39 protein-coding genes and 1 tRNA gene (1 of these 40 only partly in view) are annotated in these 47,612 nt (G+C 60.5%); 24 read left to right on the forward strand and 16 right to left on the reverse strand.

Annotated elements, in window-relative coordinates; genetic code table 11:
• Nucleotides 1-216, reverse strand: the start of a protein-coding gene (locus HQL98_09505; protein MBF0272284.1) for a ParA family protein. 552 nt of this gene lie to the left of the window's left edge; 216 of the gene's 768 nt are visible here — the first part of the coding sequence; its start codon is at nt 214-216; the stop codon falls past the left edge of the window.
• Nucleotides 217-396: 180 nt separating this feature from the next.
• Between HQL98_09505 and HQL98_09510 the strand changes: the two genes are divergently transcribed.
• The 7 genes from HQL98_09510 (at nt 397) to HQL98_09540 (ending at nt 9,923) form a co-directional block, all read left to right on the forward strand.
• On the forward strand, nt 397-702 hold the full coding sequence (locus HQL98_09510; GenBank protein ID MBF0272285.1) for an RnfH family protein: 306 nt from the start codon (nt 397-399) through the stop codon (nt 700-702).
• Between the two features lie 5 nt (nt 703-707).
• Nucleotides 708-1,478: a tRNA pseudouridine(38-40) synthase TruA gene (gene truA, locus HQL98_09515; GenBank protein ID MBF0272286.1), complete on the forward strand. Its 771-nt coding sequence runs from the start codon at nt 708-710 to the stop codon at nt 1,476-1,478.
• A 175-nt stretch (nt 1,479-1,653) separates the two neighbouring features.
• The gene (locus HQL98_09520; protein ID MBF0272287.1) at nt 1,654-2,334 is read left to right on the forward strand and encodes a hypothetical protein; all 681 of its coding nucleotides are present in this window, start codon (nt 1,654-1,656) and stop codon (nt 2,332-2,334) included.
• Between the two features lie 280 nt (nt 2,335-2,614).
• Nucleotides 2,615-3,652 carry a rod shape-determining protein gene (locus HQL98_09525; GenBank protein MBF0272288.1) on the forward strand — a complete coding sequence of 346 codons (1,038 nt, stop codon included), beginning with the start codon at nt 2,615-2,617 and terminating at the stop codon, nt 3,650-3,652.
• Nucleotides 3,653-3,734: 82 nt separating this feature from the next.
• Nucleotides 3,735-7,526 (forward strand): hypothetical protein, encoded by a 3,792-nt coding sequence (locus HQL98_09530; protein MBF0272289.1) that lies wholly within the window; start codon nt 3,735-3,737, stop codon nt 7,524-7,526.
• A 24-nt stretch (nt 7,527-7,550) separates the two neighbouring features.
• On the forward strand, nt 7,551-9,122 hold the full coding sequence (locus HQL98_09535; GenBank protein MBF0272290.1) for a hypothetical protein: 1,572 nt from the start codon (nt 7,551-7,553) through the stop codon (nt 9,120-9,122).
• A 3-nt stretch (nt 9,123-9,125) separates the two neighbouring features.
• Entirely contained in the window at nt 9,126-9,923 is a 798-nt protein-coding gene (locus tag HQL98_09540; GenBank protein ID MBF0272291.1) for an OmpA family protein, read from the forward strand.
• Nucleotides 9,924-10,017: 94 nt separating this feature from the next.
• Here the strand turns inward: HQL98_09540 and mutY are convergent, their stop codons facing one another.
• From mutY to HQL98_09570, 6 genes are read right to left on the reverse strand one after another with little or no spacing between them, the layout of a single operon-like run.
• Nucleotides 10,018-11,115, reverse strand: coding sequence for an A/G-specific adenine glycosylase (gene mutY, locus HQL98_09545; GenBank protein MBF0272292.1), 1,098 nt, complete (start codon nt 11,113-11,115; stop codon nt 10,018-10,020).
• Nucleotides 11,112-12,191, reverse strand: coding sequence for a TonB family protein (locus HQL98_09550; protein ID MBF0272293.1), 1,080 nt, complete (start codon nt 12,189-12,191; stop codon nt 11,112-11,114). The genes mutY and HQL98_09550 overlap by 4 nt, the downstream gene beginning before the upstream one ends.
• Entirely contained in the window at nt 12,188-12,733 is a 546-nt protein-coding gene (locus HQL98_09555; GenBank protein ID MBF0272294.1) for a Gx transporter family protein, read from the reverse strand. The genes HQL98_09550 and HQL98_09555 overlap by 4 nt, the downstream gene beginning before the upstream one ends.
• The gene (locus HQL98_09560) at nt 12,730-13,128 is read right to left on the reverse strand and encodes a NusG domain II-containing protein (GenBank protein MBF0272295.1); all 399 of its coding nucleotides are present in this window, start codon (nt 13,126-13,128) and stop codon (nt 12,730-12,732) included. The genes HQL98_09555 and HQL98_09560 overlap by 4 nt, the downstream gene beginning before the upstream one ends.
• Nucleotides 13,125-14,171 (reverse strand): FAD:protein FMN transferase, encoded by a 1,047-nt coding sequence (locus HQL98_09565; protein MBF0272296.1) that lies wholly within the window; start codon nt 14,169-14,171, stop codon nt 13,125-13,127. Before HQL98_09565 ends, HQL98_09560 begins: the two co-directional genes overlap by 4 nt.
• A complete protein-coding gene (locus tag HQL98_09570; protein ID MBF0272297.1) occupies nt 14,168-14,905 on the reverse strand; it encodes a 16S rRNA (uracil(1498)-N(3))-methyltransferase in 738 nt (245 codons plus the stop codon). The genes HQL98_09565 and HQL98_09570 overlap by 4 nt, the downstream gene beginning before the upstream one ends.
• 141 nt (nt 14,906-15,046) lie before the next feature.
• Here HQL98_09570 and HQL98_09575 point away from each other — a divergent pair, with 141 nt between their 5' ends.
• The 3 genes from HQL98_09575 to HQL98_09585 all read left to right on the forward strand — a co-directional run bounded on the left by HQL98_09575 (nt 15,047) and on the right by HQL98_09585 (nt 16,635).
• Entirely contained in the window at nt 15,047-15,622 is a 576-nt protein-coding gene (locus tag HQL98_09575; protein MBF0272298.1) for a chorismate lyase, read from the forward strand.
• Complete coding sequence (ubiA, locus tag HQL98_09580; GenBank protein MBF0272299.1) at nt 15,619-16,491, forward strand: 4-hydroxybenzoate octaprenyltransferase; 873 nt, start codon at nt 15,619-15,621, stop codon at nt 16,489-16,491. The genes HQL98_09575 and ubiA overlap by 4 nt, the downstream gene beginning before the upstream one ends.
• 67 nt (nt 16,492-16,558) lie before the next feature.
• Nucleotides 16,559-16,635, forward strand: a tRNA-Pro gene (locus tag HQL98_09585).
• A gap of 177 nt (nt 16,636-16,812) precedes the next feature.
• Here the strand turns inward: HQL98_09585 and HQL98_09590 are convergent.
• From HQL98_09590 to HQL98_09610, 5 genes are all read right to left on the reverse strand, one after another.
• Complete coding sequence (locus HQL98_09590) at nt 16,813-18,057, reverse strand: hypothetical protein (GenBank protein ID MBF0272300.1); 1,245 nt, start codon at nt 18,055-18,057, stop codon at nt 16,813-16,815.
• A gap of 809 nt (nt 18,058-18,866) precedes the next feature.
• A complete protein-coding gene (locus tag HQL98_09595; protein ID MBF0272301.1) occupies nt 18,867-19,535 on the reverse strand; it encodes a response regulator in 669 nt (222 codons plus the stop codon).
• Nucleotides 19,532-21,076 (reverse strand): HAMP domain-containing protein, encoded by a 1,545-nt coding sequence (locus HQL98_09600; protein MBF0272302.1) that lies wholly within the window; start codon nt 21,074-21,076, stop codon nt 19,532-19,534. The genes HQL98_09595 and HQL98_09600 overlap by 4 nt, the downstream gene beginning before the upstream one ends.
• A 190-nt stretch (nt 21,077-21,266) precedes the next feature.
• Nucleotides 21,267-22,664 (reverse strand): HlyC/CorC family transporter, encoded by a 1,398-nt coding sequence (locus tag HQL98_09605; protein ID MBF0272303.1) that lies wholly within the window; start codon nt 22,662-22,664, stop codon nt 21,267-21,269.
• A gap of 43 nt (nt 22,665-22,707) precedes the next feature.
• On the reverse strand, nt 22,708-23,037 hold the full coding sequence (locus HQL98_09610) for a hypothetical protein (GenBank protein ID MBF0272304.1): 330 nt from the start codon (nt 23,035-23,037) through the stop codon (nt 22,708-22,710).
• A gap of 295 nt (nt 23,038-23,332) precedes the next feature.
• Here HQL98_09610 and HQL98_09615 point away from each other — a divergent pair, with 295 nt between their 5' ends.
• The 6 genes from HQL98_09615 (at nt 23,333) to HQL98_09640 (ending at nt 28,866) form a co-directional block, all read left to right on the forward strand.
• A complete protein-coding gene (locus HQL98_09615; GenBank protein MBF0272305.1) occupies nt 23,333-24,733 on the forward strand; it encodes an HlyC/CorC family transporter in 1,401 nt (466 codons plus the stop codon).
• Nucleotides 24,734-24,759: 26 nt separating this feature from the next.
• Nucleotides 24,760-26,043, forward strand: coding sequence for an HlyC/CorC family transporter (locus HQL98_09620; GenBank protein ID MBF0272306.1), 1,284 nt, complete (start codon nt 24,760-24,762; stop codon nt 26,041-26,043).
• Nucleotides 26,044-26,263: 220 nt separating this feature from the next.
• Nucleotides 26,264-26,734, forward strand: coding sequence for a hypothetical protein (locus HQL98_09625; protein MBF0272307.1), 471 nt, complete (start codon nt 26,264-26,266; stop codon nt 26,732-26,734).
• Nucleotides 26,731-26,904, forward strand: coding sequence for a hypothetical protein (locus HQL98_09630; GenBank protein MBF0272308.1), 174 nt, complete (start codon nt 26,731-26,733; stop codon nt 26,902-26,904). The genes HQL98_09625 and HQL98_09630 overlap by 4 nt, the downstream gene beginning before the upstream one ends.
• Nucleotides 26,901-27,149, forward strand: a complete 249-nt coding sequence (locus HQL98_09635) for a hypothetical protein (GenBank protein MBF0272309.1) — start codon at nt 26,901-26,903, stop codon at nt 27,147-27,149. Before HQL98_09630 ends, HQL98_09635 begins: the two co-directional genes overlap by 4 nt.
• A gap of 127 nt (nt 27,150-27,276) precedes the next feature.
• Nucleotides 27,277-28,866, forward strand: coding sequence for a peptide chain release factor 3 (locus tag HQL98_09640; protein MBF0272310.1), 1,590 nt, complete (start codon nt 27,277-27,279; stop codon nt 28,864-28,866).
• A gap of 157 nt (nt 28,867-29,023) precedes the next feature.
• Here HQL98_09640 and HQL98_09645 read toward each other — a convergent pair whose 3' ends face one another.
• On the reverse strand, nt 29,024-30,325 hold the full coding sequence (locus tag HQL98_09645; GenBank protein ID MBF0272311.1) for an adenylosuccinate synthase: 1,302 nt from the start codon (nt 30,323-30,325) through the stop codon (nt 29,024-29,026).
• Between the two features lie 241 nt (nt 30,326-30,566).
• Here HQL98_09645 and HQL98_09650 point away from each other — a divergent pair, with 241 nt between their 5' ends.
• The 7 genes from HQL98_09650 (at nt 30,567) to HQL98_09680 (ending at nt 44,069) form a co-directional block, all read left to right on the forward strand.
• Nucleotides 30,567-35,447, forward strand: a complete 4,881-nt coding sequence (locus HQL98_09650; protein ID MBF0272312.1) for a hypothetical protein — start codon at nt 30,567-30,569, stop codon at nt 35,445-35,447.
• A 20-nt stretch (nt 35,448-35,467) separates the two neighbouring features.
• The gene (locus HQL98_09655) at nt 35,468-36,508 is read left to right on the forward strand and encodes a hypothetical protein (GenBank protein ID MBF0272313.1); all 1,041 of its coding nucleotides are present in this window, start codon (nt 35,468-35,470) and stop codon (nt 36,506-36,508) included.
• Entirely contained in the window at nt 36,505-37,278 is a 774-nt protein-coding gene (locus tag HQL98_09660; protein MBF0272314.1) for a hypothetical protein, read from the forward strand. Before HQL98_09655 ends, HQL98_09660 begins: the two co-directional genes overlap by 4 nt.
• Nucleotides 37,275-37,949, forward strand: coding sequence for a hypothetical protein (locus tag HQL98_09665; protein MBF0272315.1), 675 nt, complete (start codon nt 37,275-37,277; stop codon nt 37,947-37,949). The genes HQL98_09660 and HQL98_09665 overlap by 4 nt, the downstream gene beginning before the upstream one ends.
• A gap of 300 nt (nt 37,950-38,249) precedes the next feature.
• On the forward strand, nt 38,250-39,071 hold the full coding sequence (locus tag HQL98_09670) for a phosphate/phosphite/phosphonate ABC transporter substrate-binding protein (protein ID MBF0272316.1): 822 nt from the start codon (nt 38,250-38,252) through the stop codon (nt 39,069-39,071).
• A gap of 4 nt (nt 39,072-39,075) precedes the next feature.
• On the forward strand, nt 39,076-41,736 hold the full coding sequence (locus tag HQL98_09675) for a response regulator (GenBank protein MBF0272317.1): 2,661 nt from the start codon (nt 39,076-39,078) through the stop codon (nt 41,734-41,736).
• Between the two features lie 107 nt (nt 41,737-41,843).
• Complete coding sequence (locus HQL98_09680; GenBank protein MBF0272318.1) at nt 41,844-44,069, forward strand: transporter substrate-binding domain-containing protein; 2,226 nt, start codon at nt 41,844-41,846, stop codon at nt 44,067-44,069.
• Between the two features lie 32 nt (nt 44,070-44,101).
• Here HQL98_09680 and HQL98_09685 read toward each other — a convergent pair whose 3' ends face one another.
• Nucleotides 44,102-45,535: a HAMP domain-containing protein gene (locus tag HQL98_09685; protein MBF0272319.1), complete on the reverse strand. Its 1,434-nt coding sequence runs from the start codon at nt 45,533-45,535 to the stop codon at nt 44,102-44,104.
• Between the two features lie 12 nt (nt 45,536-45,547).
• On the reverse strand, nt 45,548-46,237 hold the full coding sequence (locus tag HQL98_09690; protein MBF0272320.1) for a response regulator transcription factor: 690 nt from the start codon (nt 46,235-46,237) through the stop codon (nt 45,548-45,550).
• 220 nt (nt 46,238-46,457) lie between these two features.
• Here HQL98_09690 and HQL98_09695 point away from each other — a divergent pair, with 220 nt between their 5' ends.
• A complete protein-coding gene (locus HQL98_09695; protein ID MBF0272321.1) occupies nt 46,458-47,231 on the forward strand; it encodes an EF-hand domain-containing protein in 774 nt (257 codons plus the stop codon).
• Between the two features lie 155 nt (nt 47,232-47,386).
• On the opposite strand, the gene HQL98_09700 is transcribed toward HQL98_09695, so the two are convergent.
• Nucleotides 47,387-47,612: DUF4351 domain-containing protein (locus HQL98_09700; protein ID MBF0272322.1), on the reverse strand; the 226-nt coding region annotated here is incomplete at its 5' end.

The following is a 47,612-nucleotide window of genomic DNA, read 5'->3' on the forward strand; positions in this document are numbered from 1 at the left end:
CAACGCGGACTGGGGATCCGGATGTCCACCGAGAAGCTCTTTGGAACCGCCCTTGATGACCGGTTTGACGCACAGATAATAGCTGGTGCTGCCCTGGGGATCGAGATCCCAGATCAGGGTTCTGGCCCCTTCCGAAGCGGAAAGATAGGCGAGATTGACGGCTGTGGTGGTTTTTCCGACGCCGCCTTTGATGTTATACAAAGAAAAAATTTTCATGGGCGATTCAGCGCTCCTTGCGGGGTGGTGAGGATCGGATCGAAAGCCAGTGATCCCAGCGGGAGAATATATCGGCTTTGTCGGTTGAAAGAAAGTCGATAATGCGGGTATTCTAACGGGGGTGAGTCCGGAAGTGGCCGGTCTTTTAAGGGGTGAAGGTCCATTGGGAGGAGAGAGACCATGAAAGTGTCCGTTACATACGCCGAACCGAAACGGCAGGTGGTGCTGAATGTGGATGCGTCCGAGGGGATCACGGCGGAAGGTGCGATCCGGCAATCGGGCATTCTGGGGCGTTATCCCCGCATTGATCTGGGGGTGAACAAGATTGGCATCTACAGCAAACTGGTGCCATTGGATCATGTGCTGTCCAACGGAGACCGGGTGGAGATCTATCGTCCGGCAGAGGGCAAACCGCCCAAGAAGGACCGGGCGGCCCGCAGCGCCGCCGGTGCCGCCGCCGCGGAGGAGGGAGCCGGAGAGTCGTGAGCCGTCTGCCCGGCGCGACCCGCTACCGGTTGACCCTGGAGTATGACGGGAGCCGTTTTTCCGGCTGGCAGCGTCAGGCGCCGGGAGTGGTTACGGTGCAAGGGGTGGTGGAGCAGGCTCTGGAACAGATTTGTGGCCATCCGGTATTGCTGGTGGGGGCGGGTCGCACCGATACCGGGGTACACGCCCGGGGACAGGTGGCCCACTTCGATACCCTTCGTCCCCGGGAGGCATGGGTCTTTCCCCGGGCACTCAATGTGTTGACCCCTCCGGATGTCGCGGTGCTGGAGGCGGAGAAGGTGCCGGAGGGGTTCAATGCCCGTCGGGCGGCGTGGCGGGAGTATTGTTATCGGATCCTGCGCCGGTCGGTGCCATCGGCGCTGGACCGGGGTCGGGTGTGGCATCATCCGGGCCGCCTGGATCTGGAGGCGATGACGGAGGCGGCGGGATTCCTGGTGGGCCGCCAGGACTTTTCCGCCTTTCGCGCCGCCAACTGTCAATCCCTGACCCCGGTGCGGGAGGTGACTCTGGCCGAATGCCGCTCGGTGGGAGACGAAATCCATTTTGTCATCCGCGCCAATGCCTTTTTGTACCACATGGTGCGCAACATCGTGGGCAGTCTGGTACTGACCGGGCGGGGAAAATGGACCCCGCAACAGTTCGCCCAGGTGCTGGCGGGTCGGGATCGCACCCAGGCCGGCCCCATGGCTCCGGCCCAGGGGCTTTATTTGATGCGGGTCCATTATGGGGATGGGGAACCGATGGGCACTCTTTAAAGAGTCGCGATTCAAGAATCGGCCAATCCTGACAAACAGGCCGGTCCCGAACAAGAGGGATGCGGATAGATGCGGGCCTTATGCCGTTTTTGTTGTGCGGAAAGGGAATATGTGTTATTGGCTCGTAAAAGGTGGGATGAAATCCCCAAATCGATGCACGCGGGAGTGATGGCGAATGGACGAGTGGATCACGGTCAGAAACGACGCTCATGAGGCCCTGGTGCAGGCCGAGGAGCGTTCGCGGGATTTGAAGGAGCGGTTCAAGGAGATCAAGAGAAAGATCATTCATCTCTCCATTATCCTGTCCCAGGCCGAGCACGCCAAGGATCGGGCACTGGCCGCCTATGCCACCCATTCCGGCTCCGAGCGGTTGCAGGAGGAGTTGAGCGAAGCGCGGGAGCGGGTGGCCCGTACCCGGCAGGAGATGGAAGACCTGGAAACCCTCATGGAAGCCTCCAAGAGTGAGTTCCGTTTGTTGACCCGGGAGCTGCCGGCGTTGCGCAAGGCTTTTGCCGATGCGGAGCAGTTGTTCTGGTTCGGTCTGTTCGAGACCATGCGGGATCGGATTCGCCACGCCATCGGCGCCGAAGTGGAACAGGCCTATGCCGCTTATGCCGCCTCGTTCACCCGCGACCTGACCCCCGAGGCCTTCCTGAAACGTCTGTTCGGCGATTTCGGGAATGCGGAACGTCTGCCGGAGATCCGTCGGGAGCTGGCCAGGAGCTATCCTTTGACCCGATCCCCGAACGAAGCCTCCGAAACCTACTCCCTGGCCCCTCCGGAAGGGGCGGGTCCGGAGGGAAAACATTCTCCCGGCGACGAGGCCCGTCAATGGGCCCAGATGGTGCGCGGATAAAGGATGTGGAAGGTCGGGGTCGCGCCTTCGGAAACGCTTTGCCGGAGGTGCCGACCATCCCGTCCATCCTGGCCGGATCGGACCCGGTCCAACGATGAGTCGTGCGCACCGTGTGCGATGCGTCGGTTCTCGACCCTCTCTCCCGACGCCGGGTGTGCCAACCATTCCGCGCTCCTTTCGCTGGAGAGCCCGCGCGCTTTATTGATTCCACATAACACCAGGAAACCGCCCGCATTTTTTCTAAGGCGACAGGTGGGCGCTTGTCATTCCGGAGGAAGTCATGACGACCAAGAAGACCGAACGAGTCTTGCTGTTGGGTATCGATTTGGGCACGGCGCGCACCGCCGTGATGAGCAACCGTCAGTTCAGAGGGTTGGTCCACTCCGTGGTGGGATATCCCAAGGATATCATCGGGGTGAAAATTCTCAATCGCACCCAGGTGATCGGTTCCGAGGCCATCGAGAAACGGGCCTTGCTGGATCTGTATCATCCCTTGCAAGACGGCGTGTTGAAAGAGGCCAGTGAACGGGATCTGGAAGCGGCCCGGGAGCTGCTCAAACAGGTGATCGCCTTGACCGAACCCGCTCCCGGCGACCGGGTTTGCGGCATCATCGGCGTGCCGACCCGGGCCGCGCTCTCCAATAAGGGGCAGTTGCTCGGCATCCTCGATGGCTTGATGGACATCTCCATGGTGGTGTCCGCACCGTTCATGGTGGCGTATGGCCAGAATCGCCTCAACAACGCCATCATCATCGACGTGGGAGCCGGCACCATCGATCTGTGCGCCATGCGGGGCACGATTCCCGGTCCCGAGAGTCAGGTGAGCGTGTTCAAGGGGGGCGACTACATCGATGGCTTGCTGGAATCGGCCATGCGGGATGCCCATTCCGGGTTGCATGTGGATCGTTATCTGGCCCAGGCCATCAAGGAGCGTTACGGCTTTGTGGGGGAGGCGGAGCAGCGGGTGATCGTGCCGTTGCGCATTCACGGCAAGCCGGCGGAAGTGGATGTGACCGATGCCCTCCGCATCACCTGCGAAACCATCGTGGGTGATATCGTCGAAAGCGTCAAGCGCATGCTGTTGCTGTTCGATCCGGAGAGTCAATCGGCGGCCTTGGCCAATCTGGTTCTGGCCGGGGGCGGATCGCGCATCCGGGGATTGGGTTCGATGATCGAAGCGCAGCTTCGGGACTATGGAAACGTGAAGGTCACGATGGCCGATGACGCGGATTTCGCCGGTGCCGAGGGGGCCTTGAAGCTGGCCACCGAACTGCCTCCGGAGTATTGGGATCAGATCGGCGCGGTGGTTGGGGGGTAGGCTGTTTTTTTGGGTTTGGGTTGGGGCCCGTGGTCTTCATGGGTGGCTTGACTTAAAGATCGAAATGGAGTGGGGGAGTGCGATGCGCGACGGATCGACTGGCTTTTTTTCGACCCTGGTTTCGTGGTTTTGGACCGTGCTGTTTGTCGGAGGCGCGGTACTGAGCGGGGTTCGGGTCGCGCAGGAGCTGGATGTGGTGGCCTTGTCCAAATGGGCCTCGTTGCCGTCATTCCTGAGCGTGCCTTTGCAACGTCAGGGGGACAACGCCATCATTGCCACTCTGGCCGGGGTGGTGGCGTGTTTTTTGATGTTGTTTTTGTTGGGTTATGTGCTTCAGTCGCTGCTGGACGCCCTGCGTCTGGGTCTGGTGGCCCGCGCCATCAAAAAACGTTCCCGTCGTTTGGACGATCCCCGCACCACCTCCCCGGAACAGTGGCGTTGGTTTTATTACAGTCGTTTCACCCGGTTGTGGCGTGAGTTCGCTTTATCCTTGCAAGCCGAGTCGCTGCCGGATCTGTCTACCGGAGCCACCCATACCCGTCTGATCGCCTCCCTGCCCCCCGAAGTGGTGTTCAGCCATCAAGCCTTGGTGGATGTGCCCATGCGGGTGGAGTTTTTTCGTCATCTGCCCGGGATTTTGACCGGTGCCGGCATCGTCAGCACCTTTGCCGGAATCTTGATGGGGTTGACCGGGTTTGATCCGTCGGTGGGGGCGGATCAGGTGACGCGGGAACTTCAGGGGCTGTTCATGGGGGTTTCCACCGCCTTTTCCGCCTCCTTTTTCGCCATTGTCACCGCCATGCTGGTCACGGTGGTGGAAAAACTTCTGTTGCATTGGCGTTATGCCCAGGTTCTGGCCTTTCAGGGCTTGATGAACCGGCGCTTTGGCATGGGATCGTCCTCGGGAGAGTCCCGGTTGCGGGATGCTTCGGCCCGGACCCTGTGGGAAGAGCCGGTGCAACGGATCGTGGAATCCGTGGCGCGGCTGGAGCCGTTGTTGTTGCGGGATCGGGATGATCGGGAAGAGGCGACGCTGGGGGTTTCGTTGGGTTTGAGCGGGGTGATGGCCACGGTGGAACGGGCCTTCGAGACTTGGTCGGCGCGGGAGAGCAAACAGCAGGAGGCGATGCGTACCCTGTCCAGGGATCTGGTGTCGGTCGGACGGGGCGTGGAAAATTTGTTGACCCGCCAGTTGGCCGGGATGGAGGAGGAGGCCGAACGGGTCGCCGAACGGGCCAAAGCCACCCAGGAGCGGTTGGAGGCCCGTCTGGCCAATCTGGAAGGATTGCTGGAACGGCTGGCGGGGCGGGAAGAGAGCCACACGGCCCGGTTGGAATCGGCTTTGGAGCGGTTGGGGGCGGGCATGGCCCAGGTGCTGGAGCAGCGTCTGTCCAGTCTTCAGGGGGAGGGTACGGGTGCGCAGGAGGTGTTGACCCAGGGGATGCGGCGTCTGGCGGACTCCGGGGAGGGGCTGGCGCTGGGGCTGGAACGGCTGGGGGGCTGGCTGGAAGAGGAGGCGCGCCGGAGTCGGGAGGAGCGTCAGGGGGTCGGGGCGCGACTGGAGGCGCTGGGCGAGCGTCTGGGGGGGCATCTGGAGGCGCAATCGTCGTGGATGCAGGCGCGGGCTACGGAGTTGGGGGTCGCTCTGGAGGGGGTGTCGCAGGGTCTGGAGACCGTGGGCAATCGTCTGGAGGGGCAACTGGAGCAGCAGGTGGCGTTGATGCAGGCGGAGCAGGTCTCCCGGCGCACGGGATTCGGGGCGGTGGTGGGGGGGCTGGAGAAGCTGAATGGTCAATTGGGCCAGCAACGGGAGTGGATGCAGGAAGAGTCGGTCTTTCGGCGTCAGGAGATGGGTGTTCTGGCCAGTGGTTTGGAAAATCTGGATCGCCGCCTGGAAAACGAAGGCGTGTTGTGGGCCGAAGAGAGAGAGGGGCGTCGCGACGGGATGGAGCGGGTGGTCGGCGGTTTGCGGAGCCTGGAAGAGGGGCTTCATCGGCAATGGGCATGGTTGCAGGAGGAGTCCACAGGGCGTCAGTCTGGCCTGGGTGCGTTGACCAACAGCGTCGAGGGGGTCCGGGCGCAACTGGCGCAACAGCTTCCGCTGTGGCAAGAAGAGGCCGCCGAGCGGCAGGCCGGTTTGCTTGCCGTGACCGGTGGGATCGGAGAAGTGCGGGATCAATTGGCGCAACAGCTTCCGTTGTTGCGGGAAGAGACCGCGGGGCGGCAGGCCGGTTTGCTTGCCGTGACCGGCGGTATCGAGGGGGTCCGGGAGCAACTGGCGCGGCAACTTCCGCTGTTGCAGGAGCTGACCGCCGCCCATCGGGAGTCCATGGGTGGATTGACCGGGGGCGTGGAGGCTTTGGGCAGCCGGTTGGATCGGCAATTGTCCGTGATGGAAGCGGAAGCGGGCATCCGTCGCGAGGGGATCGCCGGGGTGAGCCGTCATCTGTCCGAGCTGCGCGGCGCTCTGGAGCATCGCTTGGAGGAACAATCGGCGAGTCTGGAGTCCCTCGCGGTCCGTCACGGGGAGTGGATCAGACGTGGGGAAGAGGGGTTGGTGGTGTTGCGGGAGTTGGCGGGCCGGATCGACGCGGGGGATGCGGAGAGCCGTCTGTTTCGGGAGCAGGCCATGGAGTCCGCGGGTCGGTTGCGTCAGGGGATGACGGAGTTGACCACCCGCATGCCTTCGGGGGCGGAGGTGTCCGGGTGGATCCGGGAGGCGGCTTTGGAGTGGTCGTCGGCCCTGGAAGGGCGTCAGGCCCGTCTGGTCGAGGGGATGCGGGCGGCCCACGGGGAGCTTTTGGCCCGTGTGGATGCGGGTGTGGCGGCCATCGAGGGGGTGAGGGCCGATGAAGCCGTTGTATTGCGTCTGCTGGAGGGGGTGACCCGTCGTTTGGATGCGATGCAGGGGGGATGGCAGGAGAGCATGGTGGAGCTGGCCGGGCGGGTTGCCCAGGTGAGCGGCGCCATGGATGCCACTTTGAAGGATTTGCTGTTGCGGGTGGAACGGGTGGCCAGCTCCGGCGAGGAGGGGATGGCTTTGCTGTTTGGGGAGATGGGCCGAGAGATGGAACGGATGCGGCGTCAGATCCGGGAGTCTGCCGGACAGGTGGCGCTTCAGACCCGCGAGTGGTTGTTGTCGAGCGGCGCGGGGGGGGAGGAGAAGCTGCAAACCTTGATGCGGGGGGTCTCCGAGGAGTTCAAGAGCGCTTTGACCACGTTGGCCGACGAGCGGTCGCAACTGGACGGGGACCGGGAGTCCGCGTTGATGGAGCGGCTGTTGAGCCAGACCGCCGAGCAGGCCGAAGGGGTCAAGATGGCGGTTCTGGGAGAACTGGACGAGACCGCCAGGCAGATCGCGACCCATTTGCGGGTGTCGGGGGAGGAGTTGATCCGCTCCCGGGAGGATACGGCCCGGGATGTGGTGACGGTGATCGCCGAGCGTATGGATACCGCCTTTGGCGGGGTGGCCCAGGAGCTGGCCGAGATGCGCAAGCGGCTGGTGGCCGAGCAGAAGGCCATGGAAAATTCGCTGCAAGCCTGGGTGAACGAGGCTTCCCGTTCCACCATGGAGGAAAACCGGGTTTTGGCCCAGCGGCTCATGGAGGTGCAGAGTCATTTCGACGAACGCCATCAGGGGGTGATCGGGGTGATCGATCAGTTGGGCCAGGGGCTGGAACGGGATCTGGAACAGTTGCGCGATGGTCTGTATCACAAAAACGAGGAGTCCTCCCGTCACGTGGAAGCGCATCTGACCGAACTGGGGCAGTTGCTGGAAGGGGTGGTGACCAGTCTGGGTCGGGAGCAGAGTGTGTTCATCGAGATGTTGGGGGAACGGCTGGATTCGTTGCGGCGGCGTTTGCGGGTCAAGTAGCGCAATCGGACAAAAGGGGACGATATGACCTTCGAGATGGTGCGGATGCGGGTGGGGGACGAAACCGGGGCCGGAAGAACGGCTTTGGCCGCTCATCCGGTGGTGCGCCCGGCTTTGACCGGCAAACCGCGTCTCGTGGAGCGCAGCGAAACCGGTTTCGATACCCCGGAACGGAAATTGTGGCGCGCCGGGATGACGTTGACCGCCCATCGACAAGGCCTGAAGTGGCTGGCCACCCTGGCCCGGGTGCCAGAGAGCGGCGAAGTCTCCCGGGAGTGGGAGTGCGGCAGCGCGGAGAGACCCGATTGGTCGGAACTCAAGCGGCATCTGCCCGATGCTCTGCTGGCTGAGGGGATCAAGTCCAAGTCTTTGGAACCGCTGTTCCGGATCGCACAGCGGGAGGAGCGGTGGCGTTTGGAGTATCCGGACGGCTCCCGGATCACCATTCGGGAGTTGCGGGGTCAATGGATCGGCCCCACGGGTGAAGAGCCGTTTCACGAGGTGGTGTTGGAGGCTTCCGGTGGGGTGCCGTTGCGGTTTTTGCAAACCGCGCTGGCGGTGGGGCGTCATTTCTCGGCCACCCTGGAGCCTTTGGATCCGGTGGCCCGGGGGCTGAGTCGGTTGGATCCGGATCGGTTCGTGCCGGTGATCCGGGAAGAGGTGGCGTGTCTGCCGGGGGATCGGGTCTGTGACGGCTTGGTCAAGGCCGGGGAGTTTTGGGTGCGGGACATGCAGGCCCAATTGGCCCCGTTGGCGTATGGTTCCGACGGGATCGCCTTGGGCGCGGTTTTCCGGCTGCTGCAGGCGACGGCTGGACTGCGCCGTTTGATCACTTGGTTTGGCGATGTGCTGCCCGAGTCGTTGCGCCGCGACATGGAAGGCGAGTTGGCTTGGCTGTCCGGAGCGTTGTCCCCGGTGTGCGCGGGAGCGGAGCTGTCCAGGGAGATCCTTCCCCGCATGCGGAGGCGGTTTCTGGATGATCCGCAGTTGGAAGGGGCGCTTTCTTTGGCGCTGGGGGATTGGCAATTGGCCTTGAAACAGGCACGACGGGCGGTGGATTCGGTCCGTTTCACCCGGTTGTTCATGGGGTTTGCCATCTGGTTGAGTGGCGAGGAAGGGGTCAAGGCCGCGGTGATGGAGAGTGACGTGGCCACCCGCGAGCGGCTCGGCGCCCCGGTGGAAGGGATGGCGCGGGAGGTGCCGCGCCGTTTGCATCGCGGGTTGATCGATGCGGGCAGGAAAGAGCCGGGCTTTGTGGCCGCTCCGGAGGAGGTCGCCGGGGTGTTGACCCTGGCCGAAGGGCTGGAGCAGGCGTTGGGATTGTTCGGCGGATTGCTGGCCGAGCGCAAAGGAACTGTGACCGGCATGGTGAGCTATCGGCAGGCGGTCATGGAACTGGTGCGGGCCGGTCGGGTGGTGGTGGCGTTGCACGAGGCACAACATCTGTGGCAACGGCGTTTTCCCGTCGGGTCCGCGGATCCGGTGGTTCATCTGTTCCGGGGTTGGCAGGGCGCGGGAGTGGATGGCGCGCTGACGGGTTATCGGCAGGCATGGGAGGCCTTTGTGGCGGTTCCCGCTCCATGGGTCCGGGATTGAATCATGGTGAGATTGATACGACTGCGTTCCCAGAGTGGGGATGAAGGGCCGGGAAATCCCTTCTGGATCAGTTACGCGGATCTGATGACCGCCTTGGTGATGCTGTTTCTGGTGGTGATGAGCATCTCCATGGTGGCGATTTCCTCCCGTCCCATGGTGGAAAAAAAACAACGCGCCGGAGACATCCGCATGATCCTCACCCAACTGGATCTGATGGCCGAAGAGGCCGGATTGGATCTGCGGGTGAATCAGGAGGATCACTCGATCCATTTTGGCGACAAGGCCCGTTTCGCCTTCAACAGTTATCAGTTGACCCCCGAGGCGGTGGAGATTCTGCGGGCTTTTGTGCCGGTGTTACTGGAGGCCCGCGCCGGAGAGGAGGGGGATCGATGGATGGAACGGGTCCACATCGAAGGTTACACCGATGCGGCGGGGAGTTATCTCTACAATGTGGATCTGAGCCTGAAGCGGGCCCAATCGGTGTTGTGCGCCTTGCTTTCCGTGGATCTGCCGCCGGAGAAACGGCGTCGTTTGCAGGAGTTGCTGATCATCGACGGGGCTTCGGTGACGGCCATCAAATCCAGTCCCGAAGAGAGCCGACGGGTGGAAGTGCGCCTGGAGTTCCGGCGCGTCGGCGACGAGGCCAAAACCAAATCCCCCCCGGATCTGCCCATGGGCCACTGCGCGGTTCCCATGGAAGAGGGGAAAAAGGGAGTGCCCGCGGTTGTCGTCAAACCCGCCGTCACCCCCGGCAATCCTCCATCCTGGCTGGAACCGTTCCGGGAGCAGTTGTTGGAGTGATGGTCTTTGTTTGGTGGGGGTTATACGCGGTCGTCCATCCGAAAACCCGTGCTTTTGCGCAACCGGAGCCTGCCAACGGATAATGGGATCGCTCTCATAGCCCGGCGGAGGCGTTTTGAGTCAGTCGTCCCAGCACCTTGCGATGCAGGGTCGAAATGGGGGGTGCCTGATCGGTTCCCGGCACGACCCATCGATGGCCGCTGTCGGAGGAAGGTTCTCCGGCCTGCCAGGGACAGAAAAAGGGAAAGACCGTCAATTTGAAATGAGTAAAGATGTGATCCACCGGTTCCAGGGCCACCGGGAGGTGGACTTGCAGACCATGGCGGTCCGCCAACCATTGCTGGATGTGATGGGCCTGGGGCGGGGTGGGGGTGGGACCGGGATCGTCTCCCGGAGGGCACCACAGTCCCCCCAACAGTCCCCGGGCCGGTCTGGGCAGAAGCAGCAAGGCGCGATCCTGGCGGACCACCAAGGCGTTGAATTGATATTTATGGGGCTTGGCGACCTCCCGGGTGACGGTGGCGGGATAGCCTTCGGGCCGACCCATGGCATGGGCGGCGCACCAGGGATTCCAGGGACAGTTGGGGCAGTCGGGTGAGCGGGGACGGCAGATGGTGGCGCCCAGATCCATGATGGCCTGGGCATAGCTGCCGGCTTGACCCGGGGGGGTGAGCCGGCGGGCCGTCTCCCAGAGGATTTTTTTTCCGGGGGTGGAGTCCGGGGGGTGATCCAGGGCCAGCAGTCGGGAAAGCACCCGTTTGACATTGCCATCCAGAATGGCATGGTGCTGATTGCAGGCAATGGCCAGAATGGCCCCGGCGGTACTCGGGCCGATCCCCGGCAGTTTCACCAGCGCTGCCATCTCCTGGGGCAGATGACCCTGATGATGTTGCACCACCTGCAAGGCGGCGGCGTGCAGATGAACCGCCCGTCGGTAATATCCCAGCCCCTGCCAGCAGGCCAGCACCGCCTCCAGGGGGGCGGCCGCCAGCGCCTGGATGGTGGGAAAACGGTCGAGAAATCGTTCATAGTAGGGCAGCACACTCTTGACCCCGGTTTGCTGCAACAAAATTTCCGAAAGCCAGACCGGATAGAGATCCCGGGTGCGTCTCCAGGGCAGATCCCGACCGAAGCGGGCGTAATGGTCGAGCAGTCGTTGGGCCAGGATGGCGCGGATGGCTGGATCGGTCACTGCTTCCAATGGAATCCTCCCCGGATGTATTCAAAGATGGTTCGGACGTGCAGTTTTTCCAGTTGCCAGTCATCGGGCAGGGGCAAAAATGGCGAGATGTTGCGCACCGCCTGCAAGGCTGCTTCGTCGAGAATGGCCTCCCCCGAGGAGTTGATCACCCGTATGTCGCTGACCACCCCTTTCTTGTCGATGGTGAAACGCATGGACAAGGAACCGGAAAGCTTGTCCCGCTTGGCCTGGGCCGGGTAGACCCACCCCTGCTGGATCTGTTCTTTCAGCCGGGCGAAATAGGCGGTGTAGCGGGGTTTCGGGGTATCGAGGTTCACCGTCTCTTCGTGGGACTTGAATGATTCTTCCCGCATCTTGCGGTTGCGATCCTGATCCCAGCGGGTCATGTCACCCAGAGACGGGTTGAGATTCAAGGGTCCGGCAGGGCTTTTTTCAGGGGGTGCCGGATTGGTGCGCGGGGGGGCGGGTGTAGAGGGCGCGGGGGGTTGGGACTTGGGCCGGGGCCGGGACTTGGGCCGCTCCGCCTGGGGGGATGGCACGTTCCAGGAGGCGGGAGGTTCGGGTCTTTTCTCTTCCGGAAGCGGAGCCGGTGGGAGAGCGGGTTTGGGTTCGGGCTTTGGCTCGGGTTGGGACTCCGGTTTGGGTTCGGGTTGGGACTCCGGCTTGGATTCGGGTTGGGGGTCCGGGGCCGGGGATTGGAGTGCCGGAGGTGGAGCGGGCGGTTCCGGAGCCGAGGTTTCGACGGCTTTGGGGGGCGCTTCCGGTTTTTTCTCCGGTGGCATCGTCACCAGTCGGACCGGCATGTGGGGAATGGACTCTTTTGGCTCCGGTGGTTTGGGGGCGAGCCACTCCAGGCGTGCCAGCATCAGCAGATGGAGCAGGATGGACAGAATCAAGGCCATCCGGAAAAAACGACGGGGGGGCGGGGGAAGCGCGGGCTCCGGTTCCGGGTTCAGTTCCGCTTCAGGCTCCGGCGCCAGATTGGGGGTGTCGTCGGGTGCGTTCATGGTCTGGTCAACGGGTTCCGGCTCCGGCGCCAGATTGGGGGTGTCGTCGGGTGCGTTCATGGTCCGGTCAACAGGTGCTGGTGGCGGTCGAGTTGTTCCAGCAACAAAAAGGTCAGCACCCCGTTGAGCACCCCGGAGATCCACGATCCGGCCAGAAACCAGGGGAGAGCGGTCAGAATGCCCGCGTGTCCCACGATCAGCAGCCAAGCGGCCACGGTCTGGGCGGCCATGTGGGCCAGGGCCGCCAGCAGGGAGATGCCCACCGGTCCCAGTCCGGAGGAGGGCATCCATCGCAATACGGCCAGCATGGCGATGGCTCCGCATCCGCCGGACAGACTCAAGAAAAATCCGGGGGTGAACAGGGTTCCCAACGCCAAGGATCCGGCCAGAATGCGCATCAGGGTGACAGTCGCCGCCGCCCGCCAGCCCAGACGCAAGAAAGCCACCAGCGTGAACACGTTGGCCAGTCCCGGCTTGAACCAGGGGCCGGGGCCCGGCAGGGCCGCTTCCAGCACCTGGGCGGTCACCGCTGCCGCCGCCAGATAGGCGATGAGCAGATCCTGTCGCAGAGGGGGCATGGGGAGCAGGGTATTGGTACTCATTCGCTCACCCCGTCGAATTCGTTCTGGGTGGGGGCGGGGCCGGGACCTTCCACCCGCACCAGCACACCGCAGGGCACACAGGCCGTGGTCCGTCCCGCTCCTTGGATCCATCCGGTGCGGGTGCCGATCATCCGGGGACTGTGGTACTCCAGCAGCCGGACCCGGCCCTGTTCCACCTGGATGGTCACGGGTCCGAGGCGTCCGGGAATTTCCTTCTTGAAATCCTGATCCAGGGGAAGGGTCATCACCGGTTGGTTGTCCCGGAACACCACGGCCTTGCGGCCCGGTTCGCCGGTGGTCATCACGCCGCTGACCACGATCCCCAGGGCGCTGACGCCCATGACCAGACGGTCCGCGGGGGTGGAGGCCCGGAGGAGCAGGGTGGACAGTTTCATGGGGTGGGAGTCCGGACGGCGACAAAGCCTGGGGTCTGGACAAAATGGCCATCCTCCCGAATCAACAAGGCTTCGCTGCCGGGAAAGTAGGTCAGGAGTTTCAAGCCTTCCGTCTCCCCGAGGACGAATACGGCGGTGCTCAAGCCGTCGGCGGTCATGGAGTCCATGGCCTGGATGGTGACGGAGATCAGTCCGGATCGGGCCGGCGCTCCCGAGCGGGGATCGAGAATGTGGTGATAACGCACCCCGTCGGCGATGAAAAACCGTTCGTAATCCCCGGAGGTGGAGACGGCCCTGGAACCGGTCAGGTCCATGACCGCCACCACTCCGCCGGGATTGCGGGGATCCCGCAGACCGATATGCCAGGGTTTGCCGCTTTTGTCCCCGGTGAGGCGCATGTCTCCTCCGGCGTTGATCAGGGCGTTGGCGACGCCGGCTTGTCGCAAGACGGTCATGGCCCGCTCCACGGCATACCCTTTGGCGATTCCGCCCAGATCCAGGGCGACCGCACCGGAGGCCAGACGCACCCGTCGCTCCGGAGTGAGGAGGATGGCCGGTTCCGGGGTATGGGCGCGGGTGTCGCGCCAGCGGCTCACGGCTTCCGGGGCGGGGGGAGCGGTGGGGGGCGGTTCGCGGGAAAAACCCCACAGATCCGAAAGGGGACCAATGCCGATGTCGAAGACTCCGCCGGAGCGTTTGCCGATCTCTACCCCTTGGGCGATCACCTTGGCCAACTCTTCGGGCACGGATTGTTCCTGGTCCCGTTGGGCGTCGTTGAGTTGGGACACGGCGCTTGACGGGATGAAGCGACTGGTGAGTGCTTCGATGCGGCCAATTTCGTCGAATGCCCGATCCATGGCCTGATCGGCCTGGGGATCCGGCACCCCCCAGGTGGTGATGGAGACCAGTGTGCCCATCTGCAAGCGGGTGGAAACCCGGGCTTCGATGGTTTCGTGACCCCCGAACCGCCACCAAAGCAGCAGCGCGATCATCCCGATTCCGGCTACTCCCCATCCCGCCAGGAGTCGCAAGCCGGGTTTCATCCCATGTCTCCCCACAGCAGTTGACAGGCCGCCACCGTAATGATGGCAGCGGTTTCGGCCCGCAGAATGCGGGGACCGAGGGAGACCGTGACGAATCTCAACTGTTCCCGGGCCAAACGCACCTCGTCTGCGGTCAATCCCCCCTCCGGGCCGATCAGCAGGGTGACGCCGTTGCCGGGATGGGGCAACGCCCGCAGACGCGCCCCCTGGTCCCCGGCTTGCTCCCAGAAAAGCAACCGGGGAGCCGAATCCAGCAGCCCTTCCAGATCCCCCCATGTCACCGGGTCGAGGAGGTCGGGTACGCGGGTGCGTCCGCACTGCTGGGCCGCCTCCACGGCGATGCGGTGCAGGCGTCGGGATTTGTTTTCGCTCTGGCGGGCATCCGGACGGCTCACCCCGTAACGGGTCAGCAGCGGGATCAGCCGGTCCGCTCCCGCCTCCACCGCCTTTTGCACCGCCAATTCGATGGAGCCGCTTTTGGTCAAACCCAGAATCAGCGTCACGGACAGGGTTGGATCCCGCCCTCCCGCCAGAAATTCCACCGGTTCCACCAGCAGGGGTGGACCCGCCTCGGCGATCACACCGCGCCACTCTCCCGGCTCGCCGTTGAAGAGCGTCACCGGATCTCCACAGCGTAGTCTCAAGGTGCGCACCAAGCGGTGACGCTCCGATTCCTCCAGCGCGATTCGTTCTCCGGCGCGCAAGGGTTGGCAAACAAACAGTCGTGGAGTCATGGCTCGTGAGAAAATCGTCCGGGTTGCCCATTTTTTCGCCGAGGACACATTGCCCACGGCCTCATTCCGGGATACCTTTTACCACTCAATGCAACCATCATCCACCCCGGTTTGTGGACCATACGCATCAAATAGCATGCCATGTCGTTGCCCTTTCCTTTGCAGCTCCTGACTCCCTGGCTCGCCCCGGATCCTTTTCCCCTGTTGGCGGAAATTCGGGTCGCCCCCCGCTTTCGGGAGGTGGTCTCCAGCACCGATTCCCTGACCCGTCGTCTGGAACGGCTCACTGGTGCCGCCTCCCGGGTGCGGCTGGAAGAACAGTTCCAGCATCCCTTGTTGGAGGAGGATCCGTTGCTTTGGGGACCGGAGTACCGGATTCCGGAAGCTCCGGCCATCCTTTCCCGCAACGCCTGGCTGGCCCTCGGCACACAGGATCTGGTGTTTGCCCACTCCCAATTGGCCCTTTCCGGCATGGCCCCTTCCACCCGTCGGGCGATCGAACAGGGGGAAGCCCCCCTGGGGGCTTTGTTTCTGGCCCGTGACGAACCGGTGGAACGGCGGCATTTGTGTTTGGCGGTGGGGGTGGCTCCGGCTTTGGCCCGGAGTGTGAATTTCCCGGAACACCATCGGTTTGTGATGCGTCGTTCGCTGTTTCTGGTGGCCGGTGAGGCCTGCGGGCGCATCCTGGAACTGTTCTTGATGGATCTGTCCCAATGAATGCCTGGATCGCCCGATTGCCCAGATCCTGGATGCGGGAGTCCCTGCTCTTGATGCGGGCGGATCGACCCATCGGCACGTGGCTGTTGTTGTGGCCGGCGCTTTGGGGATTGGCCGCCGCCAGCGGGGGACGACCCTCCTGGGGGTTGCTGGTGATTTTCTCTGTGGGGGCTTTTGTGATGCGCTCCGCCGGATGCGTGGCCAACGACATCACCGATCGGGATATCGATCCGTTGGTGGCCCGTACCCGCACCCGTCCTCTGGCCGCCGGGCGTGTCTCTTTGGTGGTGGCCAAGCGGCTGCTGGTGGGACTTTTGGCGGTGGCCTTGGTGCTTGGGGCGTTGTTGCCGCCTTTGGCATTGGGATTGTGTTTCGCCGGGGCGTTGCTCGCTTTGACCTATCCGTTCGCCAAACGGTTCATCGCCGTGCCTCAGTTTTATCTGGGGGTGGCCTTTGCCTGGGGGGTGCTGATCGCCTGGGCGGCGGCGGCCCAGGGATTGCCACGGGAAGCTTGGTTGTTGTTCCTGGCCGCTTTGACCTGGACCGTGGGCTTTGACACCATCTACGCCATGATGGATCGGGAAGATGACCTCAAGATCGGGGTCCACTCCACCGCGATCTTTTTTGGCCGGTATGATCGGGCGGCCACGGCGGCGCTTTATCTGCTCACCCTGGCCTTTCTGGTGGCCACGGGGATGGGATTGGGGCTGAAGATCGGCTATTATCTGTTTTTGCTCGCGGCCCTCATCCACGGGGGTTGGCAGATTCATGCCATCCGCCATCGGGATTCCGGGGCCTTGTTGCGGGCCTTCCTGGCGAACAAAGGGTTCGGGTTGGTGGTGTTTTTGGGATTTCTTGCCGGTGGATGATTTTGCTGTGTGATCTTTCCTGGACAAGAGGGGGGAAGTCGGGTAGACTCTGCTGATTCATTGGTCGCGGGGCGTGGCGCAGCCTGGTAGCGCACAAGCATGGGGTGCTTGGGGCCGGAGGTTCGAATCCTCTCGCCCCGACCAGTTTTTCTCAGTTGAATGGATGTTTCGGGATTTTTTCCCAAAAAAAGCGGCTTTTGTCCAATCGGGCAAAGGCCGCTTTTTTTTATGCCTTCCGGAGGACGGGGCGGCAGGATGCAAAAAAAAGAAGCCCCGTGTCGGGGCCTCTTTTTTAAACCGCATCGGAAACACAATCAGGCGTCAGAACTGTTCAAACTCATCGTCCGAGGAGCCGCGATGGCCCCCCATGTCGAGATTGACGCCACCGGCTTTGGTTTTGGCGGCAGGTGCCGTGGTTTTTGCCTTGGGAGCTGGCAAGGCGGCCCGACGGGCGGCAATGGTGGTGTGGGCCTTGGGCATCGAAGCGACTGGCGCGATGGCGCGTCTGGCGGGCAGCATGGTGGGGCGTTGCAGGCCATCCACGCGGAAGAAGCCGATGGCCTCTTGCAGCAGTTGCGCCTGTTCGGAGAGCTGACCTGCGGTGCCGGCCATCTTTTCCGAGGCGCCAGCGTTTTGCTGGATCACCTGATCCAACTGTTGAATGGCGCTGTTGATTTGGCCTGCACCCTGGGTCTGTTCGCGACTGGCCACGGAGATGCCCTGGACCAGTTCGGCGGTTCTTTGGATGTCCGGCACCAGTTGGCCCAAGAGTCCCCCGGCCTTTTCGGCGATCTCCACGCTGGATCCGGCCAGTTGGGTGATCTCTCCGGCGGCGGTCTGGCTGCGTTCCGCCAGTTTGCGCACTTCGGCGGCCACCACCGCGAATCCCTTGCCGTGATCCCCGGCGCGGGCCGCCTCGATGGCCGCGTTGAGGGCCAGCAGATTGGTCTGACGGGCGATCTCTTCGATGATGGAGATTTTGCCCGCGATTTCTTTCATGGCCTTCACCGCCGCCGTCACGGCCTCGCCGCCCTCCTGGGCGTCGCTGGAGGCTTTCTGGGCAATGCCTTCGGTCTGCTGGGCATTGTCGGTGTTTTGCTGAATGTTGGAGGTCATCTCTTCCATGGCCGCCGAGGTCTCTTCGATGGAGGCGGCCTGTTCCGTCGCCCCCTGAGAGATCTGCTGGGTGCTATCCATGAGGGAAACACTGCCCGCGGAAACCTGTCCCGCCGCTTCGGTGACCCGGCGCACGATGGTACGCAGCTCCTCCACCATTTCGCCGGTGGCGGTCAGGGTTTGGCCGATGTCGTCCTGGCTGGTGGTGCGGGGCAGGGTGACGGTGAGATCCCCCTTGGCCACGTGGCCCACCAGGGAGCGGATTTGGCGTACCGGTTGGATGGCCAGACGATTGACCAGCAGATAGATGATCAGTCCAGTGGCCAACAGAATGGTCAGGGCCAGCCCGGAAATCTTGATCATGGCGTCACGCACCGCAGCCTGCATGGGCTTCATGTCGGCGATGATCTCGAAGGCGCCCCGCTGATCCCCATCCTTCCAGCCTTCCATCTTGATGCCGATGGGGTCCAACCCCTTGCCCGCAGGATAGTCCTGTTCGGTGCCATGGCAGAGCAGACACCCTTTTTTCATCAGGATCGGACGCATGTAACGCAACGTGTTGGACTCCTCGTCCACCAGCCACAACTCGTCCAGGTTGCTCTTGTCCATTTTTTCCAGCATGGATTTTTCCAGGGGCGTGGCTTCGTTTTTCGGATTGCGCGCGCCAATGCGGGTGACCCGGAAATCATAGTGGGCCTCTTTGGCTTTTTGCATGCCGATGGTCCAGGAGGCCACGATGGGAATCGTGTTGTAAAAGCGGGTCTGGCGCGCCGCTTCGATGATCTCCTGGGTGTTTTTGGGGGCTTTTTTGGCGATTTCGTTCTGGGCTTCCTTGAGCAACACCGGATCGAAGGATTGAGCCGCTCCCAGCGAGGCGATGAAGGTGCGCGCCCCTTCGGTCTGGGCGGTGATCGCCTGGGCCTGGGAGATGATGGAGGCGATGGCATCCTGCTCGATACGGCTTTTGACGAAAAAGAAAATCATCGCAATGCCGATGGTGACGATGAGGACGGTACTGATGATGATCTTGGTCCCGAAGTTCATGTTTTTAAGGGGTTCCATGGAGAATTTCGTTCCCGGGTGGTGTGAGGGATGAAAGAAAATGATTGCTGTGGCAAATGATTATGATTGAAAAGAATGATGTAAAAAATAATCGCTTACGCACCAGTCTGTCATGAAAGCCGATGTGCGTCAAGTTTCCTTTAAGGAGGAGGGGAATGGTGAAAAGCGGGAATGGCGGGGGTTTCCAACGTGTTTTTTTAGAACTTGGAGAGCTTGAAAAAAAGTTGGGTCAGATTGGCCAGCAGCAGGCGTCCACGGGGGGTGAGGGAGTAGGTCCGGTCCGGGGATTTGTCAACCAGTTCATGTTCCATCAGATTTTTCAGATGGAATGTCAGTTTGGTATGGTCGCTGATCGCCAACTCTTTCAACAGATCGCTTAGACGCATGTTGGGTTGGGTACTCAAACACTGAATGATATCCCGGCGGATGGTGTTGGCGAGGCACTTGAGCACCCATTCCAGGCCCGGTCCCATGTCCATTTCCCACATTTGCCGCTCGAAATGGACCTCCTGCATGGTGCGGTGCATCAGAATGGTGAATTCATCCAGCCGAAAAGGTTTGGTCAGCACGTCGCTGGCCCCCAGTTTGATGGCGGCCACGGTGTTTTCCACCGTGATGAAGGCACTGACCAGAATCACCTTCACTTTCTCGTCCAACCGGCGGATTTCCCTCAAGGTTTCCAGGCCATCCATGCCGGGGAAGACCAGATCAAGCAGAATGATGTCGAACGATTGGTGTTGCAGTAACGCCAACGCCTTGCCGCCACTCGAAACCTGACTGGAGGTGAAACCGGCTTTGGTCAGCAGTTCGGCGACGATGGCACGAAACTCCGGATCGTCATCGACGATCAAAACTCCATGGGTCATGCCTCCTCCTCGATTTTCGGATCTTCTGCCTTGTATCGGGGCAGAGTGACCACAGCAGCCAATCCTCCTTCCGGGGCGTCATCCAGGGTCAGGGTGCCGCCGTGCTGGGAGAGAACCCCTTGGCAGACGGTCAATCCGAGTCCCACACCACCTTCTTCATGACGGGTGGTAAAAAAAGTTTCCATTACCTTTTGCCGCATGGTCACCGGAATGCCAGGGCCGGAATCGCGGATGATCACCGTGATGGTATCGGGTTGGGAATGGGTCACCACCCACAGTTCGCCGCCATGGGGCATGGCCTCGATGGCGTTTTGGATCAGATTCATGAACAATTGTTCGATTTTGCCGCCGATCCCGTGAATCCTGGGCAGATCCGGAGCGAAGGCCTTGCGGACCCGGATGCCGTGCAAACGATGGTCGAGCAGAGATAGCACGCACTCCAAAGCGTCATGGACATGCAGCAGGGCAAACGCCGGGGGGTCGGGTCGGGAGAAATTGAGCAGTTCCTTGGCGATCACGATGGCCTTGCTCACGTTGCGCTCGATGCTTTCCAACCGTTCTTTCAGACCCTGGTGACACGAACCCAGAGTCAGGCGCAACAGTTCCAGATGCATTGAGGCATTGGCCAGCGGATTGTTGATCTCGTGGGCCAATCCGATGGCCAATCGGCCCAGGGAGGAGATTTTTTCGGTCTGCATCAGCCGGTTTTCCGTGCGGCGGTGTTTCCGCAGTTCGGCGGCCATGTCGTTCATGGTGGAGAGCAGATGACCCAGTTCATCCCTGGGTTCGGGTTGTTGCGGAATGTGGACCTCCAGATCCCCCCGGGAGATGGTCACCGCCGCCCGGTGCGCCGTGGACAAAGGCCGCAGAATGCTGCGCGTCACATGCCACGACAGTCCCATTCCCAGCAGCAGACTCGTCAGACAGACGGCGATCATGCGCCATACCGCCTGATCCCGTACCGCCAGGGTGCCGGTCATGGTGGTGGCCAGCAGTTCCTGCACCGTTTCCAGAAGTTCGCCGATTTCGATTTCCAGGGCCTCGGTTTCGTCGATCAGGGTGCGGGTGGCGCTTGACGTCAAACGGGCATTGCCGCCGTCTTTGACCACCAGGGATTGATCCATGAACTGGTCCAGTTTCTTTTGCCGGGCGTGGATGGTCTTCAGGCTGTCGAGAAGGTGTTCCACGGATCGTGGTTCCAGCAGGGATCCCCGATCCTGGTGGATCTCCTGGACCAGTTCCAGACCTCGATCCAGTTCTTTGGAGATGCGCAGGATCTGATCGTGGACAATGCGCGGGTTGATCAACAGCCACTCCGGGGACGCCTCGTCCGGCAGTGCCTTGGCAAACTGATTGTGTTGCTGGGTCTGAACGGTTTCCAGGCGGGAGATGGTCCGGCTGAGGGGGATCAATTGATCGGATGCGCGCTGGATGCGCTCCTGGATCGCGTCGAGTCCGGCGATTCCGAACCATCCTTCCACGGCGATGACGCTCATCGTCATGAAAAACATGCCATGAATGCGGGCCTTGATGCTGGCCATGTCCTGGAATCCCGATGCCGGTTTGAAAAAGCTGACGATAGCGATCAATGGACGCACGTTAGCACGGTGCCCACGGGTGTGGGAAGAGGAGAATCCAAACCCGACATCCTGCACAAGGTCGGATGTCGGGTTTGAATGGAAAACAGTGCGGCGGGCGACGGTATGGATTGGGTCGGGATGGGGAGGCCCGTCAACTCTCCGTGGTTTTGTGTTCCTGGGTGGCGTCACCGGCCTGGGTGTCGCTGGGGGCCAGGATGTGTTCAAACCGGACTCGGGTGATGCGGTGATTGTCCATTTCCATCACCGTGATGCGCGCCTCGGCGAGATTGACCGCGTCTGCCACCTTGGGCACATGGCCCAGTTGATGGTAGATCAAACCGCCGATGGTGCTGTAGTCGTCCACATCCGGGAAGGTGTAATTGAGAATGGATCCCAGTTCGGAGATGCGCATGGAGGCATCCAACAGGAATTGTCCATTGTCGAGTTTTTTGATGCGGCGGGTACCCTGGGTGAATTCGTCTTCGTAATCGCCGACGATCTCTTCCAAGATGTCTTCCAGGGTGATGATGCCTTCGGTTCCGCCGTACTCGTCGATCACCACCGCCAGTTGCTGGCGGTTGGCCTTGAACTCCTTGAGCAGATCACGCAGCCGTTTGCTGTTGGGCACGATGTAGCAGGGATGAATGTATTCGCTGATGGGACGGTCGATTTGGGACTCTTTGGATTCCGCCATGACGCTCAAGAGTTCTTTCATGGCCACATAGCCGATGATGTTGTCCAGGTTGTTTTCGTAGACCAGATAGCGGGCATGGGGCACGTCGCGGAAGCGATTCAGGGCTTCCAGCAGGGTGGTTTCCTTGGTGAAGGCCAGGATGTCGGTTCTCGGGACCATGGCGGAACGGACGGTCCGTTCACCCATATCGATGATGCCATGGATCATTTTTGTGTCTTCGGGTTTCAGGACACCGGCGCCTTCGCTGGCGGTGATGATGGTGCGGATTTCATCCTGGGTCATGGTGAAGTGTTCGCCGTGGGAGCCGATGAGATCTCCCTGTCCCCAGGTCCAAAGCAGAAAATTGGAGGCGTGTTTCATGGCCCAGATGACCGGGGTCCAGAAGACGTACTGGGCGTTGACCGACCAGGAGACCGCCATGGCCACGGTCTCGGCCTTGTGGAAGGCCAGGATCTTGGGAGCCAGTTCCCCACCCACCACATGCAGAAATGAAATGACAACAAAAGCGACCACATAGGCGGTCAGATGCGCGGTTTTGATGATCTCTTCGCCGGATCCGAACATGCCGAAAAGGTGCTCGAACCAGGGATTCATGATCAGCGCCAGGGTGTCCATGCCGACGGCGCCCAAGGCCAGAGACACGATGGTGATCCCGATCTGGGTCACGGAATAGAATCGTTCCGGCTCTTGATGGAGTTCCTGCACCCGTTGGGCCGCCTTGTTGCCGCCTTCGGCCAGATTGCGGATTTTACTGCGCCGCGCCCCGGTGATGGCCACCTCGGCACCGACGAAGTAGGCGTTTCCGAGAATCAGAATCAGAATCAGAAATAGTTTGAACCATAAATAGGTTTCCATACGGTGGGCAATCCTCTTTTATCGTTGAAGTCTGGAATGGGGATCAATCCTTCAATGCCTTGACCAGACGCTTGCGGGCACTATTGAAGTCATCTTTGGCGTTTTCGAGTTGTTTCAGGCTTTCTGCCAAGTCGTGCATGGCCTTGGCGACATCGGTGCCCGAAACCCAGGAAATTATTTTTTTCACCTCTTCGGCGTTTTCGCTGATTATTTCCCGGTCCGACCCGGAAAGAATATGGATGCGGTGTTGACAGATCTCCTCCAGGCCGGATGAACAGGAGCAGGTCGCGGTCAGGTTTTTGCCGTTTTTGCGGATGATGACCTCCACGGGTTGATTTTGGGGAGTCTGAACCTGAAAACGTAGCTCGGGCATGAAAAATCTCCATCTGGTTTTGGGCTAAAGAATTCAATCCGGATCCACTGAAAGGGCTGTAATCCAAAAAATAATTCACATTCATTGAGGAGAGCGTTAAAAAATTATCTTGAGAGAGCAATATGTTAACCTATTCATGTCAATTGGCAATGATAAATTTTTTTCACAAAATTGTCTAAAAATTATAGGAAAATTCAGCTTTCTTTTGCCACCGCCTCGGCCCCATGATTCAACCGTTTCTTTTATGACCCCATATGCAACCTGATACCTTATCCTTAGGAGGGAGAATTCGACCATGGCCTCACCTGACGTAGCAACCAGCGTAATGGCTGACCACTCCGTCGAGATTATCATCCGCTGCATCATCCAGGTGATCACTTTGCTGATGTCAGCCTTTTTTTCCGCATCCGAGGTGGCGCTTTTTTCCCTCAGCCGCCTGGATCTCAACAAGCTGGAATCCCAGCGACACCCCTATTTCGAGCGCATTCAGAACATGCTCAAGGAGCCGAGGGGGCTGATCATTTCCATTCTGTGCGGCAACGAGTCGGTCAACATCGCCTCTTCGGCCAACATGGCGGCCCTGCTGCTGCTTTTTTTCACCGAGCAGGAGACCCAGTGGATCAATTTGGCGGTCATGGTGCCCATGCTGCTTCTGGTCGGCGAGGTGACTCCCAAGACCTTGGCCATCACTTCGCCGGTGATGTTCGCCACCAAAATGACCGCCCCGTTTCTTCCCTATTGGATCCGGATCGTGCGTCCTGTGCGACGGGCTGTACGACTGGTCGCAGACAAGGTCACCACCTTCATTGCCGGTCATGCGCCCCCCAAACACAACATTCTTCATTCCGATGAGTTCCTGACCCTGGTCGAAGAGGGCGAAGCCGGCGGGGCCATCGATCCCAGAGAGAAAATTCTCATCGAGAACATGCTGGAAGCTTCCGAAACCGAGGTGATCCAGATCATGACGCCTTGTACCCGGATGCACTATCTGGATGCGGATCATCCCATTCAGCAGATCATCGAGGAGTTCCGGACCCACAAGCATCCCCACATGCCCGTGGTGCGCAAACATCGCAATCATATCATCGGGTTTCTGGAAAGCGAAGATGTGCAACGCCTGATCAAGCATAATACCGATTTCAGCCGACTGAAGATCGACGACATCCTGCGCCCGGTCCATTTCGTGCCGCCGAACAAAAAGGTGGACGAAATGTTCGATTATTACAAGAACAACAAAACCTGGGCCGCCATCGTGCTGGGGGAATATGGCGATGTCTTTGGCATCGTGACCATCGCCGATGTCCTGGGCTTTGTGTTCGGTGGCATCTCCCAGCAGATCGGGGCCGTGGGCTACAAGCTGATTCCGGGGGAACCGAATACCCATCGGGTCTCCGGGGATATGAACCTGGATCGCTTCAACGAATTGAGTGGCCTGGAGATCGACATCCTCGAAGACGAATCCATGATCACCACGGTCGGCGGATATGTGTTTCATCTGCTGGGACGACTGCCGGTGCGGGGTGATGTGGTGGAAGAAGAGGGGGTCCGCTTTGCCGTGATCGAAATGGATGGCCTGCGCATCAAGAGCGTGGAAGCCTGCCGGTTCGCCCCCCGACTTCCGCAGGAACCCGATCCGGAAGAGGCTGAACTCCAGCCTTCGGAACCCGTTCCGGCCAACGGTTCGGACCCGGTCTAACCATACAGGATTACGAGGATTCCCGCATGCACACCACGTATTCGCAAATCGTTTTGGAACTCCTGGTCATTCTGCTCCTGATGGCCCTGAAAGGATTTTTCTCCGGATCGGAGATCGCCATCGTCAGCAGCGACAAGATCAAGCTGCGTCATCTGGCCAAGCAGGGCAGCAAGGGAGCCGCTCTGGTGCTGAAACGGTTCCGCAATCCGGACATTATTCTCGGTACCACCCTGATCGGTACCAATGTCGCCACCGTGGGCGTTTCCACTTTGGGAACCCTGCTGTTCATCGACCTGCTCGGCAGTGGCGGCGACATGGTTGCCGTGTTGTTCCTGTCTCCGATCATGTTGATCTTCGGGGAGATCGTGCCCAAAAGCATCTACCAGCAGAAAGCGAATTCCATTACGCCGATCATCATATATCCGTTGACGCTGATGACCTACATTCTGTATCCGGTGGTGTTCGTCTTCAGCCGGTTTGCCCGGTTTTTCACCAAGATGGTCTCCGGCAAAAGCACCAAGCGCTCCCAGTATATCACCCGCGAGGAGATCCGCATGCTGCTGGAGATGCCCGATACCGATCCGGATGCCAGCAAGGATGACCGGCGCTTCGACAAGGATCGGGTGCGCACCATCATTCGTTACGCCGAGACATCGGTGGGGGCATCGATGGTGCCTTTGGCCGACATCGTGGGCATCGAGCAGACCGAAAGCATGGAAGAGGCGGTCCGGCTTGTGCTGGAGCGCAATATCAACCGGATTCCGGTTTATCGGGAAAACATCACCAATATCGTTGGTATTCTGGTCTTGAAGACCTGGGATCTGATGGATCCCGACTTGAACAAGCGCAACGTGATGGAAAAATTGCAGCCGCCGATTTTTGTCACCCCCAGGCAGACCATTCACGAGGTCATGCCGCTGATGCAAGGACGCAATGACCGTGCGGCCATTGTGGTGGATGAGTACGGCTCGGCGGTAGGTATTCTTTTCCTGGAAGACATTTTCATGGAGGTGATCGGCGGGGCGGATGACTCCATGGACATCACCGGCATGGGGCGTCAGCTTCAGAGCATCGAGCCGGTGGGCGAGGACGAGTATGTGGTCTCCGGTCGTACCTCGATCTCCCAGTTGAACGAGGAGTTGAACATCCAGTTGCCCACTGACGAGGGGTATACCATCGCCGGATTGCTGGTCAACCAATTGCGTTCCATCCCGAAGCCCGGTTATTCCATCGAGATGGAGAACTATCTGTTTGTGGTTCAGGAAGCCGATGGTCGCACCGTCACCCGCGTTGGCATCCAGCGCGCCTGATCTTTAAAACCTGTCTGACCTCGACCGTCCCTGGCGCCCTGGCGCGCCGGGGACGGCTCTTTCCTGGATCTTTATGTTTCATCGTGTGCTTCTCCCTCTTGGATGTGTCATTCACTGAAGTCCTGCTCGCGGATCATTCGACTCCTTTGTGTTTTGATCGGTCTGCCGTGATTCATGGAACGGTAACCCGCATCCTTGTCAAGGAGAACGAAACATGGGCATGCATGCCACGCAATTCCGCGAAAATGTCATTCGGCCAGCCCTGACCCTGTTGGGCATGGCCTCTCCGGCGGCGGAGTCCCTGCTGTTGGGAACCGCGGCGCAGGAGTCTGGATTGGGGCACTATCTGCGTCAGGTGGGGGGAGGTCCGGCGTTGGGGGTGTTCCAAATGGAACCGTTGACCTATCGGGACCTCTGGACCAACTTCATCGCGCACCACCCGGAAATCGTCTCCATCATGGCGGGTCGCTGGCCCTCCCGTCCGGAGCCGGAGGCCATGACCACGGATCTGCTGCTGGCGGCGGTGATGTGTCGGTTGCACTACCGGCGGGTGCGGGCGCCGTTGCCGGACGCCGCGGATCTGCCGGGTCTGGCCCGATACTGGAAACACTATTACAACACCCCGAAAGGGGCGGGAAGCGAAGCGGAATTCATCCGCAATTGGCATCGTTGCGTGGAGGGACAGGCATGAACGGTACCTGGTTGGATCGTTGTCGGGAACCTTCGACCTGGCGGGGAGTGGTGATGATCCTCACCGCTTTCGGAGTCTCTGTTTCCCCCGAAACCGTGAACGACGTGGTGGCGGTGGGGACCGGTCTGTCGGGTCTGATCGGTGTGATGACCCGGGATGGTGGACCATGAACGGGGGGAGCAATCCCTATGATGCCTTGCTGCATGACTTGTTGTTGAGCATGGGCAAGGTGCAGGGGAGCCTGGAGGCGATCCGGGAGCAGCAACAGCATCAGACCGACTGGATGGCCAGACTGGATGAACGGTTGCGGCGGGTGGAACGCAAGGCGGCGGTCAATGGTATGATCGGCGGCGGGGTGATGGCCGCGGGGCTGTCGGTGCTGGCGGACCTGTTGAAAACCCGCATGGTGGGGTGATGATGACCGGGTGTGGGCGGCACTTTACGTTGGCAGGCGGGATGGGGTAAAGTGAAGGGTTGATGCTTTTTCCGGCTCTTGATCCGATTCTGCCCTATACGTTGATTCGTGCGAGGTTTTTGTTTCTATGAGTGCCATTGCCCATGAGGTGCGGCGTCGTCGGACGTTCGCCATCATTTCCCACCCGGACGCGGGCAAGACAACCCTCACGGAGAAGCTGTTGTTGTTCGGAGGGGCCATCCAGGAGGCGGGACGGGTGCGGGCGCGGGGAGAACAGCGTCGTGCCCGTTCCGACTGGATGAAGGTGGAGCGGGAACGGGGCATCTCCGTGACCGCCTCGGTGATGACCTTCGAGTTCGACGGCCATGTGATCAATCTGTTGGACACGCCGGGTCACGCGGATTTTTCCGAGGACACCTTTCGTACCCTGACCGCCGTGGATTCGGCGGTGATGGTGTTGGATGCGGCCAAGGGGATCGAGGCCCAAACCCTGAAGCTGTTCGAGGTGTGTCGGCTGCGCAATGTGCCGATCATCACCTTTGTCAACAAGATGGACCGGGACGGTCTGGATCCGTTCACCCTCATGGACCAGATCGCCGAGCAGTTGGCCTTGGAGGTGGTGCCCGCCTCCTGGCCGGTGGGCATGGGGCAGGAGTTTCTGGGCAGTTACGATCTGTTGTCCGATCGCATGCTGTTCATGGAACGGGCGCGGGGGGACGCCAATCCGGAAGGGGAGGTGTGTGACGGGGTGGAGGATCCCAGGCTGGAACGTCTGATCCCCCCCAAACCTTTGGCCCAGTTGCGGGAGGAGGTGGAGATGGTGCGGGGGCTGTGTACCCCGTTCGATCTGGACTCCTACCGGGAAGGACATTTGACTCCGGTTTTTTTCGGCAGCGCCATTCACGATTTCGGCATGCTGGAGCTGTTGCGCGCCATTTTGGATCTGGCCCCATCCCCCCGTCCCCAGCAGGCGGAACAGCGGCTGGTGCAGCCCGATGAGGAGAAGGTCTCCGGATTCGTCTTCAAGATCCAGGCGAACATGGATCCCAACCATCGGGATCGCATCGCCTTTTTGCGTCTGGTTTCCGGGCAGTTCCGTCGAGGCATGAAGCTGCGTCACGCCGTGACCGGCAAGATTCTCGCGGTTCACAATCCATTGTTGTTTTTGGCCCGGGAGCGGGATTTGGCCGAAGAGGCGTATGCCGGGGATGTGATCGGCATTCCCAATCACGGGGTATTGCGCATCGGTGACACCCTGACGGAAGGGGAACCCTTGAAATATACCGGTGTGCCCAGTTTCGCCCCGGAGATTTTGCGCCGTGTCCGCCCCGACGATCCGATGCGGGCCAAGCATCTGGAAAACGCGTTGCGGCAACTGGGGGAGGAGGGGGCGGCCCGGGCTTTCAAGACGTTGTTGGGTTCCCAGTGGATCGTGGGGGTGTTGGGGGCGTTGCAGTTCGAGGTGTTGGCGGATCGCATCCGTACCGAATACGATGTGCCGGTGCGTTTCGAGGATGCGGGTTACATCACCGCCCGTTGGCTGGAGGCGGATGATCATCGTCTGCTCAAGCGTTTTGTGGATGCGGCCCAGGCGGAGATGGCGGAGGATTACGACGGGGCGCCGGTGTTTCTGGCCCGCAACCGTTGGCGTTTGGATGATGCCATCAAGGAGTGGTCCGATGTGCGTTTTCTGAAAGTGCGCGAAGGGACCACCTGATGGCCGGGTTGCGGCAAACCCATTGAAAGAAAAGCGGGGGTCTGGGGGATTCTTCCCCCAGGGTTTTGACCTTGAAATTGAATCAAAGAAAAAGCCGGGCGTTCTTCAAACACGCCCGGCTTTTTCTTTTGTTCTATCCGATGAGCGGATGATTCGGTTACCGACGCGGACGGGCGAAGGGGTTGTCCACGATCATGGTCTGGACCCGATCCGGGCCGGTGGAAAGAATCGAGGCCGGGACGCCGGTGAGGGTCTCCAGGCGTTGGATGTAATCGCGGGCCGCCTTGGGCAGGGCATCGACTGCGGTGATGCCCGAGGTGGGTTCGCTCCAGCCGGGCATCTCTTCGTAGACCGGCTCGCACACCTCCAGAATGGAGGGGTCGGAGGGCATGTTTTCCAGCCGGCGTCCGTTGCGTTGATAGGCCACGCAGATTTTCAGGGTCGGCAATCCGTCCAGCACGTCGAGTTTGGTCAGGGCCATGCCGGTGAGACCGTTGATGCGGGCCGCGTGGCGCACCACCACCGCGTCGAACCAGCCGCAACGCCGCGCCCGGCCCGTGCTGGCGCCGAGTTCGTGACCCACGGTGAAGAGGTGTTCGCCGATGGCGTCGTGGAGTTCGGTGGGGAAGGGGCCACTGCCCACGCGGGTGGTATAGGCCTTGGCCACGCCGAGTACATAGTCGATGCGGGTGGGACCGACTCCGGTGCCGGAGCAGGCGCCGCCCGCCACGGTGGAAGAGGAGGTGACAAAGGGATAGGTGCCGTGATCCACATCGAGCATGGTCCCTTGCGCCCCTTCAAAGAGGATCGCCTGACCCGCATCCATGGCATCGGCCAGCAGGGTGCTGACATCATCCACATACGGAGCCAACTGGTCGGCCATGCGCAGATAGTCGTCGCGGATCGCCTCCAGGGTGAAGGTGGCGGCGTTGTGGTAGTTTTCCAGCACGAAATTGTGATAGGCGAGATTTTCCTGCAATTTGGCCTCGAACACCTGACGGTTGTACAGATCCCCCAGACGGATGCCCCGGCGGGCCATTTTGTCTTCGTAGGTGGGGCCGATGCCGCGACCGGTGGTACCGATTTTCCCTTTGCCCTTGCGTTTTTCCCGGGCGACATCCAACTCCCGGTGATAGGGCATGATGAGCTGGGTCAGGGCGGAGATCTTGAAGCCGGCTCCGGTGATGGTCACCCCGAGGCGGTTCAGCTCTTCCATCTCCTGGATGAGCGCCGCCGGGTCCAAAACCACGCCATTGCCGATCATGCAGGTTTTGCCCCGCACGATCCCGGAGGGGATCAGGTGCAAGACATATTTCTTGCCATCCACCACCAGGGTGTGGCCGGCGTTGTGACCGCCTTGAAAGCGCACCACCGCGTCCGCCTGTTCGGTGAGCAGATCGACGATTTTTCCTTTGCCCTCGTCGCCCCATTGGGCACCCAAGATGATGACATTGGCCATGGTGTTTATAGTCTCTGATTGTGCGGAAAATGAATGGGACGTGACAAAGGGGTCGGATTGAACGAAACCGACCCCATGATGGGGTCAATATGACATCAAACCCGCAGCGATGCCACCCGTAAAATGCACCCCTGATGGTTTGAAAATCAGATTTTTCTGTTGATTGCCTCTCGGTCTGTTTTTTGCATGGGGTCCGGCGTGTCTTCTTTATCCAGTTTCCGGGCTGTCAGGGGTGTCCAACGTGTTGAGACCAGGATTGGGAATCATCGGGGTGTGTCTGCTCGGGCTGGTGCTGACAGGCTGTGGCGGCGGTGGCAGCGGCTCCAATGCCAAGAAAACCTCCAGTGTGTCATCGGGTTCTTCATCCACCACCACGACGACGACCACCTCGTATTATGGGGTGTTTCAGGGATCCAAGGTGGTCGGGGTTCACTACCGGGCGGAACTCAACGGCGTGGTCAAGGAGGGGGAGACCGATGCCCAGGGTCAGTTCCAGTATCTGTCCGACGGCACCAGCCACAGCAAGGTGACCTTCTCCGTGGGGGGAGTGGAACTGGGCTCCGTGACGCCGACCGTCACCACCGGCTCTTATTCCATGAACGTCCACGATCTGGTGAGCGCCTCGGATCCGGATACCGGGACCAAAGCCACCAATATTCAACGTTTTTTAAGCTCGGTTGATACCTCCACCAGTACCGATACCGTCTTCATCAGCGCCGCCACCCGTACCGCCCTGGCCGGAGAAAGCGTCAAGCTGGGAACTCTGCCCGTGGCGGAGTTCGATACCAAGGCGGCGGCCCTGGTCAATACCCTGGTGAGCGCCAGCGTGTTGCCTTCGGGCACCGGGGTGGCCACCAGCAGCGCAGTCACCGCCCACATGCAAGAAACCAAGGTCCAGATCGACGCCGCCCGTGTCGGAACGGTGCAGGTCACGGCGGGGGCCGAGTCGGTGCTGGCGGATGGCAAGACCCGGGTGCTGGTGCAGGTCAAGGCCACCGGGCTGGATGGCAAGGCGTTGGCCGGAGGACTGGTCCATCTGGAGACCAGCGCCGGCACCTTCGGCAGCGAAACCGATCTGTGTGCGGATACGGCCACCGTCACCACCACCGCCGACAAGCTCACCGATGACAGCGGGGTGGCCTTTGCCCTGCTGACTCCCCGTTGTCAGAGTGTCAACGCCGTGGTCACCGCCTCGTTGGGGGGCGTGATCGTGCGCAAGACCATCCAGTTCACTTCGGCGCCTTCATCCAATACCAACGTCTATAACGGGATGTTCCAAGGTTACGCCCTGGTGGGGGTCCACTATCGGGCGGAACTCAACGGCATGGTCCAGGAGGGGGAAACCGACGCGGAAGGCAAGTTCCAATTCCTGTCCGACGGGGTGGCCATCAGTCCGGTGACCTTCTCCGTGGGTGGGGTGGTGCTGGGCAGCATGACTCCCACCGATACCACCGGCACCTATCGGATGACGATCCACGATCTGGTGAGTCTCTCCGACATGAACGCCGCCACCAAGGCAATCAATTTGCAACGGTTCTTGAGTACCATCAACACCTCCAGCACCACCGGTGTGATCGGGATCAACGCCGCCACACGCACCGCTTTGGCCGGCGAGAATGTCAATCTGGGTCTGGTGCCGGTGGGTGATTTCGATACCCGGGCCAGCACCTTGGTGAATACCCTGATCACCGGCAAGGTGCTGGCCTCCGGGAGTACCCTGGCGGCTGCGGCTGCGGTGATGCCCTTGATGCGAGAGATCAAGACCCAGATCGACGCCACCCGCATCGGCACCCTGGAAATCACCTCGGGGGCCGAGTCGGTGCTGGCGGATGGCAAGATCCGGGTGCTGGTGCAGGTCAAGGCCAAAACCACCACCGGCAAGGCCATGGGAGGTGGACAGGTCCACTTTGAAACCACCGCCGGAACCTTCGGCAATGAAACCAACCCCTGTCTGGAGACGGCGCTTCCCACCACCGCCTCGGACAAGACCACCGATGTGACCGGAGTGGCCTATCTGTTTCTCACCCCCCGGTGTCAGGCGGCCAATGCCAAGGTATCCGCCTCGTTGGGGGGCATGATTGTTTCCACTTATGTGAAATTCATCGCCGGGGCCGCTTCGGCGACCTATTCGTCGTTGGCGGTCTCCCCGTCGGCGTTGCTGGCGGATGGCAAATCCACCGCCACGGTGACGGTCACCTTGCGGGACGCCTACAACAATCCGGTGGCCGACGGCACCACGGTCACCTTGTTGACCGATTCCGGCAGCGTGCAGGGGGGATCCGCGTCGTATACCACCTCCGGATTGGCCACCTTCACGTTCATCGCCGGTTCCAATGTGGGGGATGCCCACCTGACCATCAGCGAGTATGCCTTCCTGTCCCGAACCATCACCCTGACCCCCTCTTCGATTTCGACCATTACCTACAATGGAGTGTTCATGGGCTCCACGGTGGTGGGGGTTCACTACAAGGCGGAACTCAACGGCTTGGTCAAAGAAGGGGAGACGGATTCGGAAGGCAAGTTTCAGTATTTTTCCGACGGTGTGGCCTTCAGTCCGGTGACCTTCTCTGTGGGGGGAGTGGTGCTGGGCACCGTGACCCCTTCCCAGACCACCGGGGCCTATCTGATGAGCGTGCATGATCTGGTGAGCGCCTCGGATGTGGATGTGGAGAGCAAGGCCACCAACATTCAGCGGTTTCTGAGCACCATCAACACGTCAACGGACAGCGCCGTGCTGCTGGTCTCCGCCGCCGCCCGCGCCGCTTTGGCCGCGGAGAGCGTCCGGTTGCACGAACTGCCTGTGACCGGGTTCGACGCCAAGGCCCAGACTCTGGTCAATACCCTGATCGCCGCCGGTCAACTGGCGTCGGGCACCACCCTGGCCACAGCCGGCAGTGTCAGCGCCCATTTGCGGGAGACCAAAAGCCAGATCGATGCCGCGCGCATTCAGAAATTGGTGATCGAGGCGGGGGCGGATACGGTGCTGGCCGATGGCAAAACCCGGGTGGTGGTGCAACTCAAGGCCACCGGACTGGACGGCAAGGCGCTGGTGGGGGGATTGGTCCATCTGGAAACCACGGCGGGAACCTTCGGCAGCGAAAGCAATCTGTGCCAGGAGTCCACCACCGTGACCCAGACGATGGACAAGATCACCGATTCCAAGGGCATGGCGTTTGTCATGCTCACCCCCCGTTGCCAGACCGGCAACGCGGTGGTTTCCGCCTCCCTGGGCGGGGTGATCGCGATGAAAACCATCCAGTTCATTCCCGGACCCGCCACGGTGGGCAACTCTTCCATTCTGGTCAATCCCAAAACCCTGCCCGCCGATGGCAAGTCCAAGGCCACGGTGACCATTGCGTTGCGGGATGCCAACAACAACCCGGTGAAAGATCAAACCGCCGTGACCCTGCTGACCACCTCCGGCACCATTGAAGGCGGTTCGGTTGGTTACACCCTGTCGGGACGGGTCTCGTTTTCCTTGCTGGCCGCTCAGACCAGTGGCAGCGCCACATTGACCATCAGCGAGTATGGATTCCTGTCGGAAAGTGTCACCATGGGTGTGGTCTCTTCCACCGGAGGCAAACCCAATTCGATTCAGATGTCGGCGGGATTGCAACACATCTTCGTGCGGGGGGTGGGCAAGACGGAAAATGTCGGCATCGCCATCCAGGTACGTGACGATGTGGGCGATCCCCTCAACGAGGCGGCGTTGAATTATCCGGTGGGATTCAATAATCTGCGGGTCACCCTCAAGACCCGCCCCCAGGGGGGGGAAACCATCGCCGGTATCGGGCGCAAGGCCGATGCGGTCGTGTCCGGGGATGTGGAGACCAAAAAAAGTTCGGAAACCTCCAACGAAATCCTGGTGCGCACCACCAACGGTTCGGCCACCATCACCCTGACCTCCGGGGTCAGGCCGGGATTGGTGGAGTTTCAGGTGGACGCTTTGGATGTGAATGGCTCCACCCGACTGGCTAGCGCGGTTTCGCCGCTGGTCTCCATCGCGTCGGGTCCGCCCCACACCATCGCCTTGACCGAGGCTTACAAGGAAGGCATCGTGAATCTCAAGGATTACGGTCGTGGCGGGGTCTATTGCCGTCAGGGGTCGGTGCTGGTGACGGATCGCTACGGCAATGCGGTGCCGGATGGCACCACGGTCTCCCTGGGCCTGATCGACGCGGTGCTGGCCTCCTCGTCCACGGGCAGCATCACGGTGGATTCGGAGTATCTCACCGATGCCAATGTCGCCTTCGATCAGGCCGGTGTGGATCAGTCCGGCTTGACCAGACGGATTCAGGCCGGGGATCTGGTGTTGATCGAACGGGGGGTCGAGGCCCAGGACCGGCGGCGTTTCGTGCTTTCCCGTCCCACCGCCTCCGCGTCGAGCAAACTGCAAACCAATGCCAATTATCGGGTCAACTCCGCCAATGTGACCACCACGGACGCGGATTACAAAACCTCGATTGCGGATCTGACCTATTATGTCGGCGCTTCCTTGCGGGGGGGAGCCATTCACGGTTATGCCGGCCAGCAGGGGTGTGACCCGGCCCAGTTGACCACCGGAGTGGCCTCCACCACCGGCGGTGTCGCCGCCTTGCGGGTGACCTATCCGGCCAATCCGGATGTGATCCAGTTGGGCTGTTTCGGATATGCCAATGAGGTCTACAGCAATACCGACACCCGTTTTCCCAACCGTTCGGGACAGGTGATGATCCTGGCGTCGTCCAACGAAACCAATGACGTGAACGAAAGCGGCGCCACCTTGATCTCCAAGGGCCGATTCTGTTATCTGCCGGTGAGTCCGGCGACCCTGACTCCGTTGCCCGCCAGTCTGGGCAAGGATAGCACCTCCTTCGAGATCGTTTTGCAAGATGAAGGTCTGGTGCGGGTGCCATTCGTGGAGGTGGAGTGCAGCGCCGTGGAAACCAGTGACATTTCCAAGACCCTGAGTATCCAGATCGCCACCCCCGTCAAGAAGATGACCGATCTGAACGGGAGCGCCGCCTTTGGCGTGACCATCACCGGAGGCGGTGGGGCGACCCCGGATACCGGAACCATCACCTGCAACAGCAAGAGTTCGACGATTTCCGGAACCGTGACCATTGGCGTCTCTGTGCCTTGACAAGGATGATCACGGCACACATGAATCTGAATCTGAAATTGGATCTCACTCTTCCACCCTGGATGCGGGGGGTTTCCACAGCGTTTTCCGATCCGGTGGGGCGCCTGCGGGGGCGGTTGGGCAAAAAAAAGGCCGAAGGATTGGCCGCGCTTTACGCCACGGTGGATGGAGTGGGATTGATTCATCTCACCGCAGGGGAGGAAGGGCGGCCCCGGGTGAATGTGTGCGTGTTTCAGCCGGTGGCCAAGGGGCAGTCGCCGGGACGGGTGGCCCAGGGCATGGTCAAGGCGTACAAATTGGAAAAGGCCCGCTTTGTCGGGGTGTTGGATCGGGGCTCTTACATGCTGATTCCCGCCGATGCCCCGGACCTGCCCCGGGAGGAGTGGGCGGCGGCCATGAAGTGGCGTATCAAGGATCAGATCTCTTTTCCTGTCACCCAGGCGGTGCTGGAGGTGTTCGACATCCCGGGCAATACCCCGGATGCGGATTCCGGGCGCATTTATGTGGCGGCGGCCAAGGATGGGGAGGTGCGGCGTCACGTGGCGCTGTTCCACGAGGCGGGGGTGAATCTGATCGCTTTGGATATACCGGAGTTGGCCCTGCTCAACCTGATGGGCGGATTGGTGGATGAGCGGGAAGGCATGGGATTGCTCCATCTCGAACGCAAAAGCGGTCTGGTGATGATGGTCAAGGGGGGATGGTTCTATCTGGCCCGGCGCATCGAAAACGGGTTGGATACCTTGATGGACTCTTTGGAACCGGATGGCTCGGGTGTCTCCGATGCCCCCTTCATGGATCGGATCGCGCTGGAAACTCAACGCACCATGGACTATTTTGAAAGCCATTACAGTCAGGCGGCGGCTTCCACCCTGTATGTGGTTCCCTTGCCCACCCCGGTGGAAGGATTCCGCCAGGCGTTGGCCGAACGCCTCGGCATGCGAATCAAATATTTGCCTTTGCAAGAGATTCTTGAGATTCCCGCAGGAATCGTGGAAGCCGATCTGGTTCGTGCCCTGCCGGCCATCGGCGCGGCCATGCGGGAGCGCGCGGTGGAATCATGAGTTTCCAACAGGTCAACTTCTATCAAGACCTTTATCGTCCCCGGTTCGATCCGTTGGCCGCCCGTACCCTGGTACGGTTCACGATCGGTCTGGCGGGGGTGTTGGTGTTGTCTGCCGGGATGTTGCAATGGTATTTGTCCGGGGAACGGTCTGGGATAAAACGGTTGCAACTCAACAAGGACACCCTGACGGCGCGGGTGGCGGAACTGGGTGCCCAATATCCGGTACAGTCCGCGTCGGAGTCGTTGACCCGGACCATCGGGGAGTTGGAAAATGAAAAAAAACGCAAATCCCGCATGGTGGCTTTGCTGGGCGAGGGAAAGATCGGCAATACCACTGGGTTTGCCTCGCTGTTCCGGGAGTTGGCCCACTCCCGCACCGAAGGGGTTTGGTTGACCGGAATCGGGGTGTTCGAGGGGGGGGGGCAACTGCTGATCGAAGGCGCGGCGCATCAGAACCGGTCGGAGCAGATTCCTTTATGGTTGCAGGCGTTTACCCGGCGTGCGATCTTTGCGGGTCGGACTTTTGGCCATTTGCGGATCGAGCCGGTGAAAGAACATCCGGAATGGTTGCATTTTGACCTCAAGACCGATCCGGACAAGAGTCTGGATCGGTTCTGGGAGGAGAAAAAGGACGAGGGAAAGGGGCCTCCGGTGCTGCAAAAGGCGAAAAAAGGGATGGAAGAGGCCCGGGATGATATGAAAAAAGTCAATCCCCTCAAGTCTCCCCCGGGTGCCCAGTCGGATGGAAACAAGGGGGCCAAACCATGAAAAAGGGAGGCGCCGATCCGAGGAAAAGCTGGGAAACCCTGTTGGCCAAGGTGGATCGTCTCTCCCGGCGGGAGCGGATGCAATTGGTGGTGATGCTGGTGGTGGTGCTGGGTGCGGGCTGGTTTCAGGGGGTGCTGGAACCCTTTCGCAAGGAGCAGATCCTGTTGCGCAAGCAAAAGAGTCAAGTAGAGAGCGGTCTGCGGGAGATGACCGCCTTGGAACAGGAGGTGCTGGCCCGCAAGGACAAGAAGCCCGACCAGTTGGCCAATGAGCGCATCGCAGCCCTCAAGCGGGAGTTGGCGACCTTGGATCAGCAGTTGAGCACGGGGGTGGTCGGCATGGTCACTCCCCCCGAGATGATCCAGGCGCTCAAAGGAATGTTGACCCCGGACAGCGGTTTGAAGCTGGTCTCTTTGGAGGCTGGAGCCCCCCTGGATCTGCTGGCCGGGGATGACTCCGGTGGCGCGGTCTATCAACACAATCTGGTGTTGCGTTTTTCCGGCGCCTTTCCCGACGTGTTGAAATATCTGCAAGATTTGGAACATCTGCCCTGGAAGCTGTTCTGGGATGGCGTCGAGTTCGCCGTGGCGGATTTTCCCAAGTCTTATGTCAGTTTGCGCATTCACACCTTGAGCCTGTCCACCGATCTGGTGGGTGGGACATCCCCCTGATTTCTCTCCAAGATTCTTTTGTTTCGGCTTGCACTTTCCCCGGGCGGTCCAGATTCGTTTTCCCACGCCACAAACGGTGAAAAGATGGATGATTCATCAACTAAATTTGCAATTTATGCAAGTTTTAGATAACACTGAATTATCTTCTTATGTCTATGGGTCGCACGTTGGGAAGTATGGCAGTATGAGAAGTATGGATGGTGTCGAGAAGGAATAGGGGCTAAATTTATGAATTTATTCTTTTTTTATAAGCTTAGACGTGGTCTTTTGTTGTTTTTGAATTCTTTTATTGTTTTGTGGATGATGGTCATTGCCGGTCGTGTTTCAGCCGGGACTGACGAGTCGGGTGGTGTCTATCGCTTTGGTGTGCTGCCTCAGCGCAGTGCCGTGTTGACGGCACAATACTGGAATCCCATTCTGGAGCATGTTTCCCGACAGGCCGGAATCCGTTTATTGCTCAAAACCGTCCGCACCGCGCCCGAATTCAATCAGGCTTTGGAGCGGGGTGAGTATGATCTGGTCTATTCCAACACGGTTTTTCAGCCCCGCTTGAGCGCCAGCGATTACCGGGTGATTCTCAAACCCCGTGCGGCGGCCATTCGGGGGCAGCTTGTCACCCTGGAGGAGTCCGGGATTCACACCGTGGAGGCGTTGAAAGATCAGGCCGTGGGATTTCCCTCCAAAGGGGCCTTTGTGGGGTATGCGGTGTCCATGGATCATCTGTTGCGCCTGGGCATTCCAGTGCAGGCGGTGTTCGGCGGCAATCAGGAAGGAATCATGGGACAGCTCAAGGCCGGCAAAGTGATGGCGGCGGGTGTCAACAGCGAATTGATGCATTTTTTTTCCCAGAGGGAAAATGTTCGTTATCGGGTGTTATGGGAATCGGTTCCGTTTGAAAATTTGCCCATCTCGGTGCTTCCCCGTGTCGCGCCGGAGGTGATCGGGGACATCCAGCGGGTCTTCGCCGGCATGCACGACACCCCCGAAGGACAACGAATTCTGGAAAACAGCGCCGCCATCATCAAACAGCACCCGCCCTTTGGATTCTTGCCCGCCAGTCAGGAAAATTATCGCAACTATGTCGAATTCTACCGGACCACTTTGGTCCAGGATATCGAGTAGACCCATGGCGCCGGTCACGGGGTTCTGGGATCGACTGCCGTTTGTGGGACGTCTGCTGATCACGACCACTTTGGCGTTGGTGATCGGCGGATCCACCTTGATTTACACCTCGGCGCAGCGGGACGCGGTAGAGGCCCGGGAGGATCTGCGTATTTTCCTGGAAGCGTCGTTGCACACCTTGCCGGCTGCGGTGGCGGAACTGTTGGTGATCGGGGATTATTCCGCTTTGCAGCAGACCTTGGAGCGTTATTTGACCCATCCGGATGTGGTGCGGTTGCGGTTTCGGGATCCGTCGGGTTCCGTGGTGGAGGCGACTATGGGGGAGCAGGCTTTGCAGGCTCCGGTATGGTTCAAGGATTGGATGGGGCTGGAGACCATCGCCGGTCATCGCGACACTGTGGTGGGGGGGCGAGACTATGGGCGTCTGGAGATCGAATTGAGCGCCCATGTGGCCATCAACCGGTCATGGGCGCGGTTGCGGGATTATTTATGGATCGTGGCCTTGGCGGTGATGCTGGATTTCATCGGCATCTGGCTGGTGCTGCGCAGCGGATTGCGTCCTTTAGCCGATCTGGAGGCGGGGAGCCGGGCGTTGGCCCTGGGGCAGTTTGCCATTCGTCTGCCGGTTCATGGCAGTCCGGAACTGCGTCAGGTGATTCAGGGTTTCAATGGCATGGTGGACGCGGTTCAACTGGCGCGGGATGCGTTGATGGGAGAAAAGGAGCGTCTTCAGGTGACCCTGGCTTCCATCGGGGATGGGGTGGTGACCACGGATGCCACAGGCCGGATCACGTTTCTGAATGCCGAGGCCAGCCGTTTGACCGGGTGGAGTCGGCAGGAGGCGGAAGGGGTGGGGGTGGTGGGGGTGATGCATCTGATCGACGAACAGACCCGTCAGGAAGTGCTGAATCCCGTGCTGAAGGTGTTGTCCAGCGGTCAGACCATCGGCATGGTCAACCATACCCATACCATTCTGGTGGGGCGTCTCGGTTTGGAATATCCCATCGCCGATAGCGCCGCTCCCATCCGTCTGAGACACGATGGCGCCATTCTGGGTGTGGTGATGGTGTTTCGTGATCAGACCCAGGAGCGCATCCAGTGGAACGCCTTGCTGGAGGTCAGTCGTCAGGCGGAAGAGGCCAATCGGGCCAAGAGTGATTTCCTGGCCACCATGAGCCATGAGATTCGTACCCCGATGAATGTGGTTCTGGGCATGTCGGAGATGTTGCTGGAAACCGAACTGACGGAGAAACAGCGTCATTTTGCCCAGATCATGCACCATTCGGGCAAGGCTTTGCTGAGTGTGATCAACGATGTGCTGGATTTCGCCCGCATGGAGGCGGGCCGGATTCAACTGGTTTCCGAGCCGTTTTCTCCCAGGCAGGTGGTGGAGCAGACCGTACAGTTGATGCGGGTGAGCGCCCAGGAACGGGGATTGGCGTGTGTCGAGCAGATCGCCGCCGATCTGCCGGAGCGCATTTTCGGCGATGATGGACGGTTGCGCCAGATTCTGCTCAATTTATTGAGCAATGCGATCAAGTTCACCCATCAGGGTCGTGTGGAGTTGCAGCTTTCCTGGCATCCTGTGGAACCCGACAGCCTGTTGTTCGTGGTCCGGGACACGGGGATTGGCATCACGCCGGAACAGCAGCAGCATATTTTCGATGAGTTCATCCAGGCCGACGTGGGAATCACCCGGCGATACGGGGGCACGGGGTTGGGTCTGGCCATTTGCCGTCGGCTGGTGGAGTTGATGGGGGGGCGTATTTGGGTCGAAAGCTGGTTTGGTCACGGGAGTGCCTTCTTTTTTGTGCTGCCGGTGCGGATCGATCGGGGCCTGCTGGTCGCCAGTTCCGGGGAAGCCGAGGGGGACGATTCGGGAAAAACCGGGTTGAACATTTTGCTGGTGGACGATCAGGAGATCAACCGCATCGTTTTTGAAGGGTTTCTGACAAACGCTTCCCATCATCCGGTTTTGGTCCAGAGCGGCCAGGAAGCCATCGAACGGGTGCAGCAGGAGGCTTTCGATTTGGTGATCATGGATGTGCAGATGCCGGGCATGGACGGCTACAGCGCCACCCGGTGGATTCGTCGCTGGGAACAGGAGCAGGGACGCGCTCCCATGATCATCGTGGCCCTTACCGCCCATGATCGGGAGATCGCCTTGCGACAGAGCCGGGAAGCCGGGTGTGACGCCTGTTTGACCAAGCCGATCAGCCGCATCGCCTTGTTGCAGGCGGTGCAACGGTTTGCCCGGCGTCCGTGCGTGATTCCGGTCAGTCGGGGGTTGACCATTTTGTTGGCGGAAGACACCCGGGAGAATCAGATTTTGATTGAGGCCTATCTGACGCAGACTCCCCATACCCTGGTGATCGTCGAAGACGGGGTGGAGGCGGTGGCGCAGGTGCAGCAGGTGCGGTTCGACGTGGTGGTGATGGATGTCCAGATGCCCCGCATGGATGGTTACACCGCCATCCGTCAGATCCGACAATGGGAGCGGGAGCAGGGTCGCTCCCCGTTGCCGATCATCGCCTTGTCGGCCCATGCCATGAATGGCGAAGAGGAACGGTGCCGGGATGCGGGGGGGTCGCTGTATCTTTCTAAGCCGATTGGGAAAAGGGCGTTGCTGGAGGCGTTGCAGGGAGTGGTTCAGGCCGGGGATTGAACACGTCGATGATTCGGTCTGTCTTGTTGTGAGTGGAAACAGGCGCGTGACGATCCAGCCTGGCGGTTGACCCATGGGTTCATTAATAAAACGGAGATGTGCTGTTCATGATACGTTTGGTCCATGTGGTGTGGATGTTGACCGTGTTGTGGTGTGGTTTGGGGCCTGGGAACGGGTGGGCGGCCAACGGTGGAGTGGTGGAGCCGGTGGTTCGCAAGGCATGGCAGCCCGACGCGCAACAGCAGGCCTGGTTGGCGGCCCATCCCCGGATCCGGTTGGGGGATGACTTCGCATGGCCCCCTTTTGTGTTCATGGATGAGCAGAGGGAGTTCAGCGGGATCAGCGCCGGTTATGTGGCGGCCTTGTCCCGACGCCTGGGCGTCGCCATCGAACCGGTGCGGGGGTTGACCTGGGCACAGGTGATGGAACAGGTGAAAATCGGCCAGATCGATATGCTGCCGGCTGTGGTGCGTTCCAAGGAGCGGGAAGCCTTTCTGAATTTCACCAAGCCGTTCATCTCGTTTCCCGTGGTGATCGCCATTCATGCCGACGGGATGTTTGTCGCGGGTCTGGAGGGGCTGGCGGGTCGCCAAGTGGGGGTGGTGCGGGGTTACATCACCCATGAGTTGCTGGTTCGGGATTTTCCGTCCATTTCTTTGGTGTTGTTCGATAATCTCGCGGCAGGCCTGGAGGCGCTGGAAAACAGGAGCGTCGAGGCGGTGGTGGACAATCTGGGGGCCATCACCTACGAGACCCGGCATCTGCGTTTGGCGCACATCAAGATCGCGGCCCCCACGCCTTACACGTTTGAGCTTGCCATGGCCGTGCGCAAGGACTGGCCGGAACTGGTGTCACTCCTTGACCGGGGTCTGGCGGCCATGAGCGGTCAGGAAAAGGCGGCCATCGAAAACACCTGGTTGGCGGTTCAGGTGAATTTCGGGGTGGATCTGCACACCATGCTGTTGTGGGGGGTGCCCATCGGGGTGGCGTCGTTGCTGGTGATTGGGGTGGTGATGGTGTGGAACCGTAAACTCCAGAGTCAGATTGTCGAGCGTCGGCGGGTGCAAGACGAGCTGGAGGCGGCTTCCGCCCTGTTGACCCAGGAGATCGACGAACGGCGACAGATTCAGGATGAGCTGCAACGGGAACGGGACAAGCTCGCGGATGCCAAGGCGTTGGCCGAGAGTGCCAATCGGGCCAAAAGCGACTTTCTGGCAGCCATGAGCCATGAGATTCGCACCCCGATGAATGTGGTGCTGGGCATGTCGGAAATGTTGATGGAAACCGGATTGACGTCGCAACAGCGCCGTTTTGTCCAGACCATGCACCAGTCCGGCAAGGCACTGCTGGGGGTGATCAACGATGTGCTGGATTTTTCCCGCATCGAGGCGGGACGCTTCAATTTGGTGGAGGTGCCTTTTTCTCCCCGTTTGGTGTTGGAAGAGACGGTGCGGCTGATGCGTCTGGCCGCCGAGGAAAAGGGGCTGGTCTTGAAGGAGTCGGTCTCTCCGGCCATACCGGAGGTGGTGTCGGGTGACGACAGCCGGGTGCGTCAGGTGTTGATCAATCTGTTGGGCAATGCCATCAAGTTTACGGCATTGGGGGGTGTGGAGGCCCGACTGGCCTTGAATGCCGAAGCGCCGGACAGCATGGTGTTTTCCGTGATCGATACGGGCATCGGGATCACCGGCGAGCAGATCGAGCGGATCTTCGAGCCGTTCGTGCAGGCCGATGGAGGCATCACCCGGCGGTATGGGGGTACGGGTCTCGGATTGACCATCTGTCGCCGTCTGGTGGACATGATGGGGGGACGGATCTGGGTAGAGAGCCAGGTGGGGGAGGGGAGTGGATTTCATTTCACCCTGCCGGTGAGAGCGGTGGATTTTCCGGTGCCGGCAATTCTGTCCGAGGTCGCGCAGCCGGGGAATGACAATCCTGGATTGAGCATCCTGTTGGCCGAAGATGTGGAAGAGAATCGTATCTTGTTCGAGGCCTATTTGCAGGACGGCCCCCATCGGCTGGTGATGGTGGAAGACGGATTGGAGGCGGTGAACCGGGTTGGGCAGCAGAGGTTCGATGTGGTGGTGATGGATGTCCAGATGCCCAGGATGGATGGTTATACCGCCATCCGGCGCATCCGGGAGTGGGAGCGGGAGACCGGTGGGGTGCCGTTGCCGATCATCACCTTGTCCGCCCATGCCATGGAAGGGGAGATGGAACGCTGCCTGGAGGCGGGAGGAGACCTTTACCTTTCCAAACCCATCAGCAAAAAAATCCTGCTGGAGGCTTTGACGCGGATCGGAAACCACGGCTCCCCGGAATCGGAATCCTGAAAGGGCGTGAGCCTGTCCGGCAGGATCGGCCTTCATGCCGCGTGTGCGGTTTTTGTTTCGGTCTCGGTTTCGGTGTCCCAGGCGGGCATCGGTTCCACCGGCAGGGTGATTTCCACCTCCAGCCCCCTTTCCGGACGGTTGCGGACCGACAGTTCCCCTTTGTGGTCCCGCACCGCGCTGGTGGCGATGGCCAGACCCAGACCATGGCCGCCGCTGAGTCGATCCCGGGCCTCGCCGACCCGGAAGAATGGTTCGGTGAGCCGGGGCAGATCCGCTTCCGGCACCCCTGGCCCTTCATCTTTGACGACAATATGGGCCGTCGTTCCCCGACGGATCAGTTGCAGCGTGATGCGGGCTCCCGGGGGGGAGTGGCGCATGGCGTTGCGTACCACGTTTTCCACCGCCGAATGAATCGCTCCCCCGTCGGCCCACAGCATGGCCGGATCCAGGCCGAGAATGGTCAGGGGAGACTCCTCCCCGCCGCTTTCAAAGCGGGCGTCCGCCACCACCGCCTCCACCAACGCCCCCAGATCCACCAGGGACTCCTTGGGCACCTGATCCGGAGCCTCGGGCCGGGAGAGGCGGATGATCTGACCGATCAGGGTGTCGAGCCGGTCCAATTCCAGGTTCAGCCGTTGCCAATGCTCCCCGCGTACCCCGGAACTCTCCTGTTCCGCCAGCCCCAGAGCCACCCGCATCCGGGCCAGCGGAGAGCGCAACTCGTGGGAGACATCCCGCAATAGCCGTTTCTGTCCATGGAACAGCACCTCCAGCCGCTGGGCCATGAAATTGAAATCCCGTCCCAGATCATCCAGTTCGTCGGAGAACAGACGCCGCATCCCCGGTGCCCGGGTGGTCAGATCCCCTTCCGCCAGCCGCAGGGTGGCGCCTTGCAGGTGGCGCAGGGGGCGGGTGAAGTGGCGGGCCAGGGGAAACACCACCATGCCGCTGATCATCAGCACCACCACCGGAAAAAAAGGATATTCCCGCCATGCCAGCGACCAGGGGGAACGCATGGGGCCAAGGGCCACCCGATAGGCGTGGCCCTCGGGATCCCGGGTTTCCAAAGGCATGTGGGGCGGGGGTTCGTGGTGGGGTCCGGGACCGGGACGCCCCATGGAAAATGGCGATGTGGGGGGTGGCGGACGGTTGTCATGGCCCGGTTCGGGTCTGGGGCGTGACAAATGGCCGGGCAGAGGCCGACCCAGGATATCTTGATCGGCGCGCTCGAACACGATGATGTCATCGGTCTCCCGGTTGTTTTCCAGCAGGGACCGGGTTGCCGCCAGACCTTGGGTTTCCAGGAGGGTGGCCACCTGACGGCGTTTGCTCAGCATGCGTTCCATGTTGGCTTCCAGGAGGGGATCCAGATGATCCCGCAGATAGTGGCCGCCCCAGAAGAACACGCCTCCCAGCACCGACACCACCAACCAAAACGACAGGAACAGCTTGAGAAAGAAGCGCATGGTTTGGTTTTCTCAGGACTCCGGATGGGCGGTGAGTTGATACCCTCCCCCGCGAATGGTGACAATGCGCGCCGAGCCGTCCGCAGCCGGACCCAGTTTGCGGCGCAGGTTGCTGATGTGCAGATCCACGCTGCGGTCGTAGCTGGTGAGATCCCGTCCCAGTCCCTGACGGCACAGTTGTTCTTTGGAGACTACCTCCCCGGCGTGACGCATGAGGATTTGCAACAGATTGAACTCCGCCCCGGTCAGTTCCGCCGGATGGTCGTCCACCACAAGGGTGCGGGAGCCGGGATGCAGCACCATGGAATCGACTTTCAACGTGGTCTGATCCGCCTTGACCGGGCCCCGTCGCAACACCGCCCGCAATCGGGCCACCAGCACCTTGGGATTGCACGGCTTGGTCAGATAGTCGTCGGCGCCGATCTCCAGACCCAGAATGCTGTCCACATCCTCGCCCCTGGCGGTGAGCATCAGCACCGGGGTGTTCTTGCGGCTGCGCAAACGGCGCAACACCTCGAAACCGTTCAAACCGGGCATCATCACATCCAGCACCAGGGCGTCGAAGGTCTCTTTCAGGGCCAGTTTCAGGCCCGCTTCGCCATCATGGCGGCACAGGCATTCAAAGCCTTCGGCCTGGAGATACAAAGAGAGCATGTGACACAGTTCGTGATCATCATCGACGAGCAGCAGGCGGGTGGTCATTGCGGGACTCCAACCGGATCGAATTGCCCAGCATAAACGCATTGAGGGCATGGCGGAACATTATGGTAACCTGCATCCTGCGGATTGGAAGTGAACTTTACACTTCTTGACTCAATTTGGACACATCCTTACAACGATATGGCGTAGTCTCTTCAATCGTGATGTGGATGAACCGCATTCGGTCCGGATGCGGGAACCTCAATGATCAGGAGAGCGGGGCATGAATGGGATATCGATGGGTGGCATGACGAGTATGGGCGGCATGGGCGGCATGAAGGGTGCGGGTCCGATGGGCAAGCCTCCCACAGCGGCCACCCTGATGAAAAAGATGGACCAGAATGCGGATGGATATCTGGAAATCAGCGAGGCCAAGGGGCCTTTGGCGGAACAGTTCGCCACCTCCGACAGCAACAGCGATGGCAAGATTTCCGGCGAAGAGTTGCAGTCGGCCATGGAGACCTTCCAAAGCCAGATGAAGGCCAAGACCGGCACGGGACAAGGGGCTCATGGTCCCCATGGTCCGCCTCCCTCGGCGCAGGATCTGATCTCCAAGATGGACCAGGACGAGGATGGCTCCATCGGCGTCGATGAGGCCGAAGGTCCGCTTTCCGAGCGGTTCGACGCGGCGGATACCAACAAGGATGGTAAGGTCTCCCTGGAGGAGTTGCAGGCCGATATGAAGGCCTTCCAGGCCGAAGGACATCCCCCGCCCGGAGCCATGGGTGCCGGTGGCGCCAATGGCTCTTCCACCTCGGCCCAGTCCCTGATCGATGCCATGGACCAAAATGGGGATGGCAAGGTGGGCAGTGATGAACTGCAATTGGTGCTGGATGCGATGAAGTCCGGCGGGCAGAGCGGTTCGGGTTCCTCTGGCTCTTCGGATCTGGCCGATGCGGTGACCCCCTTCGGATTGGTGCAGTACATGCTGGCCGCCACCACTCAGCGCCACCACAACGATGAATCCCACACCTCTTCTTTGAGCCTGACGGCGTAGAATTTCAGCCCGGTTTTCCTCCTCCCGGTCGTTGGCCCGTTTGACAACGACCGGGGGAGCCTCGTCTCTCCCCCATCTTGCCAAGTTTTCATCCTGTCCCCGTTCCACGCCATCCATGATGCTTGGGGTGTGCGGATATCACCGGCAGGGAACGCTCACGACGCGAACACCTCATCCACCGAATTGGCGAACACGAAGTTATCACTCCAGGTCTCGATCAATTCCAGGTTTGCCGATTTTACCTTCTCGGTAACCCAGTCTGGTGTCGAGTCAAATTTGCGACGCATCTGTTTGAGCAGCATGGAAGCGGCTTCTTCCTGGCGTCCTTCCTGGCGTCCTTCCTGGCGTCCTTCCTGGCGTCCTTCCTGGCGTCCTTCCTGG

This window comes from Magnetococcales bacterium (assembly GCA_015231755.1).
Lineage (GTDB): Bacteria > Pseudomonadota > Magnetococcia > Magnetococcales > Magnetaquicoccaceae > Magnetaquiglobus.

What these genes read in the sequence shown, in the direction of transcription:
- HQL98_09510 (MBF0272285.1), top strand. Translation starts at nt 397, where the DNA reads ATGAAAGTGTCCGTTACATACGCCGAACCGAAACGGCAGGTGGTGCTG.
- HQL98_09520 (MBF0272287.1), top strand. Translation starts at nt 1,654, where the DNA reads ATGGACGAGTGGATCACGGTCAGAAACGACGCTCATGAGGCCCTGGTG.
- HQL98_09525 (MBF0272288.1), top strand. Translation starts at nt 2,615, where the DNA reads ATGACGACCAAGAAGACCGAACGAGTCTTGCTGTTGGGTATCGATTTG.
- HQL98_09530 (MBF0272289.1), top strand. Translation starts at nt 3,735, where the DNA reads ATGCGCGACGGATCGACTGGCTTTTTTTCGACCCTGGTTTCGTGGTTT.
- HQL98_09535 (MBF0272290.1), top strand. Translation starts at nt 7,551, where the DNA reads ATGACCTTCGAGATGGTGCGGATGCGGGTGGGGGACGAAACCGGGGCC.
- HQL98_09540 (MBF0272291.1), top strand. Translation starts at nt 9,126, where the DNA reads ATGGTGAGATTGATACGACTGCGTTCCCAGAGTGGGGATGAAGGGCCG.
- HQL98_09550 (MBF0272293.1), bottom strand. Translation starts at nt 12,191, where the DNA reads ATGAACGCACCCGACGACACCCCCAATCTGGCGCCGGAGCCGGAACCC.
- HQL98_09555 (MBF0272294.1), bottom strand. Translation starts at nt 12,733, where the DNA reads ATGAGTACCAATACCCTGCTCCCCATGCCCCCTCTGCGACAGGATCTG.
- HQL98_09560 (MBF0272295.1), bottom strand. Translation starts at nt 13,128, where the DNA reads ATGAAACTGTCCACCCTGCTCCTCCGGGCCTCCACCCCCGCGGACCGT.
- HQL98_09565 (MBF0272296.1), bottom strand. Translation starts at nt 14,171, where the DNA reads ATGAAACCCGGCTTGCGACTCCTGGCGGGATGGGGAGTAGCCGGAATC.
- HQL98_09570 (MBF0272297.1), bottom strand. Translation starts at nt 14,905, where the DNA reads ATGACTCCACGACTGTTTGTTTGCCAACCCTTGCGCGCCGGAGAACGA.
- HQL98_09575 (MBF0272298.1), top strand. Translation starts at nt 15,047, where the DNA reads ATGTCGTTGCCCTTTCCTTTGCAGCTCCTGACTCCCTGGCTCGCCCCG.
- ubiA (MBF0272299.1), top strand. Translation starts at nt 15,619, where the DNA reads ATGAATGCCTGGATCGCCCGATTGCCCAGATCCTGGATGCGGGAGTCC.
- HQL98_09590 (MBF0272300.1), bottom strand. Translation starts at nt 18,057, where the DNA reads ATGGAAGGCTGGAAGGATGGGGATCAGCGGGGCGCCTTCGAGATCATC.
- HQL98_09595 (MBF0272301.1), bottom strand. Translation starts at nt 19,535, where the DNA reads ATGACCCATGGAGTTTTGATCGTCGATGACGATCCGGAGTTTCGTGCC.
- HQL98_09600 (MBF0272302.1), bottom strand. Translation starts at nt 21,076, where the DNA reads ATGGCCAGCATCAAGGCCCGCATTCATGGCATGTTTTTCATGACGATG.
- HQL98_09605 (MBF0272303.1), bottom strand. Translation starts at nt 22,664, where the DNA reads ATGGAAACCTATTTATGGTTCAAACTATTTCTGATTCTGATTCTGATT.
- HQL98_09610 (MBF0272304.1), bottom strand. Translation starts at nt 23,037, where the DNA reads ATGCCCGAGCTACGTTTTCAGGTTCAGACTCCCCAAAATCAACCCGTG.
- HQL98_09615 (MBF0272305.1), top strand. Translation starts at nt 23,333, where the DNA reads ATGGCCTCACCTGACGTAGCAACCAGCGTAATGGCTGACCACTCCGTC.
- HQL98_09620 (MBF0272306.1), top strand. Translation starts at nt 24,760, where the DNA reads ATGCACACCACGTATTCGCAAATCGTTTTGGAACTCCTGGTCATTCTG.
- HQL98_09625 (MBF0272307.1), top strand. Translation starts at nt 26,264, where the DNA reads ATGCATGCCACGCAATTCCGCGAAAATGTCATTCGGCCAGCCCTGACC.
- HQL98_09630 (MBF0272308.1), top strand. Translation starts at nt 26,731, where the DNA reads ATGAACGGTACCTGGTTGGATCGTTGTCGGGAACCTTCGACCTGGCGG.
- HQL98_09635 (MBF0272309.1), top strand. Translation starts at nt 26,901, where the DNA reads ATGAACGGGGGGAGCAATCCCTATGATGCCTTGCTGCATGACTTGTTG.
- HQL98_09640 (MBF0272310.1), top strand. Translation starts at nt 27,277, where the DNA reads ATGAGTGCCATTGCCCATGAGGTGCGGCGTCGTCGGACGTTCGCCATC.
- HQL98_09645 (MBF0272311.1), bottom strand. Translation starts at nt 30,325, where the DNA reads ATGGCCAATGTCATCATCTTGGGTGCCCAATGGGGCGACGAGGGCAAA.
- HQL98_09655 (MBF0272313.1), top strand. Translation starts at nt 35,468, where the DNA reads ATGAATCTGAATCTGAAATTGGATCTCACTCTTCCACCCTGGATGCGG.
- HQL98_09660 (MBF0272314.1), top strand. Translation starts at nt 36,505, where the DNA reads ATGAGTTTCCAACAGGTCAACTTCTATCAAGACCTTTATCGTCCCCGG.
- HQL98_09665 (MBF0272315.1), top strand. Translation starts at nt 37,275, where the DNA reads ATGAAAAAGGGAGGCGCCGATCCGAGGAAAAGCTGGGAAACCCTGTTG.
- HQL98_09670 (MBF0272316.1), top strand. Translation starts at nt 38,250, where the DNA reads ATGATGGTCATTGCCGGTCGTGTTTCAGCCGGGACTGACGAGTCGGGT.
- HQL98_09675 (MBF0272317.1), top strand. Translation starts at nt 39,076, where the DNA reads ATGGCGCCGGTCACGGGGTTCTGGGATCGACTGCCGTTTGTGGGACGT.
- HQL98_09680 (MBF0272318.1), top strand. Translation starts at nt 41,844, where the DNA reads ATGATACGTTTGGTCCATGTGGTGTGGATGTTGACCGTGTTGTGGTGT.
- HQL98_09685 (MBF0272319.1), bottom strand. Translation starts at nt 45,535, where the DNA reads ATGCGCTTCTTTCTCAAGCTGTTCCTGTCGTTTTGGTTGGTGGTGTCG.
- HQL98_09690 (MBF0272320.1), bottom strand. Translation starts at nt 46,237, where the DNA reads ATGACCACCCGCCTGCTGCTCGTCGATGATGATCACGAACTGTGTCAC.
- HQL98_09695 (MBF0272321.1), top strand. Translation starts at nt 46,458, where the DNA reads ATGAATGGGATATCGATGGGTGGCATGACGAGTATGGGCGGCATGGGC.